Genomic DNA, 57,171 nt, shown 5'->3' with positions numbered 1-57,171 from the left:
ATGATCCAGCGCCTCAAGATCTACACGGTCGCCCAGATGCTCACCCTTCGCTACGGCACGCGCTCGACGCAGACGTCGGGCATCGTCATGCTGGCCTACACCCTCATGCTCTGCGCGACGTCCACGAGCGCCTACGCGACGATCTTCGTGGTCCTGTTCGGCTGGGAGCGCTGGGTCGCGATCGCCGTGGGCGGCGCCATTGTGCTCGTCTACTCGACCATCGGCGGCATGTGGTCCATCACCCTCGCCGACCAGGTCCAGTTCGTCATCAAGACCGTGGGCGTGTTCCTGCTCATGCTCCCGTTCGTCCTCAACGCCGCGGGCGGCTTCGACGGGATCCGCCAGCGCGTGGACGCCTCGTTCTTCCAGTGGGACGGCATTGGCGTCCAGACGATCATCACGTATTTCGTGGTCTACACCCTCGGCCTCCTCATCGGTCAGGACATCTGGCAGCGCGTGTTCACGGCCAGGACGCCGGGCGTTGCCCGCTGGGGCGGCACAACGGCGGGCGTCTACTGTGTGCTCTACGGCCTGGCGGGCGCGGTCATCGGCATGGCTGCCCGCGTCGCGCTGCCCGACATCGACGTCAAGACCCTCGGCAAGGACGTCGTCTACGCGGAGGTCGCCACGCATGTCCTGCCGCTCGTCATCGGCGGCCTCGTCCTCGCCGCAGCCGTCGCAGCCATGATGTCCACCGCCTCGGGCGCCCTCATCGCCGCCGCGACCGTAGCGCGCACTGACGTGGTCCCGTTTGTCGCGAGCTGGTTCGGCCGCAAGGTCGCGGTCGAGCACGACCGCAACCCGGAAGAAGATGTGCGCGAGAACCGCTGGTGGGTCCTTGGCCTCGGCGTCGCAGCCATCATCATCGCCATCCTGGTCAAGGACGTGGTCGCGGCCCTGACCATTGCGTACGACATCCTGGTCGGCGGCCTCCTCGTCGCCATCCTCGGCGGCCTCGTCTGGAAGCGCGGCACCGGCCTCGGTGCGGCGGTCTCGATGGGCGTGGGCACGGTGGTCACCCTGGGCACCATGACCTGGCTCGAGATCCATGCCGCGGTTCCGCTGGACGGCATCTACGCGAACGAGCCGATCTACTACGGTCTTATCGCCTCGGCAGTCTCCTACATCGTGGTGTCCCTCCGGACGCCCCGAACGGACGACGCCGTCATGCTGGCCTGGGAGCGCCGGGTCGCCGGAAAGGTGGAAGAGCGGGAAGCAGTCACCACCGCCTGACGCACAAAAAGGCAACGGACGACGGCGGCGAGCGGCCTCAGCGGGAGGCTCGCCGCCGTCGTCGTTCGCTGAGGAAAGCGTCGTCGTTCGCTGAGGAAATTACGGCGAGCCGAACTCGGAAGCTGGGGTGGACCGGCCGAAAGTCCGCGGAAATACGGGCTAGAGTGCTGTGGGCAAAGGCGCCCGACGAAGATCACGCCTGCCCAGGAGCATCATGCCGACCCGCATTCCCGACGAATCCGCGCCGCCCCCGCGCGAGCGCCGCGAACCCACGCCCGCCGACTATCGGCGGTGGCGCCAGTACCTCGCCGACGAGAAGGCGGAGGCCGGGATCTATCGGGCCCTCGCGGAGCGTCGCGAGGGCGAGGAGCGGGAGATCCTGCTCGGACTCGCGGACGCGGAGGGGCGTCACGAGGCGCACTGGAAGGCCCTCCTCGGGGACCAGCTCGGCAGGCCGCGGCCGGCGTCGGTGCGCAGCCAGCTGCTCGGCTTCTTCGCCCGGCACTTGGGCTCCGTGTTCGTGCTCGCGATGGCCCAGCGCGCGGAGAGCCGTTCACCCTACGCGACTGATCCGTTCGCGACCCCCGCCATGGCCGCCGACGAGCGAATCCACGAGGAAGTGGTCCGAGGCCTCGCGATCCGCGGCCGTACGCGCCTCTCCGGCTCGTTCCGCGCGGCCGTGTTCGGCGCCAACGACGGCCTCGTGAGCAACCTCTCGCTCGTGATGGGCATGGCCGCCTCCGGGGTCTCCAGCCACGTCGTGCTGCTCTCCGGCGTCGCGGGGCTCCTCGCTGGGGCGCTCTCCATGGGCGCGGGCGAGTACATCTCCGTACGCTCCCAGCGCGAGCTGCTCTCCGCCTCGCGGCCCACGCAGATCACGCTGACCGCCGCCCCGGCCTTGGACCTCGACCAGAACGAACTCGTGCTCGTGTACAAGGCACGCGGCATGAGCCAGGCGGCGGCCGAGCACCGCGCCGCCGAGCGCCTCGGCCAGTTCACGTGCGACTGCGATCCGAGCCTGTCGCTCGATCCGGAGAGGTCGAACGAGCAGGACGAGCACGAGGCGATCGGCTCGGCTTGGCAGGCGGCCGTGAGCAGCTTCTGCTTCTTCGCCTCCGGCGCGGTCGTGCCCATCCTTCCCTTCATCTTCGGGATGGTCGGCATCCCCGCGCTGGCCGTGGCCGCGGTGCTCGTGGGGCTCGTGCTGCTGGGGACGGGCGCGATCGTGGGCCTGCTGGCCGGGGCGTCGCCGCTCTGGCGCGCCACGCGGCAGCTGCTCATCGGCTTCGGCGCGGCGGCGGTCACGTACGTGCTGGGCTGGATCTTCGGCGCGGCAGTCGGCTAGGTTCCCCTGCGGCCTTCCGGGGCCACCCCGTTGCGGGGTCCCGTCCCCCGGGTTGCGAGGTCCCGGGCCGCCTCTTGTGGGGTCCCGTCCCGCCCTTGTGGGGTCCCGTCCCGCCCCTTGTGGGGTCCCGCCCCGCCCGAGACCCCGCAACGCCCCGCCAGAGACCCCACAACGCCCCGCCAGGGACCCCGCAACTTAGGTGAGGGCGGCGACTGCGTCCTCGACTGAGTCGACGAGGTGGACGCGTCCCGCCATCCCGCGGTCGCGGGCCAGGCTCGAAAGCAGCGGCCACGCGGGCAGCTCCTCGGTCCAGTGCCGCCGGCCCACGAGCACCATGGGCGTGATGGTCTCCGGCGTGCCGTAGTAGTTCTCGCACGCGTCCTGAAAGACCTCCTGCACGGTCCCGGCCGCGCCCGGCAGGAACACGACTCCCCCGGTGCACTTCTCGAGCAGCACGGCCTCGCGCACGGCATTCGCGAAGTACTTGGCGATGTGCGTCGCGAACAGGTTCGGAGGCTCGTGCCCGTAGAACCACGTGGGGATGCCGAGGCTCGGCGCCCCGCCTGGATTGGCATCGAGGACGGCGAGCGCGGCGCGCGCCCACGCGCTCACCGACGGCCGAAAGCCGGGGACGACGGCGAGGCGCCCCAGGGCGTCGTCGAGCGCGGCCGCGGGGCTCGCCGAGAGATAGGCCCCGAGGTTCGCGGCCTCCATGGCGCCCGGCCCACCGCCCGTGGCGACCAGGAACCCAGCCGCAGCCAGGCCGCGCCCGAGGCGGGCGGCGTCGTCGTACGTCGAGCTCCCTCGCGGACCCGCGTGCCCGCCCATGACCCCCACGATCCGCCGCCCCGCGAACGGACCCTCGAGCGCGTCCTGCAGCGACTCGCCGATGTGGTGGTCGTGGAGCGCGGCGGAGAGCGCCACCTCGACGCCGGCCCGGCCCTGACGCCGCGTCCAGGCGTAGATGCGGGCATCGGGCGTCGCCTCGTACGGCTCGACTTCGACGCCTCGGTAGAGCTCGGGGCCGCTGTAGAGCGCGGGGCGGTAGGGGTCGAACGGGAGGCCCGGGAGCGCGGGGAACACGAGCGCGCCGCGCGAGCGCAGCGACTGCTCCATCCCGGGCCCGAGCGTGCAACCGAGGAACATCGCTCCGGCAGGGTCCATGGCCTTGAGCTCCGCCGACCGGCCGCGGAAGTCGATGGACTGCAGCTGCCAGCCGGCCATGCGGTGCGCGCCCGCGGCGGCAAGCTCGTCGAAGCGCTCGAGCGATTCGACCTCGAGCGTCCGCGGCATGGGGTTCAGCGCGGGCGTCGCATTCATGGGGACAGGTTAGCCGCGCTTCCATACGTTTCCCCGGACGAGTTTGACCGGACTTGGTTCGCCCGTTACCGAGAGTTAAGTGTCAGTGGAGAACCTGTCGGACGTGACTTCACCCTGCCAGTCCCACAGCGGCGACACCTCAGCCCTCACCCCGTCCCGACGGGGATTCCTGACCGCAGCGCTCACCGGCGCTGCCCTGACGCTGACTCCCATGACGTTCGCCACCGCGGACTCCGGGACCAGCAAGACCCAAACCCTGACCGGCCACCTCGAGCCGGGCGCCGCAGACTTCGTGTACCTCCCCGTGGAGATCCCGGCGGGCGTCAACAAGATCAGCGTGTCCTACAGCTACAGCCGGCCCGGCGTCCCGGCCGGCCTGCTTTCCAACTCCTGCGACATCGGCGTCTTCGATGAGAAGGGCGTCGAGCTCCAGGGGAAGGGCTTCCGCGGCTGGTCCGGCGGCTTCCGCACGGAGTTCTTCATCAGCGCGTCCGACGCGACGCCGGGATACCTCCCCGGGCCCGTGAGCAAGGGCACGTGGAACGTGATCCTCGGCCCGTACCAGGTGTCCGAGCACGGCCTCGACTACACGGTCAACGTCACGCTCGACTTCGGGCCGGACGGCGCGCCGTACCAGAAGAAGTTCCCGCCGCAGGAGATCTCCGGCCGCGGCGCAGGCTGGTACCGCGGCGACGGCCACCTCCACACCGTCTACTCCGACGGCAAGCGCACGCCCGAGGAAGTCGCCGCGGGCGCCCGAGCGGCACGCATGGACTTCATGATCTCGACCGATCACAACACACCGGCGTCCCACGCCGTGTGGGGTCCGCTCGCGGGCAATGATCTGCTCATCCTCACGGGCGAGGAGGTCACGACCCGCAACGGCCACTACCTCGCGCTCGGGCTCAAGCCGGGCGAATGGATCGACTGGCGCTACCGCGCCCGCGACAACGGCTTCGAGGAAGCAGCGGACCTCATCCACGAGTCGGGCGGCATCGTGGTGCCGGCCCACCCGTACTGCCCGTACGTGGCGTGCCGGTGGAAGTTCGGCTACGAGCAGGCGGACGCGGTCGAGGTCTGGACTGGGCCTTGGACGGTCGACGACGAATCCTCGGTCAACACGTGGGACTCGATGCTCGCCGACTCCGCACGCAAGAAGGACCGCTGGCTCCCCGCCATGGGCAACAGCGACGCCCACAGCGCCCCGCAGGTCATCGGCCTGCCGCACAACGTGGTCAACGCGGCGGCGCTTTCGCACGACGCGATCCTCGAGGGCATCCGCAACGGCCGGTCGTGGATCGCCGAATCGGCTGACGTGACCGTCGACTTCACGGTGAAGTCCGGTGGGCAGGTCGCCGGGATCGGCGAGCGGCTCCGCGTGGCCGACGACGCGCCGGTCACCGTCACGGCGGCGGTCGCCGGCGTGCCGAACGGCGTGGTGCGGTTCATCACCGACGAGGGCCAGACGCAGCAGATCACGCTCCCCGCGTCCGGCCAGGGCACGAGCACGTGGGTCACCACGCCGCGGCTCGCCGCCTACATCCGCGTCGAGGTCCGGCACCCCAAGGCGGACGGCACCTCGGGCAGCGGCACTGAGATGGGCCCGAACCTCCCGCTCGGGCCCATGGCGGCGCTCACCAACCCGATCTTCCTCGGGAAGTAGCCCACAGAGCGGACGACGGCGGTGGGTCGCCCCTTGGGTTCTAACGGTCGTTGCAACGCCTCAAGATTTGAGGAGTTGCAACGACCGTGGCGTTTTCCAGTGATAGCAGGCCGGGCAAGGCGGTATTCGGGCCTGAGGTGAAGGCCGAGTTCCGGAAGCTGATGGCGGAGTTGGGCAGTGTGACGCTCGTTTGCGCGCGAATGAGGCTGAACCGGAACACCTGCTACCGATGGGCGCGGGAGCTGGGTTTCGCCAAACGGCGTTCGGAGATGCCCAGCAGATGGCATTTCCTGCGGCTGCGGGATGAGGGGCTGAGCCGTCGGGAAGCCGGCACCCGTCTGGGCATCCACCCGACAACGGCAAAGGAGTGGGACGCCGGGGTCCGCCGCCGGAAGAACGGACGGATCTACCCCGACGGCCGGGTCATCGACTATGACTCAGGCGTGGAGACTGTGACGGTTCAAGGTGCCCGCCCTTCGCTCGCTGCTCTCGAGCATCCGATCGATCCCCGCTATCTGTCTCTGGCCGAACGGGAGAGGATCCGTGACCTGCACGCCTCGGGAGCCTCGCTGCGGGCGATCGGGACCGCGTTGGGGCGGTCCGCTTCGACGGTCTCCCGCGAGCTCAGGCGCAACAGGACCCCGGACGGGCAGTACCTGCCCTATGCGGCCCAACGGGCCGCGGTGGCGCGGCGAGTCCGCATCCGCGAGCCCAAGCTCTCCGTTCCCGGCCCGCTGCGCGAGTACGTCCAGGACAGGCTGACCCTGAGGTGGTCACCGGAGCAGATCTGCCATGCTCTGATCAAGGACTTCCCCGAGGATCCGGAGATGCGCGTGAGCCCCGAGACCATCTACCAGGCCCTCTACGTCCAGGCCCGCGGCGGCCTGCGGCGGGAGGTCGCCGCGGCCCTGCGCACGGGCAGGGCCCGGCGCCGGCCGCGCAACACCGGGCAGGAGCGGCGCCCCCGCTTCTCCGACCCGATGGTGATGATCTCCGAACGTCCTCCCGAGGCCGAGGACCGGGCTGTACCGGGGCATTGGGAAGGGGATCTCATCACCGGCGCATACAACCAGTCGGCCATCGGCACGCTGGTCGAGCGTTCCACTCGCTACGTGATGCTCCTGCACCTGCCCGAGGGGCACACGGCCGAGCAGGTCCGCGGTGCCCTTGTCGAGGCCGTGGCCGCACTGCCAGAGCACCTGCGCGGATCGCTGACCTGGGACCAGGGCAGCGAGATGGCCGCGCACAAGTCATTCACCGTCGCCACCGGCGTGCCCGTCTACTTCTGCGACCCAGCCAGCCCTTGGCAACGAGGTTCGAATGAGAACACGAACGGACTGCTGCGCCAGTACTTCCCCAAAGGTGCTGACCTGTCTGCCTACGGACCCGAGGACCTCGAGCACGTCGCCCAGCAGCTCAACGCCCGACCACGAAAGACGCTCGGCTGGAATACCCCAGCCGAGCGCCTGCGTGATCTACTAGTCCCCAATTAGCCAACCGGCGTTGCAACGACCACTTGAATCCAAGCCCCGCGCGGTGACCCACCGCCGTCGTCCTCGCCTCGCGGGAGCGGCCGCCGGGATCCCCAACTCTTCGGCCGAGTTCCCCAACTCTTCCGCCGAGTTCCCCAACTTCTGAGACTGTCGTGCCCCAGTAACCGGTTCCCGCCCGGGGGTTCAGCCGAAACATCCCTAGAAGCTGGGGAGACCGGATCAGAAACTGGGGAGGTCGGCCCCCCGCCCTCGCTCAGGCGCGCGCTGGCACCTCGACGCGCACCGGCCGGCCGGTCTCGAGGGACTCCTGCGCGGCATCCGCCACACGCGAGGCCGCGACGGCGTCCGCGGGCGTGCACAGATTGTCCCGCTCGCCGAGCACGAGCTCGATGAACGCCGCGAGCTCCGCCCGATACGCGGCGTCGAACCGCTCGGCAAACGTCTTGTGCGTCTCCCCGGCCGGGAAGGTGACGCCAGCCTCGGTCGAGCGGAGGGCCGTCTTGTCGTCGAGGCCCACCATGACGGAGGACTTGGAGCCCTGGACCTCGAGCCGCACGTCGTGCCCGGCCCCGTTGTAGCGCGTCGCGGAGACGGTGCCGACGGTGCCGTCGTCGAACGTCACGACCGCGAGCGCGGTGTCCACGTCGCCGACCGCCCCGATCGCGGGGTCGCCGTTGTTCGAGCCCTTCGCGTAGACCTCGACGATCTCGCGGCCCGTGAGCCAGCGGAGGATGTCGAAATCGTGCACCGAGCAGTCGCGGAACAGCCCGCCGGACGTCGCGATGAAGTCGTCCGACGGCGGGAACATGTCCCCCGTCATGGCGCGGAGCGAGTGGATCCAGCCGATCCCCCCGGCGTCGAACCGGCGCTTGGCCTCGAGGTAACCCTCGTCGAACCGGCGCTGGTGCCCGATCTGTACGACTCCGCCGCGCTCGGCGATGTAGTCGAGGACCGGCAGCGAGTCGGCAATCGAGCCGGCCACCGGCTTCTCGCAGAACACCGGAATACCGGCGTCGACGCCCACGCGGATGAGCTCTGGGTGGGTGGGCGTGCCCGTCGCGACGACGAGCGCGTCCACTCCGGAGGCGATGAGCCCGGCCGCCCCGCCGGACACGAAGTCGGCGCCAACCTCCGCGGCAACGTTGCCTGCATGCTGCTCCGCGACGTCCGTGAGCTTGAGCCGGAGGTCGACCCCGCGCGCGGCGAACGGCTCGCGGAGCGCGGCGATGTTGCGCGCGTGCATGACGCCGATGCGTCCGACGCCCACGAGTCCGAGGGTCACTTGATTCATCCGGGCACTCCTTTGTGACTTCCGAAGCGTCGGCTTCCAGTGCGAGACGGCTAGGAAAGATATATGGGAACGTTCCAAGGTTTCCCTTAGAGTATCCCTGTGACCGGAGCCGCGGTCAAGGTTTGTGCTGACAATGGTCCTTTGCGGGAGGAGCAGGATGGCGAGGTCCGTCACGATTCTCGACGTTGCGGCGCGCGCGGGCGTCTCCAAGTCGGCCGCTTCCCTCGCGCTCCGCGGCACGGGCTACGTGAGCGACGCGAAGCGGCGCGCGGTGCTCGAGGCCGCGGCCGAGCTCGGCTACCGCCCGAACGCCGCCGCGCGCGCCATGGGGTCCCGCCGCAGCGGGATCGTGGGCCTCATCCTCGACGACCTCCGCAACCCGTGGTTTGTCCCCGCCGTCGAGGGCCTGTCTGCGGCCCTCCACGACGCGGGGCTGCGGCCCCTCCTGGGCGACTGGCGGCTTGAGGGCTCGCCCCTTGTCGACCGCTTCCTGGAACTGCGCGTCGAGGGGATCGTGCTGGTCGGGACGCTCGACGGCGCCGAGTCGGCTCTCGCGGGCATCGCGCCCTTGCCCGCCGTCCAGGTGGGCTCGCCGCGGGCGCAGGCGGCGGGGGCGGCGGTCGTGACGAACGACGACGCCGAGGGCGCCCGCCGCGTGGTCCGTCACCTCGCGGCGTTGGGCCATCGCGACATCGCGCACCTCGGCGCGCCAGGCACCCCGGTGGGCGACGCGCGGCGGACTGGGTTCGAGGACGAGGCCCGCCGGCTCCGCGTCGCTTTCCGGAGCGTGGACGCCGGGCTCACGGAGGAGGCGGGGTACCGGGCGGGGAAGGAGGTCCTCGCGGCGGCCCATCGACCCACGGCCCTGTTCGCCGTCAACGACATGGCCGCGCTGGGTGCCTTGTCTGCGGCCGAGGACCTCGGCCTCGCCGTGCCTCGGGACCTCTCGCTCGCGGGCTACGACGATACGCCCGTGGCGCGGCTCCGCGCCGTCGGCCTCACGAGCGTGGACAACGCGAGCCGCGAGGCCGGACAGGTCGCGGCGCGGCTGCTCGCCGAGCTGATCGGCGGCGGCCCGCTTCCCGGTGCTCCGCGCGCCACCGCCGAGACCGTCCTGCTGCCCCCCGAGCTCAAGGCGCGCAGCAGCACGGCGCCGCCGCCCGCCGTCGTCCGCTGAACCCGTTGCGGGGTCCCGTGCGGCCCATTGCGGGGTCCCGTGCGGCCCGTTGCGGGGTCCCGTGCGGCCCGTTGCGGGGTCCCGTGCGGCCCGTTGCGGGGTCCCGTGCGGCCCGTTGCGGGGTCCCGTGCGGCCCGTTGCGGGGTCCCGTGCGGCCCGTTGCGGGGTCATTGTCTGACCATTGACCCCACAACGCCCCGCCAGAGACCCCGCATTTTGAGAGGCCGCGCCGCCCGCCGTCGTCCGCTAGCCGCCCGTCGGCCTCACAGGTGGAAGACCGGCTCGAAGCTCGGATCCGTGATCGCCGGGCGGCGCAACGAGAACGGCTCGATCGGGTGAGCCGTGGCCCCGTCCGTGAGCAGTTCGGCGAGGATCTTCCCCACGAGGCTCGCGAACTTGCCCGCGTGGCCCGCCCCGTTGAAGACGGCCACGTGGGGGCTGCCGGGCACGGTGTCGAGGACGAAGTCGCGGTCGGGGGCCATGTCGTACACGCAGGTCCGGTTCGCGTACACCGGCCCGACGGCGCCCGGCAGGTACTGCTCGAGAAAGCCGCGCAGGAGGCCAGCCTCGGCGTCGTCGCCCTCGAAGACCCGCTCATCGCTCGCGATGAACCGGCCACGCATGTCCCGCGCGAGCTTCACGGCCGGCTCGCCGTACACCGGGAAACCGTAGAACGCCGTCTCGCCGTGGAAGATCCAGCTGGGGAACTTCTGCGGCGTGAAGTCGGCGAGGCGCTGCGACGTGAAGTAGCTGACCTGCTCCTGCGAGAGCGTGAGACGGTAGTCCAGCCCGAGGTCCGGCATGAGGTGTCCCAGCCACGATCCCGCGGCGACCACGAGGTTGTCGGCGTCGAAGTCGCCGCGCTCGGTTCGCACCGTCACGCTGTCGGGGCGGACGACGACGCCGCTCACCTTCGTGTGCGGCAGGAACTCGACGCCGTTGGCCAGGGCGAGCGACGTATGCGCGGCGACGGATTTGCGGATGTCGATGAGCCCGCCGGCCTCCTGGTACATGCCCGTGACGTCATCGTCGATGCGCCACTGGGGGTAACGGGAGCGGATCTCGGCCGCGGCGAGGTCCTCGTAGGGGATGCGCTCGGCCGCGAGGGCGCTGCGGTAGGCGGCGAGCTCGGCGAGGCTGCTCTCCGCCGAGGTCGCGAGATCGAGGCCGCCGGTCTTCACGTACAGCTGAAGCCCCGAACGCTCCTCGACCTCTGCCCACGCCTCGAACATGGCGGGCGTGAGCTTCGTGTAGTCCGTGCTGTGGTAGGCGTGGCGGATGATCCGGGAGACGTCTCCGGAGGAGTTCAGGGTGTTCACGAGGTCGAACTGCTCGACGACGAGCACGCTCGCCCCGGGCCGCCGCGAAAGCCAGTACGCCGCAGCGGAGCCGATCGCGCCGGCCCCGATCACGATGTGCGTGTAACCCATGGTTCTCCTCTCGCTGCCACTCGTGGCGAGAGGCCGCTCCATCCTCCCAGAGCACCCCGGTTAGACCCCGACGGAACGCGCGGCCTCGAGCAGCACGCCCGCGGCGACCTCGAGGCCCTCGATGCGTCCGAAGGAGACGTCCTCGTGCTCGATGTTGACCATCATCTCCGCGTCCACCTCGTACAGGGCGCGGAGGAACTCCGCCCAGTACGCGGCGTCGTGCCCGCGGCCCAAGGCCACGAAGTCCCACGCGGAGTCCTTCGGCCACTCGTTGGCCCATTCGTCGCCGCCGAGGTTCGTGCGCGGCTCGTCGGGCGAGAGGCGGCGGAAGCGGTTGTCCAGAACGCCGTAGAGGCGAGCGTTCTCGGTGTTGACCCGGACGTCCTTCGCGGCCGCGTGGAACACGAGCGGACCGAGCTCGCGCACCACCGCCACGGGGTCCATCTGCTGCCAGAACAGGTGCGACGCGTCGAGCTCGACCCCCACGTGCATGGCGCCCGTGAGCTCCACGAGCTTGTAGACGTCCGCCGTGTTGAACACGAGGTTCTGCGGGTGCAGCTCGAGCGCGACCTTGATTCCGTGGTCCGCGGCGAGGCGGTCGGTCTCGCGCCAGAACTTCGCGGCGATGTCCCACTGGTAGTCCAGGACGTCGAGCGCCGCGGAGTTCCACGCGTTGACGATCCAGTTCGTCACGGTCGCGCCGGGCTCGCCGCCGGGCAGGCCGGACATCGTCACGACCCGGTTCTGGCCGAGCCGCTCGGCGAGGCGGATCGAGCGGCGGATGTCCTCGGCGTGCTTCTGGCCGATCTCGGGCTTGGGATGCAGCGGATTGCCGTTGCAGTTCAGTCCCGCGATCGAGACGCCCGTGCCCTCGAAGAGCCCGAGGTAGTCGTCCCGGGCGGCGTCGGAGACGAGGATGTCGTCGAAGGTCGGCACGTGCACGGCCGGCAGGAATCCACCGGTGTTGATCTCGATCCCGGTCAGGCCGAGGCCCCCGATGACCTCGAGCGCCTCCGGCAGGGACCGGTCGTGCAGGATCGCGTTGTAGACGCCGAGCCTCACAGCGAGACCTTCTTTCCGTTGCTCTGGGCGGACTCGGCCACGGCCGCGAGGACCTCCATGTTGCGCACGCCCTCGTCGAGCGTCGCGCAGCGCGGGAGGGACTCGGCCTCGGGAAGGCCCGCGACCTCCTCGAGGAACGCGCGCGCCTGGTACGCGAACGCCTCGTTCTGGCCGAAGCCCACGCTCGGCGCATCCATGGGAAGGCCGCCCGCGAGGTACGGGTGCTCGGGCCCGAGGATCACCTGGCGATAGCCATTCTGCGCGGACCCGCCCTCCGAAAGGAACAACCCGATCTCGGACGGGCGGCGCTGGTCGAAGAGCGCGGCGCCGTTCTCGCAGAAGACCTCGAACATGAGCGAGTTGGCGTGCCCGGCGGCCACTCGGGAGACGGAAAGCGACCCGATGCACTGGGCGAACTCGGCGGAGAAGGAGGCGACGTCGTCGTTCTCCACCGCCTCGAACTGATCGCTCACGGCCGCGTGGTCGTGGCCCATGACGGCGCCGAGCGGGAGCGGGCGCTTGGCAATCGCGGTCGAGAGCTGGCCGCCCGAGACCGACTGGATGTCCCCGCACAGGAACTCGCCGACGTAGGCGAGGTGGCTTCCGACGTCGGCGAGCGCGCCGGAGCCGGGCGCACCCTTGTACCGCCAGCTCATCGGCGCGTCGGGGCGGCAGCCGTAGTCAGTCCAGTACCGGCCGCTGAAGTGCAGCGGCCGGCCGAGCGTGCCGTCCTGGATGAGCTCGCGGATCGCCGCGATGCCGGGCGTGCGGCGGTAGGTGAAGCCGATGCGCGCGAGATTGCCTCGGGACTCGGCGGCGCGCGCGGCCTCCGCCATGGCCCGGGCGTCCTCGAGGGAGTCGGAAAGCGGCTTCTCGCACAGGACGTGCTTGCCCGCCGCGAGCAGGCCCTCGACGACCTCGCGGTGCAGCGAGTTCGCGATCACGACGCTCACCACGTCGATGTCGTCCGCCTCCGCGATGGCCTCCCACGACGCGTCGTGGCGCTCGTAGCCGAAGCGTCGCGCGGCGGCCCTGCCGAACTCCGCGTTGACATCGCCGATCGAGACGAGCCGGACGTCCGGGAGGGTGGGCTGGTACAGGGCGCTCGCCGTGCGATACGCGGCCGCGTGGGCCTTTCCGGCCATGCCTGCGCCGATGACGGCGACGCCGAGGGACTCGGGCATGATCTCTCCTTTGAGGGGTTGGTGTGGTTGAGGAGCTGTTCTGGGCTGGTCTGGCTGAGGGAGCCAAGTCGTCGTGGGCTCTGTGTTTGGAGCGCTCCACATCTCGAAGATACAAACGCAACTTTGTCCTGTCAATAGTCGCGCGCCGACGACGGCGCGGCGTCCGGAGAGTGCCATGATGGTCGCGTGGTGACGAGAGAAGGCCCGACCCGGCCAACGATCTACGACGTCGCGCAGCGCGCCGGCGTCTCGAAATCCCTCGTCTCGCTGGTGCTCCGCGACGCCCCGCACGTGAGCCCCGCGCGGCGGCAGGCCGTGCTCGAGGCGATCGCCGAACTCGGCTACCGTCCGAGCAGCGCCGCGAGCGCGCTCGCGAGCCAGCAGACCCGGGCCGTGGGCGTCCTCATCGACGACTTCCGCAACCCCTGGTTCGTCGAGCTCCTCGCAGGGCTCCGCTCGGTCCTCGACCCCGCGGGCTACACGGTAAGCGTCGCGGACTTCCAGCTCGACACGGCCTCGGGCCGCAACCCCGTGGACGGCTTCCTCGCCCAGCACGCGGACGCGCTCGTCCTCGCGGCGGAGCCTCCCGCAGAGCTCCTCGAGAACGTGCCGGTCCCCGTGGTCGTGGCGGGCACGCGCGAGCTGGGTGCGCAGGCGCTTCCCACCGCGGACGTCGTGGCGGGCGACGACGACCGCGGCGGCGAGCTCGCCACGCGCCACCTGCTCGACGTGGGTCACACGGCCGTGGGGCACGTGAGCGGCCGCGGCGGTCCGGCGGCCCACCGGCGGCGCGGCTACGAGCGGGCCATGCGGCACGCCGGGCTTGAGCCGCTCGTCGCGGGTGCCGGCGGCGAGACGTCGGAGGAGAACGGCTACACCGCCGCGACCGAGCTTCTCGCGGGGCATCCGGGGCTCACGGGCCTGGTCGTCGCCAATGACGTCATGGCCGTGGGCGCGCTCGCCGCCCTCGACGAAAGGGGGCTCACCGCATCAGGGGGCACCGCCGTCGTCGGCTATGACAACTCGCCGCTCGCGGCGTATCGCCATCTCGCGCTCACGAGCGTCGATCCCCACAACCGGGAGATCGGCGCAGAGGCCGCCCGAACGCTCCTCGCCCGGCTCCGCAACACGGACGCGGAACCGAGGCGATACCTTGTCGAGCCCTCGCTCGTGGTCCGCGCATCGACGCGCGGCGCCACGGCTCAGGGCTGAGGGGTGTCGCCCCCGCCCGAAGCGTCCGGCTCCGGCTCGACCTTCTTGTGCTTGAGCTTCGCCATGAGGCGGCCGAGCTCGAGCTTCTCGTACTGGTCCTGGATCTCCTGCGCCCTGCCGTACGTCGACTCGACGTCGATCCCGTAGCGCCTCCGCAGCTCCGTCCGCATAGTGGCCTCGGCCTCGGCGGCGGCGGGCTCGAATTCCTTCCACGCGCGCGCCGTCATGTAGGCGTGGCCAATGGCGTGGGCGTCAGCCTTGGCCCACCAGGCGTGGCTGTGGACGTCGCGGAGCTCCGCTACGGCCTCGGCCGCGCTCGATTCGAAGTTCTCGTAGAGCTCTGCGAGCTCGAGCGGCGCGCGGTCCTCCATCTCAAGCAGCTCCTGCGTGCTCGCCTTGGCGAGCTTCTCCCCCAGGAGGTCCGCGGCCGCGACGGCAATCGTCACGGCCTCGAGGACGGTTTTCTCTGCCATGTTCCTAGCCTCCGGCTCCCGAGGGGCTGGATGGTCCGCCCCGTCGCAAATCACAAAGGAACCTACAGCATCCAGCCTACGCGCGGCGAAGGCGCCCCGACGCGGTCGGCAATCCGGCGCCCGGGCCGTAGATTGCCTCAGCTCTCTGGCAACGTTCCACGGGTTGCCCGGGTCGCACTTTAGGCGCGAGCTTCTTTGTCCTGTCAAGAGTTTCAGGGTAACCCCACGGCCCATTTGTCACCTTGGGCATACCTATGCCACGCCCACCGCAGGGCGTCAGGATCCCAGACATGACGCGGATTATGGTGTTAGGATCGAATCAGGAATTTTGTCCTATCAAATAAACATACGAAGCTAGGGCGAAGGCCCGCCGCCAGCCCAAGGAGGGGTAATGGCCACCAGCCTCAACATCCCCATCGACCGCTCGTCCCCCATTCCGCTGTACCACCAGGTGGTCCAAGGCATCGAGGCGATGATCCGCAACGGTGCCCTCGAGCCGGGATCCAAGCTCGAGAATGAGATCGAGCTCGCGGCCCAGCTGAACCTCTCGCGGCCCACGATGCGCAAGGCCATGGACGAACTCGTCCGGGCCGGGCTGCTTGTCCGCAAGCGCGGCGTGGGAACCCAGGTCGTGTCGAACCAGGTGCGGCGCCACCTCGAGCTCTCGAGCCTCTACGACGACCTCTCCCGCGGCGGCCAAGAGCCCACCACGAAGGTGCTCTCGTTCCGACACGGCCCGGCCGAGCCCGAGATCGCGGACAGGCTGCAGCTCCCGTCGGGTGTGGGCGTCTACCACTTCTCGCGCCTCCGCTCCGTGGGCGACAAGCCGCTCGCCCTCATGGAGAACTGGGTGCGGGACGACGTCGCCCAGCTCACCGAGGAGGGCCTCAGCCAGCACGGCATGTACCAGATCCTTCGCGAGGCCGGGGTGAACTTCCGGCTCGCCAATCAGCGCATCGGGGCGACCGTCGCGGATGCGTACCAGGCTGACCTGCTCCAGACCTCGGCGGGCTCTGCGCTCGTCACGATGGAGCGGACCGCGGTGGACGATACGGGCCGAAACGTCGAGACCGGGCGGCACGTGTACCGCGCCGACTCCTACAGCTTCGAGATGACCCTGGTCCAACGCTAGGCGGGCCGGGACCGACCCGAAAGGAAATTCAGATGGCAGAGTGGGTCTACCCCCTCGGCAGCGCGGAAGACGGCGCCTGGCAGGTGTCGCTCGGCGCCCACGACAGCACCACCCAAGTGCGCGGGTGGGAGCACACGGGGCTCAAGGTCGCCGAGCTCGCGCCGGGTCAGAGCCTGGGCCTCGAGGCCGCCGACGAGGAGCGCATCATCGTTCCCCTCGAGGGCGCCTTCGAGGCGACGGTCGACGGCGCAGCCTACGCCCTGCGCGGGCGCGCCTCGGTCTTCGCCGGACCGAGCGATGTGCTGTACACGGGCATCGGCAAGGCCGTGGAGCTTTCGAGCGCAAGCGGCGGCCGCGTCGCCGTCGCCCTCGCCCCGGCCAAGGTGGAGTATCCCACCCGCCTCATCAGCGCCGAAGAGACGCCCGTCGAGCTGCGCGGCGCGGGCAACTGCTCGCGTCAGGTGCACAACTTCGGGACGCCCGCCGCGCTCGAGGCGGACCGCTTCATCGTGTGCGAGGTCATCACGCCCGCGGGCAACTGGTCCTCCTACCCTCCGCACAAGCACGACGAGGAGAAGGACGGCGAGACTTCGCTCGAGGAGATCTACTACTTCGAGACGCGCCTCGCGCCCGGCTCCCCGGCCGGTGCTGGTCCGGACGCCGCCGGCCAGGATCCGGTGGGCTACGCCCGCGTCTACGCCTCGGATTCGCGGCCCATCGACGTCAACGCGGAGGTGCGAACCGGCGACGTCGTGCTGGTCCCCTACGGCTGGCACGGCCCCGCGATGGCCGCCCCGGGTTACGACCTGTACTACCTCAACGTCATGGCCGGCCCCGGCCGGGTGCGCGACTGGCTCATCAGCGACGACCCGCACCACGGATGGATCCGCAGCACGTGGGAGAACCAGGAGATCGACCCGCGCCTCCCCTTCACCGCCTAATCCGTCTCGGGTACAGATACTCCCCTCCCCAGCCGTCTCGGGTACAGATACTCCCCTCCCAAAGCATCTCGGGTACAGATAATCGCCTCCCCAAACGTCCCCGAAATTAGGCGGTGGAGGGGAGGAGACTGGGCGCTACTTCGCGACGGAGATTGCCTCATGGAACGACGTCGCGTCGTCCAGGCTCCTCAGGATGTAGTCGGCGAGGTCGGCGCGTCGCGTCGCCCTCCCGCCGCGGAGGTTTCTGCCGATCTGAACGCGGTACTCGCCCTGCGGACCGTCGAGCAGCCGCGACGGGCGCACGATCGTCCAGTCGAGGCCCGACTCCCGCACGATCTGCTCCATCCGCTTCAAGTCGGCGAAGTTGTGCGCGAGGATCCGCTGCAGAATCGGCTTGGCGACGTAGCGCGTGAGGAGGTCGTCGGCGTCGTCGGTCACCATGCCGCTCGCGCTCACGACCGCGAGCCGGCGCACGCCCGCGCCCTTCATGGCCGCGATGATGCTCGAGACGCCAGCCGAGCAAACCGTCGTCGGGCGGCGGATCTCCCGATTGCCGAGCGCGGACACGACGGCGTCCGCGCCGGCGAGCGCGGACGCGATGCCCGCCGGATCCATGACGTCCGCACGGACGACGGCGACGCCCGGCACCGCGGCGAGGCGCGCCGGATCGCGAACGACGGCGGTAACCTCATGACCCGCTGCACTCGCCTGGCGGACGACCTCGCGCCCCGTTCCGCCGGTCGCGCCGAACACCGTGAGCTTCATTGCTGTCCCTCCGTTGTGAGTAGGCGGTTACCAACCTACCCAGGGGTGATCTTCCCGGCGATAGTCGGGGGCTGCTCATCGTCCGGCGTTCTAACGGCGAAACGCTCAGGGGTCAGGTCCGCGGACTCTCAATCCACGGGGCCTGACCCCTGAGCGGTAGGTGCGAGCTGGAGTTGGCGTACCCGAAACGCCCCAGGGAGGGAGTTGGCGTACCCGAAACGCCCCAGGGAGGGAGTTGGCGTACCCGAAACGGTTAGGGGCGGGGGCCTGCCGATGACTTCGCCGCGTTCGAGACGCGCTCCTGCATCGTGCGGAGCTGGTAGCGCGAGACCTCGTGCGCGTTCTCGTTCTCGGCGAAGACGCTCGAGACCATGACGGTGTCGTCGCGGTCGAGGAACCCGATCTCGCCGAGGCCGCCGAAGAACTCCTCCCAGTTCACGTCGCCGTCGCCGATCTTGAGGTGCTGGTGCACGCGGACCGCGTTGCCGGGCGGGTTCGTGATGTACCGCAGGCCGTGCGAGGCATGGTGGTTCATCGTGTCGGAGACGTGGACCACGCGGAGCCGGTCCCCAGCGGCCCGCATGATCTCGAGGGGCTCGTCCTTCATGTGGAAGGTGTGCGAGGCGACGTAGACCATGCCGACGTTCGGCGAGTTGATCCCGCGGATGACGCGCAGCGCCGCGAGACCCTCCTCGACGAAATCGTCCGGATGCGGGTCGATCGCCACGTGAACACCCTCGCGCTCGAAGATCGGCACGAGCTCCTCCATGGACTTGTAGAAGCAGGCCTCGGACTCCTCGGGCTTCTCGGGCCGTCCGGAGAACTCGGTGTTCATCTGGTTCGCGCCCAGGTCCACGGCGATCTGGATGGCCCGCTTCCAGTACCGCACCGCGGCCTCGCGCAGCTGCTCGTCGGGGCCGGACCAGCGCAGCACGGGCAGGACCGACGCGACCTCGACGCCCGCGTCCGCGCACGCCTTGCGGAACTGACGGACCAGCTCGTCGTCCGCCTTCGGGTGCGTGAAGAACGGGATCATGTCGCGGTGCGGCGTGAGCTGGAGGTATTGGTACCCGAGCTCGGCCGCGAGGGCGGGGAACTCGAGGAGCGAGTGCGAGTGGTGGAACGGGGTGGGATCGAGCGCGATCTTCACGATCCCACCTCGCCGTACAGCGCGGGCTTGTCGTTGAGCACCACGGCGACCTTGTCGCCGCTCTTCTGCGCCTCGACGCCCGCCTCGCAGCACGCTGCGGTCGCGTAGCCGTCCCAGGCCGAGGGCCCGCCGATCTCCCCGCGAACGGCGGCGTCGACCCAGGACTGGATTTCGGCGTCGTACGCCGCGCCGAAGCGCGCCTCGAAGCCGGGCGTCACGCTGCCGCCCCACCGGCCGGCGCTGCGCACGTACGGGCCGCCGTCGCCGCCGATGTCCACGATGCCGTCCTCGAAGGCCGCCTCGGTCGCCACCTGGTACCCGAACTGGGCATTGACGAAGATCTCGACGTCGGCGAGCACGCCGGACGCGGTCTCGAGGAGCACGTGCTGCGGATCGTGCTGCCCGTTCGGCGCCTTCGACGTCGCCTTGCCCAGCCGCACCTGCACGGAGGTGATCTCCTCGCCCGTGAGGTAGCGGATCACGTCGAACTCGTGCACCACGGAGTCGTGGATGAGCATCTCGTTCGTAAAGCCGGGAGGGGTGTCCGGGTTGCGGTGGCGGCAGTGCAGCATGAGCAGCTCGCCGAGCTCGCGCGAGCGGACGAGCCCACCGAGCTGCTGGTACCCCTCGTCGAAGCGGCGCATGAAGCCCACCTGGATGCGCTTGCGGCCGGTCGCGACCTCCGCCTCGACGACCTTCCACGCCGAAGCCGCGTCCGGCGTGAGCGGCTTCTCGCACAGGATGGGGATGTCGAGCGGAAGCGCCTCGAGCAGGGCCTGCTCGTGGAGGAACCCGGGCGTGGCGATGAGGACGGCGTTGACGTCGCCCGACTCGTACGCCTCGGCCGGCGTCGCGAAGGCTCGCGCGCCGGGGATGCCCGCGACCGCGGCCTTCGCCCGATCGACGTCGATATCGACGACGGTGGCCACTTCGGCGCCGTGGATGCGCGTGTGCAGGCGCTGGATGTGGTCCGCGCCCATACGGCCGGCGCCGATGACGGCGACGCGCAGGATGTCAGCCATGTTGTGAACCTTTCGCATAAGGCCCGGCATGCGCCGGAGAGGAGACAGAGTTCGGCGTATGCCGGACGGTCAGGAGACCCGCGTGCGCGAGCCGCACGAGAGGAGGTAGTTGCGGGTGCGCTTCGCGATCGGGAGCGGGACGTCGAACGCGACGGGGTACATGTCCTGCTCGACGATGCCGAAGATCGGGCGGTCGAGGGCCTCGACCGCCTCGATGACCTCGCGGAGGTCCGGGAGGCCGGCGGGCGGCTCGGTCATGACGCCCGCCGCGTTCGCGGCCGCGAACGTGAGGTTCTCGGCGCGGACCTTGGCGAGCACGTCCGGGTCCACCTGCTTGAGGTGGAGGTAGCCGATGCGCTCGGGGAACTTGCGGATCAGGTCCACGCTGCTCGCTCCGCCGTATTCGGCGTGGCCCGTGTCGAGGCACAGGTTGACGAGGTCCTGGTCGGTGTTCTCGAGAAGCCGGACGATATCCGCCTGCGTGAGCACGTGCGAATCCGCGTGCGAGTGGAACTGCTGCTTGAGCCCGAACTGGTCGCCGAGGCGGCGGCCCAGCTCATCGTGGCCCTTGAACAGCGAATCCCACTGCTCAGCGGTGAGGACCTCGTTCTCGACGGCCTCGCCCGTGACGTCGTCGCGCCACATCGCGGGGATGACCACGATGTGCTCGCCGCCCATCGCGGCCGTGAGCTCCGCGACGCGACGTGCCGGCTCCCACGCCTCTTCGAATGCTGCATCCCCCGGATGCCCACCCCGGTGGAACGCCGTGAAGACGGTCCCCGCCGAGACCTGGAGATCGCGGGCCTTGAGCTCGTCCGCGAGGCGCGAGGGCTCCGACGGCAGGTAGCCGTAAGGGCCCAGCTCGATCCACTTGTAGCCGGCCTCGGCCACCTCGTCGAGGAAGCGCTCCCACGGAGTCTGCTTCGGATCGTCGGCGAACCAGACGCCCCACGAATCGGGCGCGGTCCCGATGATGAGCTTGTTCTCGATATCCGTCATCGGAGGCCTTTCGTCGAGCGCGGTGCTCAGTTGGAGGGGAAGTTGTAGGAGGCGCCGGAGGCGTGGGTGGGCTCGGGCCACCGCTGGGTGATGACCTTGCCGCGGGTGTAGAAGGAGACGCCCTCTTCCCCGTAGATGTGCTTGTCGCCGAAGAGCGAGCTCTTCCAGCCGCCGAACGAGTGGTACGCGACCGGGACCGGGATCGGGACGTTGACCCCGATCATGCCCACGTGCACGCCGCGGTGGAACTTCCGGGCGTTCGACCCCGACGAGGTGAAGATCGCCGTGCCGTTGCCGTACGGGTTCGAGTTGATGAGCTCGATGGCTTCCTCGACCGTCTCGACGCGCACGACGCCCAGGACCGGGCCGAAGATCTCCTCGGTGTACGCGGTCATGTCGGTCCCGACCCGGTCGATCACGGTCGGCCCGAACCAGAAGCCGTTCTCCTTGCCGGGGACGGTGAACTCGCGACCGTCCACGACCAGGTCCGCTCCGGCGTCGGCCGCGGCGGTGACGATGCCCTTCATGCGGTCCTTCGACGCCGCGGTGATGACCGGGCCCATCTCGGCGCCGGGGTCGGTTCCCTCGGCGACCTTGACGGCCTCGGCGCGCTCGGCGACCTTGCCCACGAGCGCGTCGGCGACCTCGCCGACGGCGACCGCGACGGAGATCGCCATGCAGCGCTCGCCCGCGGAGCCGAACGCGGCCGCGGCGAGGTGATCGGCGGCGTTGTCCAGGTCCGCGTCGGGAAGGATGATCGCGTGGTTCTTCGCCCCGCCGAGGGCCTGGACGCGCTTGCCGTGCGCCGTGGCCGTCTCGTGGACGTACTTCGCGATCGGGGTCGAGCCCACGAAGGAGATCGCGTCCACGTCGGGGTGGGTCAGGAGCCCGTCGACCGTCTCCTTGCCGCCGTGCAGGACCTGGAACACCCCGTCGGGCAGGCCCGCGGCCTTCCACAGCTTGGCCAGCAGCAGCGAGGCCGAGGGGTCGCGCTCGGACGGCTTGAGGATGAACGTGTTGCCGGTCGCGATCGCGACCGGGGCCATCCACAGCGGGACCATGACGGGGAAGTTGAACGGCGTGATGCCGGCGACGACGCCGAGCGGCTGGCGGTACGAGAACACGTCGATGCCCGTGGACGCCTGGTCCGAGTACGCGCCCTTGAGGAGCTGCGGGATGCCGCACGCGAACTCCACGACCTCCAGGCCGCGCGCGATCTCGCCCTTCGCGTCCGAGAGGACCTTGCCGTGCTCGGCCGTGATCAGCGCGGCGAGCTCGTCGATGTGCGCGGCGACGAGCTCACGGAACGAGAACAGGACGGCGGTGCGCTTCGCGAGCGAGATGTCGCCCCAGGACTCGGCGGCCTTGCGCGCGTTCGCGACGGCGGTCTCCAGGTCCGAGGAGTCCGCGAGGCGCAGCTCGCCGGACTGCTCGCCCGTGGCCGGGTTGAACACGGGCTGCGTCCGCGAGCCGACGCCGTTGGTCTCTTCGCCGTTGAGGAAATGCGGAATGGTCTTGACGGTCATGGTGATTCCTTCTGGATTGGCTCGAACGACGGCGTTGCTCACCCGAGCAAGGGCCGCTGGCTGGACTTGTGCTCGGTGTAGGCGGCGAACGCCTGCTTCGTGGACTCGAGCTCGGAGGCGCCGGAGACGGGGACGTCCCACCAGGACTCGGAGCTCGGGGCGTCGATGAGCGGGTCGGACTCGATGTGGATCACGATCGGGCCCGAGCCCTCTGGGGCGGCCTTGGCCTTGGCCACCGCGGCCTCGAGGTCGGCGATTGCCTCCGGGCCCGGCTCGATCCGGTACACCGTGACGCCCAGGCTCTCGGCGTTCGTGGCGAGGTCGATCGGGAGCTTGTCGCCGTCGTCGAACGTGTGCTGCTCGCGGTCCAGGGTGCGGTACTTCGTGCCGAAGCGCTGCGAGCCGAGCGACTCGGAAAGCGCGCCGATCGACGCGTAGCCGTGGTTCTGGATGAGTACCACGATGAGCTTGATGCCCTCCGCGACCGCCGTGACGAGCTCGGTGTGCATCATGAGGTACGAACCGTCCCCGACCATGACGACGACGTCGCGGCTCGCCTCGCGCTCGTCCGCGCTGCCTCCCGCGTTGCCTCGCGAGGACGCGTCGAGCGCGGCGCGCTTGACGCCGAGGCCGCCCGGGATCTCGTACCCCATGCAGGAGAACGCGTACTCGACGTGGTACCCGAACGGATCGCGGACGCGCCACATCTTGTGCAGGTCGCCCGGGAGCGATCCGGCGGCGCAGATGACGACGTCGCGCGGGTCCATCGCGCGGTTGACCGCGCCAATGATGGCGTTCTGGGACACGAGCGGCGAGAACCGCTCGGCGAACGCCGCGTCGACGGTCGCGTCCCAGCGCGTCTTCTCCGTGGCGACCACCGTCTCGAGGTCGGCGCCCACGCGGTAGCCGCCCAGCGCCGTCGTCAGCTGCACGAGCGCCTTGCGCGCGTCGGCGACGATCGGAAGCGAGGTTCCGTGCTTGTAGGCGTCGATCGCGGCGACGTTGATGTTCAGGAACCGCACGCGCGGGTTCTGGAACGCCGTGCGGGAGGCGGTCGTGAAGTCCTCGTAGCGCGTGCCGATGCCGATGACGAGGTCCGCCTCGCGGGCCAGGGCGTTGGACGCCGTCGTGCCCGTCGAGCCGATCGCGCCGAGGGCCTGGGCGTGGTCCCACGGCAGGACGCCGACGCCGGCCTGCGTCCAGCCCACCGGAATGCCGGTCGCCTCGGCGAACTCGCGGAGCGCATCCTGGGCGAACGCGTACAGGACGCCGCCGCCGGCCACGATGAGCGGGCGCTTGGCGGCTCGGATCGCTTCCGCGGCGCGGGCGATGTCCTCGGCCTCGGGCTCGGGACGGCGGATGCGCCACTCGCGCTCGGCGAGGAACTCCTCGGGGACGTCGAAGACCTCGGCCTGGACGTCCTGCGGGAGCGCGATCGTGACGGCGCCGGTCTCGGCCGGGTCGGTGAGCACGCGGAGGCCGTGCAGGAGCGCCGAGAACAGCTGCTCGGGCCGGTTCACGCGGTCGAAGTACTTCGACAGGGGCCGGAACGCGTCGTTGACCGTGATGTCGTAGCCGTGCGGCTGCTCGAGCTGCTGGAGCACCGGGTCGGCGGCGCGAGTGGCGAACGTGTCCGAGGGCAGCAGGAGCGCGGGGAGCCGGTTCGCCGTGGCCAGCGCGGCGCCTGTGAGCAGGTTCGAGGAGCCGGGCCCGATCGAGGTCGAGACCGCGAATGTCTGCCGGCGGCGGGTGTGGCGGGCGTAGCCCACGGCCTGGTGCACCTGGGCCTGCTCGTTCCGCCCCTGGTAGTACGGCATGAGCGACGGGTCCGCGACCTGCCACTGCTTGAGGGCCTGGCCCACGCCCGCGACGTTGCCGTGGCCGAAGATGCCGAACATGCCCGGGATGAGCCGTTCGCGGTATTCCCCGCCGGGCCCGGGTCCGCCGACCGAATCAACCGTGTACTGCCGGCCCAGGAACTCGACGAGCGCCTGGGCGACGGTCATCCTGCGGGTGCTCACTTCTGGGCCTCCTTGGCGTAGTCTCCGGCCGGGATTTCTTCGGTGCGCAGCAGCGACGCGGCCGCGGCGACTGCGCCGGCGACGTCGCCGTCCGCCGGGTACAGCATGGTGCGTCCGACCGTGAGGCCCTGCACGCCCGGGAGCGCGAGGGCTTTGCCCCACTCGGCGAACACCTCGTCCTGGTGGCCCGCGGGGTCCCCGCCCAGCAGCACGGTCGGCATGGTCGTCGAGGCCATGACACGTTCCATCTCCGCCACCACTGGCAGCTTCATCCACGTGTACGCGCTCGTCGAACCGAGGCCCGAGGCGATCGCGACCGACTTGATGACGGCGTCCGCGGAGAGGTCGTTCGTGACCTTGCCGTCCACCCACGAGGAGAGGAACGGCTCGACCATCGCAACGAGCCTCCGCTCGGCGAGGGCATCGATCGCCTTCGCCGTGGCCTCGAGGATGGACGCGGTCGCGGGGTCGCCGAGGCAGATGCGGGTGAGCATCTTCCCGCCGGTCGCGCCGATCGCCTCGAGCGCGGCGGCGGTGTGTCCTGTGAAGCGGTCGTCGAACTCGTTGACGAACCCGGCGAGTCCGCCGCGGTTCATCGAGCCGAACAGCAGCTTCCCGTCGAGCGCCCCGAGGAGCAGCAGATCATCCATGATGTCCGGGCTCGCAAGGACGCCGTCCACTGCGGGGTTCGCGAGCGCGATCTGGAGGCGGTCCAGCAGCTCGCGTCGGTCCGCCATAGCCTCCGGGCGGCCCTGCGCGGCGAGGGCACCGCGCGCCGGATGATCCGCGGCGACGATGAAGTTCTGCTTGCCGAGGACGACGCCGGGATGCGGCTTCCGCTCGCGCGCAGCCCTGGCGATCGCCTCGGGATCCTCGAGCCGGATCTTGGTCAGGTGCTCGTAGCGGCGGGGGTCGTCGTCGAACGCGCCCTGGGGCAGGCCGCTGACAGCAGACCCGCTGGCCGTTGACCCGCTGGCAGTAGACGCAGGCATCGTCGTGGTCACTGGGCCACCGCCTCGGGGACGAGGCGGCCGCGCTCCGCGAGGAGCGAGGTGACCTCGGCTGGCGTCGGCATCGCGTCCGCGCAGGAGAGGCGCGAGGCGACGATCGCGCCGGCGGCGTTCGCGTAGTCCAGGACCTGGGCGAGCGGCCAGCCCGAGAGCAGTCCGTGGCAGAACGCGCCGCCGAACGAATCGCCCGCGCCGAGGCCGTTGAGCGTCTCGACCGGGACCGGCGCGGAGACCACACGTTCGGTGCGGGTCTTGGCCATGACACCCTCGGGGCCAAGCTTCACGACCGCGATCTCGACGCCCGCGGCCAGGAGGCGGTCCGCCTGCTCGTCCGGCGTGCCGTGGCCGACCGCGACCGCGCACTCCTCCTCGTTGCCGATCGCGACCGTGACGTGCGGCAGGACGTTTGCGACCTGCTCGCGGGCGGCATCCTCGGAGTCCCAGAACATTGGCCGGTAGTCGAGGTCCAGGACCGTGAACTGGCCGTCCGTGAGGCCCGCGCGGGGGCGGGCTTCGTGCGCCGCGATGTGGGCGGACCGGCTCGGCTCCTGGCACAGGCCCGTGACGGTCGACCAGAAGATCCGCGCGGCCCGGATGGCCTCGACGTCGAGCTCCTCGGCCTTGATCTGCAGGTCGGGGGCGGTCGGGAAGCGGCCGTAGAAGTAGAGCGGGAACTCGTGGGTCTCGGGCATGATCGCGCAGAATGTCGCCGGCGTCTGGAGCCCAACGACCGGGGTCACGAAGCGATCATCGACGCCGAACTTGGCCAGCTCCCGGTGGAGGTACTCGCCGAACGGGTCGTCCCCCGTGCGGGTGACGACGGCGGTGCGGCGCCCGTGCCGCGAGGCCGCGACCGCCACGTTGGAGGGCGAGCCGCCGAGGTACTTTCCGAAGCTCGTGACGTCCGCAATGCCGACGCCGATGTCATTGGGGTAGATGTCGACGCTGATGCGTCCCATCGTGAGAACGTCGTAGGTCACGATCGCTGTGCCTTTCGTGCTGATGTCCCCCGGGATCCGGGGCCGGTTCCGCTGCCTGTGGCGGCGGCCACAGACCCACTCTCCTACAGAACCAATGTCCTGTCAAAAGTTTGTACTTACATTTGGGTTCCAAGGAAGCCTCAGCCAGCCGGGACCGCGAGCTCTCCCGTGACGTACTGCGCCCGCCCGAATCCGAAGGACCAGTCCCCCGCGCCATTCTCGACGTAGCCGATGAACACATCCTCGCCAGGCACTCCGACCTCCGCGAGATTGCGCGAGATCGCCGCGAAGAGGCCCGCCTTCGCCTCCTGCGTGCGCCCCGCCTGGGTGAAGATCTGGATCATGACCACGCCGGCCGTGCGCTCGAAGCCCAAGCCCGCATCCTGCGCCACGATCTGGCCCTGTGGGTGCTCGGTGACCACATGGAAGTAGTCGCGCTCCGGGATGCGGTACTCCGCGAGGATGGCGTCGTGGATCGCGCGGCTCAGCCGCGTGATCTCATCGGGCGTGCGGCCGGTGTTGACATCGATGCGAACGAGGGGCATCTGGGACTCCTTGCGAGGACTTTGTGCTAACAAATCCACCATATCGCCATCTGAATCAAGATGCCAGACTTTGTCCTAACAAAGTTGCGCACGACGTCGGCACGCACCCTGCGTGCCGACGTCGCCAGCCCAGAGGCTCGTCCGGGAAAGCTCCCGCACCGAGGGCTCAGGAGGAAACAGCCGCCTGCTTCTTGTGGACGAGGTAGATCGCGCCGGTCGTCACGTCCTCCTCGAGCGCCTCGAGGGTACGGCCGCGGCTCTCCGGAACCTGGGTGATCACGAAGATCAGGGCCAGAGCACCCACGACGGCGAAGAGGAAGAACGTCCCGGTGATCCCCATCGCCGCGACCATCGACGGGAAGTACAGCGACAGGAAGCCGTTGACCACCCAGAGTGCGAACACGGCCACCCCGATGCCGAAGCCGCGCATGTGCAGGGGGAAGATCTCCGAGAGGTAGACCCAGACGGCGACGTTGAGGAACGTCTGCATCGAGCCGACGAACGCGACGACGAGGAAGAGGATCACGAAGGGACGGAGCGGATTGCCGACCGGCAGGGCCATCGAGGCGACGCCGATGAGGACGTGGCATGCCGTGGTCAGCGAGAGGCCGGTGATGAACGTCTTGCGGCGGTCCAGCCGATCCATCATCCGCAGCGCGATGATGCCGCCGACCACGGCGATCACGCCGGGGGCGATGTTGGCGATGAGCGCGCCGTCCTTGCTGAAGCCCGACTCCGTGAGCACAGTCTGGCCGTAGTACATGATCGAGTTGATGCCGGTGAGCTGCTGCGCCACGCCGAGGCCGATCGCCACGAGCAGGATGCGCAACAGGTTCTTGTTCGAGAAGATCGCGCGCCAGCCGAGCTGGTGGCTCTCACGCTCCTCCTTCGCGATCTGCTCGACGTCGGCGAGCTCGGCGGCCGCCCTCTCGCCCGAGCGCACGGTCTGGAGAACGGCGAGGGCCTCCTGGCGGCGGCCCTTCTCGACGAGCCAGCGCGGCGACTCAGGCATGCGCAGCATGCCGAAGAACAGCGCGAGGGCAGGCAGAGCGCAGATCGTGAACATGATGCGCCACACGCCGCCGATATTGCCGAACACGCTCCCGATGATGGCGTTGACCACGAACGCCGCGAGCTGGCCCACGACGATCGCGAGCTCGTTGCGGCCCGCGATCGAGCCGCGGATCTCGTAGGGCGCGAGCTCCGCGAGGAACACCGGCACCACGGTCGAGGCGCCGCCGACGGCGAGGCCCAGGAGGATGCGGCCGAAGACGAGGACTTCGAAGTTCGGCGTCGCCACGACCGCGACGGTTCCGGCGAAGAACAGGACGGCGAGGAGGATGATGGTCCTCCGCCGGCCCCAGGCGTCCGAGAGGCGCCCGCCGAAGATGGCGCCGATCGCGGCCGCGAAGACGAGCGAGGCGGTGACCACGCCCTCGGTGATCGGGGTCAGTCCGAGCTCCGCCGACATCGGGCTCAGCGCGCCGTTGATGACGCCCGTGTCGTAGCCGAAGAGGAGACCGCCGAACGTCGCGACGAGGGCCACGAGGCCGAGGCGCTTCCGATGGGGGCCGTTGGTGAGGGGCGGGAGCGGTGACGAACTCGACGTTCCGCTGTGCGCAGAGGCGGTGGCCATTCAGGACTCCTTTGTCATGCTGGCGGGCCCCTTAGTGACCCGCGTCTCACCCAACACTAACGCGCGAAAGATTTAAATGTAAGGTCAAACGGACAAAATTTCCTCAGGGCATGGCGTGGGAGGATGTTGGCGTGAATCCGCCCGCCGCGCCCGGCCGGCCCCGAGCCGTCACGCAGGAAGACGTGGCACGCGCCGTCGGCGTGTCCCGGACCCTCGTGTCGTTCGCGTTCAGGGGCGCTCCTGGGGTGAGCGAGGAGACCAAGCAGGCCATCCTCGATGCTGCGAAGCGTCTAGGCTACCGGCCCAACGCGGTGGCCGCCGATCTCGCGCGAAAGCAGGCCTCCGCCGTCGGCCTTTACCTGCTCGACCTGCGCAACGAGGTGTACGCCGACATCTTCACGGGCGTACGCGAGGCGCTCGGGCAGGCCCGGAACCGGCTCATCCTGAGCGTGGCCCCCTCGACGAGCGGCGTCGACGTCGCCTCCGTCGGGTCCCTCATCGAGGCTCGCGTCGGGATCATCATCGCCGCGACGCTCGTCGACAAGGACGAGCGGATTCAGGAGCTCGCGCGCACTGTGCCCCTCGTGAACGTGGCCCGTTACGTGGAGGGCGTCGACAGCGTGTACTCGGACGATCGGGCCGGCGCCCGCGTCGCGACCGAGCATCTGCTCTCCCTCGGCCACACGCGCGTGGCCCACGTCTCGGGGCCGCGGCACGAAGGGCACGTGGGGCGGTGGCGCGCCTACGAGGCGGTCATGCTCAAGGCCGGACTCACCCCGCGCACCGTCTTTGCCGACGACTACACGCAGGAGGCAGCCGAGCGCGCCGCCGTGGCGCTCCTTGCCGGACCCAGCCGCCCGACGGCCGTCTTCGCGCACAACGACGAGATCGCGCTCGGCATCCGCGAGGCCGCCTACAAGCAGGGCCTGTCGGTTCCCGGTGACCTCTCCCTCGTGGGCTACGACGATTCGCGCATCGCGCACCTGCACGGCATCGACCTCACGTCCGTGGACCTGAAGGCCCTCGAGCTCGGGCGCATCGCAGGGGCTGCCGCACTCGAGCGCCTCGCGACCCCTGACGCGCCGATCGTCGACCGCCGCCTCGATCCGCGCCTCGTCGTCCGGCAGTCAACGGGGCCGGTCTGAGGCGCCGTCAGGGCTTCCGGCCTGCCCGTGCGCCGACGTCGGGCGAGGCTCCCGTGCGGGGGCCCGGCCCGCCGTCGTGCGTGCGGATCGCCGCAACGCCGCACACCCCCATGACCACGACGGCGCCGAGGACGAGCAGGAACGGCGCCGTCCAGCCGCCCGCGGCGTCGCGCAGGAGCCCCATGAGGATCGGCCCGGTCGAGGCGAAGCCGTAGCCGACCGACTGGATGAACGCCGTCATGCGCCGGTTCTCGTCGAGTGAGCGGGCGCGCTGGATCACGACCGTGAAGACGACCGTGAACGTGCCGCCCTGGGCCACACCGCCGAGCACGGCCCACAGGGGCCACAGGTCCGGGGCGATGAGGAGCCCCGCCGGCAGCACCACCCAGCAGCTGGCCACGACGAGGAACAGCGGCTGCGCGCCCCAGCCCAGAACGCGCGCGAGCGCCGGGATGAGCAGCGGTCCCACGATCGCGAAGAGCTGGAAGAGGCTCGCCGCGAGGCCCGCCTCGGACGGGGTCATCCCACGGGTCTGGACGAGGAACGTGGGCAGCCACAGCGTGATCGCGTAGTAGCCGAGGTTGTGCAGGGCGAACGCAACGGTGAAGAAGCGCATCATGCGCCGGTTGGCGGGGCTCAGCGTGGTCGCGGGGATGGTGGGCAGCGGGCCGGTGTGCGTTCCCGGCTGCCCTTGGGCGGCGCGGAGTTCCGCACGACGGCGCGCGGCCGCCTTCGCGAGGGGCCCCGGGAACTCGGCGTCGGACCAGCGGGGGCCGTCCTTCGACGGCGGGAACACGAACAGCCAGGTGCCGGCGGCGATGGCCGTGATGCCGAGCCACGAGACGAGCGACCACTGCCAGCCCACCGCTCCGGCGAGCGGTGCCGTGAGCGCGGAGGCGAGGGTCGTGCCGACGTTGACGGCCGCCGTCGTCAGTCCGGTCATGAGCGCGGCGCGGTGCGGGAAGTCGCGCCCCACGAGCAGCGGGGTGGTGACGTTGACGATCGTCATCGCGACACCGAGCACCACCGTGCCGATGAGCGCGCCCGGTGCCCCGCCGAATGAGCGGAGCACGATCCCCGCGGCGAGCCCTCCGAAGAAGTAGAGGACAGCGTGATTGATGCCGATCCGCCCGATGAACCACGCGGCCGCCGGGGTGACCAGGCCGAAGCACAGCACCGGGATGGCGGTGAGCAGACCCGCGAGCGCCGCACTCAGGCCCGTGTCGTGCTGGATCCCGCCGAGGACGGGGCCGAGCGCCACGAGCGGAACGCGCGCGTTGAGCGACATGAGGCCGACGGCGATGAGGGCCAGCGCAGCGGCGCGGCTCATGCGGCGGTTCACGGGGATCCTTTCGGGAGGGTTCGCTCTCCACCCTCTCACGGGTCGCCTCCTCTGGGCGGGCGCCATTGAAACGTGACGCGTGCGGCGCCTAGGGTCGCAGAAAGGCCTCCTAGGGAAGCAGGTTCATATGCCCGAGCGCAGCACGGAATCCGACAGCTCGGTGTCGGCGGGCGCCGCCTTCGCGGCGCACCCCGGCGCCACCGCGGATCTTGCGGCGCGGGAAGCCGCGGCGACCGACCGCTCGGGCTACGTGCCCGCATCACTGCCGGACGCCGTCGTCCGTTGTGAGTCCGTGGACGACGTCGTCGAGGCGCTCCGCCTTGCCCATGCCCGCGGCGTTCCCGTGGTTCCACGCGGGGCGGGGACCGGGCTCGCGGCCGGGGCGAGCGCGCACGCGGGGCAGGTCGTGGTGGACGTGCGCGGGATGAACCGGATCCTGAGCATCGACCCCGTGGAGATGGTCGCCGTGGTGGAGCCGGGGGTCCTCAACGCCGAGGTCAACGCGGCCGCCGCCGAGTACGGGCTGTTCTACGCACCCGACCCCGCGAGCACCGCGATCTGCTCGATCGGGGGAAACATCGCCACCAACGCCGGCGGGATGTGGTGCGCCAAGTACGGCGTCACGCGGGAGTCCGTACTCGGGCTGCGTGTGGTGCTCGCGGACGGGCGCGTGCTGCGCACGGGCCGCGGCACGATCAAGGGCGTCACGGGCTACGACCTCACGGCGCTGCTCATCGGATCGGAGGGCACGCTCGGGATCGTCGTCGAGGCTACCCTGCGGCTGCGACCCCGGCCCGTGCGGACCGAGACACTCGCCGCGTACTTCCCGGACGTCGAGACCGCGGGGCGTGCGGCGTCCGCGATCACGGCCGCCCGCATCCAGCCCTCGATCCTCGAGCTCATGGACGGGCCGACGCTCGACGCCGTGGACCGCGCCGAGGGGACGCGGCACCGCGAGCTCGGCGGGGCGTTCCTCCTCGCGCAGACGGACGGGTTCGGCGCGCACCTCGAGCTCGACGAGATCGTGCGGGCCGTCGAACCGTTCGCGACCTCGATCCGGCGGGCCGCGGACGAGGGCGAGGCCGCGGCGCTCGTCAAGGCGCGCCGCGACGCGATCCCCGCGCTCGAACGCCTGGGCCGCGTCTCGATCGGGGACATCGCCATGCCGCGGAACCGGCTCGCGGACGCGTTCGCGGGGCTCGAGGAGATCGCTGCCCGGACGGGGGTGCGGATCTTCAGCGTCGCGCACGCCGCGGACGGGAACCTGCACCCGATCGTTGTCGTCGGGCCGGACGAGTCGATCACCGAGGGGCCGGCGAAGGCTGCGCTCGGCGAGATGTTCCACCTCGCCAAGCGGCTCGGCGGGACACTCACCGGCGAGCACGGTGTGGGACTGCTCAAGCGGGAGTGGGTCGCGGAGGAGCTGGGCGAGACCTCAATCGAGCTGCAGCACGCGATCAAGGCCGCGTTCGACCCCGGCGGGATCCTGAATCCGGGGAAGGCGATCTGAGGGCCAAGCAGAACAGGGCCACGCCGAGCAGAGCGGTGACAAGGCCTACTGCTGGGTAGCCCCAAACCTAGGACCGCTGCCCTCCCACGGAGTTCTCGCCGTCGTCCCTCGCCCTCGGTGGCGTGCGCCGCCTAGCATCGGGGAACCACGGGGCCACGACGGAAGGAGCCGGCATGCTGCCGGAGTCAGTCCAGAAATTCATCGATGCCGAGATCGCCGCCAATCCCACCGACTTCAGCGACCTGCGGGCCGTCTACCTCAACGGCACCCTCAAGCGGAGCCCGGAGCCCAGCCACACGGACGGGCTGCTCGCTGTGAGCAAGCACGTGCTCGAGGGCGTGGGAGCGCGAGTGGACGTGGTGCGGGGCATCGACCATGACATTCCGCCCGGCGTATACCCAGACATGCGCGACCATGGGTGGGACACCGACGACTTCCCCGACATCTACCGCAGCCTCATCGAGCCCGCCGACATCGTCGTCATGGCCACACCGATCTGGCTCGGTGACCAGTCCTCCGTGACGCGCAAGCTCGTCGAGCGGCTCTATGGCTGGTCCGGCGAGCTCAACGCCGCCGGCCAGTGGTCGTACTACGGGAAGGTCGGCGGCGTGATCGTGACCGGCAACGAGGACGGCGGGAAGCACTGCGCCGCGCAGCTCCTGTACGCGCTGAGCCACATCGGCTTCACGATCCCGCCCCAGGCCGACTCGTACTGGAACGGCGAGGCTGGCCCCGGGCCCTCCTACCTCGACGACAACCGCGGCGCGCAGAACCACTGGACCACGCGCAACACGGTCTTCGCGGCGTGGAACATGCTCCACACGGCGCGCCGCATCAAGGACGCGGGCGGCATCCCCGTGTACGGCAACGTCACGTTCAACTGGGACCTCAGCAGCCAGGACCACCCGAATCCGGAGTACCGCGGGTAAGGACGACGGCGGCGCTCACCGAGGCGGCGCGCCCGGCCCAAACCGTGTGGCGAGCCAGGCGCGCCTGCGCGGGTGCGGCAAGGCCTGGACGGCCGCTGCACGACGCGCGGCACGAGCAACTACTTCCGTCCCCAGTGCGGTCGGTATGCAACGTGCCTTTCACAGGCTAACCAGCACGCAGGACGGATCCGCAAGTTATGTGTCGGCGATGTCTTCAGCCCAAAGCTCCGGAGAATCCCGCTGGAAGGCGGCCATGAGCGCCACGCAGCGCTCGTCGTCGAGCACCGCCACCTGGACTCCACGTGATCTCAAAAGCTCGAGCTCGCCCGGAAAAGTCCGGGCCTCGCCGACCACGACGCGCGGGATCTTGAACTGGATGATGGTCCCGGCGCACATGGCGCACGGCGCGAGCGTCGTGTAGAGGACGGTGTCGCGATAGGTCCGCTGACGGCCCGCCGCGCGCAGCGCGGACATCTCGCCGTGCGCGATCGGGTCGCCGTGCTGGACGCGCTCATTATGGCCGACGGCGACCACCTCGCCTCCGCGGACGAGGGCCGCCCCGATCGGGATTCCACCCTCCCGGAACCCCTCGCGTGCGGCCTCGAGTGCCGCCTCGAACCCGGGGTCCGGCCTAGAACTGAGCCCGGTGACGATGGCCGGCTCCCCCGGCTCGCCCGCGCCCGCCGGCTCCCCCGCGCCCGACATCAGGCAGCCCCTGCCGGCCGCAGCATGACCTTGATCGCGCGCCGCTCGTCCATCGCGGCATACGCCTCGGCTGCGTCCTCAAGCGGCATGACGGAATCGAACACGAGCCCCGGCTCGATCGCCCCGGACAGGACGTCCGCGAGCAGCTCGGGCAGATACGCGCGGGTCGAGGCCGCGCCGCCTCCCACCGAGATGTTCTTCGAGAACAGCAGCCCGATGGGGAGTTCTGCCCCGCCGGCCGGCACCCCGACGAACCCGAGGCTCCCCCCCGGGCCGCGTGCAGCGCAGCGCCTGATCCATGGACTCGGACGTGCCGACGCATTCGAGCACGGAATCTGCCAGCACGCCGCCGAGCAGCTCCCTCACGGCGTCCGCCGCCGCCCGGCCGCGCTCCGCAACGACGTCGGTCGCGCCGAACCGCCGGGCGATCTCGGCCCGGTCCTCGTGCCGCGACATCGCGATGATCCGCTCGGCGCCCAGACGCTTCGCGGCGAGCACCCCGCAGAGTCCCACGGCGCCGTCGCCCACTACCACGACGCTCCGGCCAGGGCCCACGTTGGCGGCGAGCGCCGCGTGGTGGCCGGTGCCCATGACATCGGAGAGGGTGAGGAGGCTCTTGAGCAGCGCCTCGTCGGGATCGGTCACACCGGGCACCGGCACGAGGGTGCCATCCGCCATCGGGACACGCACGCGCTCGCCCTGCCCAGCGTCCACGGCGAAGCCCTGTTCGTCGGCTCCGCCCCACGAGGCGCGGTGTTCGCACGCGACCTGGACCCCGTTCCGGCATGAGGGGCACTCGCCGCACGAAACCGCCCACGGCGCCACGACGAGATCGCCCACCGCCACCGTCGTCACGGCCTGGCCGACCTCCTCGACGACGCCCACGAACTCGTGGCCGATTGGGTGCGGCTGCTCGACGGCGCGGACGCCGCGATACGGCCACAGGTCCGAGCCGCACACGCACGCAGCCGTGACGCGCACAACGGCGTCCCCCGGCAGCGCCAGCACGGGATCCGGCCGGTCCTCGACGCGGATGTCGCGGGGCGCATGGATGATCGTGGCTCGCATTCGGCCTCCTCAGTGGCGAATTCTGGACCGTCAGGCCCGGGTGTTCAGCTCCCAACCTACTGCGGTCTATGCTCGTCAGCGAGGTGGTCCCCATGCTCCAGCCGCAGCTCACCGACGGCCGGCGTCTCTACGACGCCCAGGCCTGGACCGACGCGCTCACGGCGTTCGAGCGCGCCGACGACGCTGCGCCGCTCCCCGCGGGCGACCTCAGGCGTTACGCCTTCAGCGCATTCCTGGTGGGCCGCGAGCAGCAGTGCATCGACCTCCTGGGGCGCGCCTTCCGCGGCTTCCTCGACGCGAACGACGGCGCCGCTGCCGCCCGCACCGCGTTCTGGCTCGCCGTGACGCACTCCACCCGCCGCGATGCGGCCCGCGCCGAGGCGTGGGGCCGACGAATGGCCGGGATCGTCGCCGCTGAGGGGCTCGACGCCGAGCGTGCGCTCGTCGCCGCGGGGCTTGGCCGCGTCGCGCTCGAATCCTCGAGTCCGACCGATGTGCGACGCGCCCTCGACCTCTCCCGCCAGGCGATCGTGATCGCCCGCCCGGCGAAGGACACAGATACCGAGGTGCTGTCACGGCTCAACGCGGGCTGGGCGCTTCTGCGTCTCGGGAGCACGTCGGAGGGCCTCGCGGAGCTGGACGAGGCCATGGCCACCGTCACCTCCGGCGAGGTGCAGACCCCGCTCGTCAACGGGATCGCCTACTGCTCGGTGATCTCGGCGTCGCTGAGCGCGTCCGACGTCGCCCGCGCGCGCGACTGGACCACCGCCGCGACCGATTGGTGCGCGCGGCACCCCGACCTCGTGCCGTTCCGCGGCCTGTGCCTCGTGCACCGCTCCGTGGTGAGAATGTTCGACGGCGACTGGCCGGGCGCGCTGGAGGAGGCCGTCACGGCGAGCAAGCGGCTCCTGCCGATGGACACCGGCCACGCGCGCTATCAGCTCGGCGAACTCCATCGGCTCGCGGGACGGTTCACCGAGGCCGAGAACGCCTACCGGCTTGCCAACGCGGCTGGCCGCCGCCCCGAGCCGGGGCTCATGCTCCTGCGCCTCGCGCAGGGACGCATCGACGCGGCCGCCGTCTCGGCGCGGCGTCTCAACTCCGAACTGAGCCTGCCCGGAGAGCGCGCCGAGTTCCTCCCCGCGTATGTCGAGGTCATGGCCGCTGCGGGCGATCCGGAGGCCGCCTCGGCCGGGGGCGAGGAACTGGCGCGCCTCGCGGACTCGCGCGGTTCGGGGCTGCCGAGGGCCCTCGCCCTCGCCGCCGCCGGAACGGCCCTGTGCGCGTCCGGGGAGGAGACCCTGGCCGTAGCGAAGCTCCGCGAGGCTTCGCTCGCGTGGCACGAGCTCGGTATGCCCTACCCCGAGGCGCGGGCGCGCGCAGCGCTGGGCCGCTGCTATGCCGCGCTCGGAGATGACGACGCTGCCGCCCTCGAGGTCGAGGCCGCCCGCGCCGCGTTCGAGCGGCTCGGCGCGGGGCCGGACCTCGCGGCGCTCCCTGGCCACGCGCCGTCGTCCGCCGGTCCCCTCACGGCCCGCGAAGTCGAGGTGATCCGGCTCGTCGCGAAGGGCCTGACCAACCGCGCGGTGGCCGATCGGCTCGTGCTGAGCGAAAAGACCGTGGCCCGGCACCTGGCCAACATCTACGCGAAGCTGGGGATCGCGTCCCGCGCCGCCGCGACCGCCTACGCGTACGACCACGGGCTCCTCGCTCACCCCTGACGCGCTGCGCCGTCGGCTCCGGGGTGCACAAATCTACCCATGCCACCGCGCGGCAAGATGCGCAATCCGCCCGACGCGGGCGCCGCCGCCCGCGCCGTACCGTCGAGGCAACGGACCGAACCACGGGCCGAAATCTCCAGGAGGGCATCATGGCGAGCATCGAGCCCCTCGTCCCAGGCACGGCGCGGAGCACCCATCAGGGCGGCGGGCGCGTCGAGACCGCGATCGTCGGCGGCGGGCAGGCCGGCCTCGCGACGGCCTACTGGCTGGCCCGCGCCGGGCGCGAGTGCGTGGTGCTCGAGGCGCGTGCCCGGATCGGCGACCAGTGGCGGGCACGCTACGACTCGCTGCGGCTCTTCACCCCGGCCCGCACCGACGGGCTGCCCGGCACGCCGTTCCCCGGCCCGGGATCGGCGTGCCCCACCGGCCGCCAACTCGCCGACTACCTCGAGGCCTACGCCGGCAGTCTCGACGTTCCGATCCACAGAGGCGTGCGGGTCACCTCAGTGGACCGCGACGCCGACGGCGGCTTCGTCCTCGAGACCACGGCCGGCGAGCTGCGGGCCGACAACGTTGTCCTCGCCGCCGGAAGCGACGCCGCCCCGAAGGTGCCCGAGTTCGCCGCGGAGCTCGACCCCGGGATCCGTCAGCTCCATTCGAGCGGCTATCGGAACCCCGCGCAGCTTCTGCCGGGGCCGGTCCTCGTGGTGGGGGCGAGCCAGTCCGGCGCCGATTTGGCGCTCGAGGCGGCGCAGGCCGGCCACGAGACCTGGCTCTCGGGCCGCCATCACGGCGAGATTCCCGTGGACGAACGGATCGTGGGCCCGATCTTCTGGATCGCGCAGAACTATGTCCTCACGCTCAAGACCCCGATCGGCCGGAAGATGCGGCCTGTGATCCGCCATGGCGGCTCGCCGCTCATCCGGACCAAGCGCGCGGACCTCGACGCCGCGGGGGTACGGCGGACGCAGTCCCGGACGGTCGGCTCAAGCGGTGGCCTCCCCCAGCTGGACGACGGCACCGTCCTCGACGTTGCGAACGTCCTGTGGTGCACGGGGTACCGGCCGGACTATTCGTATGTCCGTCCCGCAACGGTCGGCGCCGACGGCTTCCCCGCGGAGACGCTCGGCCTCGCCGATGGCGTGCCTGGCCTGTTCTACGTGGGGCTCCTGTTCCAGCGCGGCTTCTACTCGCACCTCGTGGGCGGCGTGGGCCGCGACGCGAGGTTCGTCGCGGACCGCATCGCCGAGCGCGCCGCCGAGCGCACCGCCGCCCGTCCCGCGACGCCATAACCGCAACGCCATAATCGCGATGCCATAACCGCGACGGCATCACAAGAACGACGGCGGCGGGGGGGGGGGGCGCGGGGAGGGGGGCGGCCGCCGGGGGGGGGGCGGAAGCCCCCCCCCACACCACCCCCCCCCCGGGCGGGTCCCCCCCCCCGCGCCCACCCCCCCCGGCCGCCGTCGTACTCGATGACGCGGTCGCGTCCGCAGGGTTCGCACCCCGCGGATCGCGCAGACCGGCTCAGAGGCTCGACTGAGCCTCGTGGGCCGGGTACACCGTGCGGAGGAGGTGGGCGGTCTCGGACGGGGTCTTGCCGACCTTGACGCCCGCGGCCTCGAGGGCCTCCTTCTTGGCCTGGGCCGTGCCGGAGGAACCGGAGACGATGGCGCCGGCGTGGCCCATCGTCTTGCCCTCGGGCGCGGTGAAGCCGGCCACGTAGCCGACCACGGGCTTCGTGACGTTGTTCTTGATGAACTCGGCCGCGCGCTCCTCGGCGTCGCCGCCGATCTCGCCGATCATCACGATGGCCTTGGTCTCGGGGTCGGCCTCGAACGCCGCGAGGGCGTCGATGTGCGTCGTGCCGATGACCGGGTCGCCGCCGATGCCGATCGCGGTCGAGAAGCCGAGGTCACGCAGCTCGTACATCATCTGGTACGTCAGCGTGCCGGACTTCGAGACCAGGCCCACGCCGCCCTTGCCCGTGATGTTCGCCGGCGTGATGCCCACGAGCGCCTCGCCCGGGGTGATGATGCCGGGGCAGTTCGGGCCGATGATGCGCGTGATCTGCTGGCCCTCGGCGTCCTTCTTGGACTGCGCGAGCGCCCAGAACTCGGCCGAGTCCTGGACCGGGACGCCCTCGGTGATGACCACGACGAGGCCGATCTCGGCCTCGATGGCCTCGACCACAGCGTCCTTCGTGAAGGCCGGCGGGACGAACACGATCGACGTGTCCGCGCCGGTCTCGGCCATGGCCTCCTTGACCGAGGCGAACACGGGGAGCTCGACCTCGGTCCCGTGCTGGTCGGCGTGCTTGACGGTCGTGCCCGCCTTGCGGGCGTTCACGCCGCCGACCACGTTCGTGCCGGCCGCGAGCATGCGAGCGGTGTGCTTGGAGCCCTCGCTGCCCGTGATGCCCTGGACGATGACCTTGTTGTTCTTGTTGAGGAAGATCGACATGATTCTTCGTCCCTTACTTCGCAGCGTAAGCGAGCTCGGCGGCCTTGTCGGCGCCCTGGTCCATGTTCTCCGCGAGGGTGACCAGCGGGTGGTTGGCCTCGTGGAGGATGCGGCGGCCCTCGTCGACGTTGTTACCGTCGAGACGGACCACGAGCGGCTTGTTCGCCGAGTCACCGAGCTTGCTGAGGGCGCCGACGATGCCGTTGGCCACGGCGTCGCACGCCGTGATGCCGCCGAAGACGTTGACGAACACGCTCTTGACCTGCGGGTCGCCGAGGATGATCGAGAGGCCGTTGGCCATGACCTCTGCCGAGGCGCCGCCGCCGATGTCGAGGAAGTTGGCCGGCTTGACGCTGCCGTGCGCCTCGCCGGCGTACGCGACGACGTCGAGCGTGGACATGACGAGCCCCGCGCCGTTGCCGATGATGCCGACCTCGCCGTCGAGCTTGACGTAGTTCAGGTCGAGGGCCTTCGCCTTGGCCTCGAGCGGGTCCTCGGAGTCCTTGTCGGCGAGCTCCTCGTGCTCCTTGTGGCGGATCGCGGCGTTCTCGTCGAGCGAGACCTTGCCGTCGAGCGCGATCAGGTCACCGGAGCCGGTCTTGACGAGCGGGTTGACCTCGACGAGCGTGGCGTCCTCCCCCTTGAAGACGTCCCACAGCTTGAGGATGACGTTCGCGACCTTCTCGCGCAGCTCGGGGGCGAAGCCCGCGGCCTCGGCGATCTCGGCGGCCTTGGCCTGGTCGATGCCCGTGCCCGGGTCAACCGCGATCCGGGCCAGCGCCTCGGGGCGCTCGACGGCGAGCTGCTCGATCTCCATGCCGCCCTCGACCGAGCACATGGCGAGGTAGTTGCGGTTCGAACGGTCCAGGAGCACGGAGAAGTAGTACTCCTCCGCGATGTCCGCACCGGCCGCGATCATGACCTTCTTGACCGTGTGGCCCTTGATGTCCATGCCGAGGATGTTCTGCGCGTGGGCGAACGCCTCCTCGGGCGTCTTGGCGACCTTGACACCGCCGGCCTTGCCGCGGCCTCCAACCTTGACCTGCGCCTTGACGACGGTCACTCCGCCGATCTTCTCGGCAGCAGCCTTGGCTTCCTCAGGGGTGTGCGCAACGATTCCGGCCAGCACGGGCACGCCGTGTGCCTCGAACAGATCGCGCGCCTGATATTCAAACAGGTCCACGGTTCAGTGTCCTCTACGTCGAAGTAGTTCTGACATCGGATCACCGTGGTTCGCCAGCGGGAGCTCCCCCGTCGGCGGGCCCAGTGCTCCAAGGGGAAACTCTAGTCCCTCGCTCGGGGCACCGTCCCCCGCGGGAAGGTTTCGTGACCAACCGCACAGCTCTACAGGCCGTAGAATCCGGGGATTTCAGCGCACCTGAGCGAGGACGAAACGGACGACGGCGGCAGGGTCACCCTGCCGCCGCCGTCCGTTTCGGGCCGCGGCGTTCAGCTCACCTTCGTGAGCGGCGCGTAGCGGAGCAGGAGCCGCTTCTCGCCGATCGGGAACGTGACCTTCGCGACGGTCTTGTCCCCTGAGCCCTCGACACCGATCACCGTGCCGTTGCCGAATGCTGTGTGGTTGACCTTGTCCCCGACCGAGACGGAGATGATCTCCTTCTGCGGCTGCACGCGATTGGCCCGAACCGAGGCGGGGGGCGTGGAGATGGCGTCGAACTGGGCGTTCCGGCTCGCGCCAGCACCCCATGACGACCCCGAGAACCGCGACGAGAAGCGGTCCCCGGCAGTCCCGACCGCGGGCGGCCGCGCCGAGCCCTCGCGCTTCCAGTCGATGAGCTCCGCCGGGACCTCGCCAATGAACTGGCTTGCGGGGTAGTACTCGCTCTGGCCCCAGAGGCTCCGGACCTCCGAGCGGGTCAGGTACAGCCGTTCACGGGCCCGCGTGAGGCCCACGTACGCGAGCCGGCGCTCCTCGGCGAGCTCCTCGGGATCCGTCGCGGACCGCCGGTGCGGGAACACGCCGTGCTCCATGCCCGTCAGGAACACGACCGGGAACTCGAGCCCCTTGGCGGTGTGCAGCGTCATGAGCGTCACGACGCCCTGCCGTCTGGCCTCCGCGACGGCCGCCTCGACCTCGGCTGCCGTCGCGCCGGGCGCGTCGGGGATCTGGTCCGCGTCCGCGACGAGCGAGACCTGCTCGAGGAATTCGGCGAGGCTCCCATCAGGATTGTCGCGCTCGTATTCGCGCACGACGGCGACGAGCTCGGCGAGGTTCTCAACGCGCGACTCGTCCTGGGGATCGGTCGAGCTCCGCAGCCCGGCGAGGTAGCCGGTCTGCTCGAGGACGGCCTCGAGCGCGGCCACCGCGCCCGAACCCGCCGCGACCACGGCCAGGTCGTCGAGGAGCTTCACGAAGCCATTGACCGCGTTGACCGATCGGGTCGCCATCGCGGGAGCCTCGTCCGCCCTCCGCATCGCGGCCATGAAGGAGATGCGGTCCCGCTCGGCGAGCGCTGCGAGCGCGCCCTCGGCGCGGTCCCCGATCCCCCGCTTGGGTTCGTTGAGCACGCGCCGGAGGTTGACGTCGTCGTCCGGGTTCACGAGGACGCGCAGGTAGGCGAGCGCGTCCTTGATCTCCTTGCGCTCGTAGAAGCGCGTGCCGCCCACCACCTTGTACGGGAGCCCGACGCGCATGAGGATTTCCTCGAGGCTGCGGGACTGCGCGTTCGTGCGGTAGAAGACCGCGACGTCGCCCGGGCGGTAGTCGCCCGAGTCGACGAGACGATCGATCTCGCCCGCGATGAAACGGGCCTCTTCGTGCTCGTTCTCCGCCGCGTAGCCGATGATCTTCTCGCCGTTGCCCTCGGCCGTCCAGAGCGTCTTCTCGGGCCGGTTGGGGTTGCGCGAGATGACGGCGTTGGCGGCGGAGAGGATGGTCTGCGTCGAACGGTAGTTTTGCTCGAGCTTGATGGTGCGGGCGTTCGGGTAGTCCTTCTCGAACTCCACGATGTTGCGGATGTCCGCGCCGCGGAACGCATAGATCGACTGGTCCGAGTCCCCGACCACGGTGAGCTCGGCGGGCCCAGGCGCCGTGCCGTTGTCCGGACCCACGAGTTCGCGCACGAGCGCGTACTGGGCATGGTTCGTGTCCTGGTACTCGTCGACGAGCACGTGCCGGAAGCGCCGCCGATACCCCTCCGCGATGGCGGGGAACGCCCGGAACATGTACACGGTCTGCGCGATGAGGTCGTCGAAGTCCATCGCGTTCGACTGCCGCAGCCGGTCGGCGTAGCCCTTGTAGACCTCGGCGACGCCGGCCTCGAACGGATCGCTAAGGTTGGCGCGCGCCGCGAAGTCGTCCGCGTCGATGAGCTCGTTCTTGAGCGCCGAGATCTTGTGCTGCACGGCCTTGGGCGCCACACGCTTCGGATCGAGTTCGAGCCCCTTGTGGACGAGCGTGATGAGCCGCAGCGAATCGGCCGAGTCGTAGATCGAGAAGTTCGAGTTGAGCCCCACCGAGGAGGCCTCGCGCCGCAGGATCCGCACGCACGAGGAGTGGAACGTCGAGATCCACATGCGCTTGGCCCGTTCGCCCACGAGCGACTCGATGCGCTCCCGCATCTCCGCGGCTGCCTTGTTCGTGAACGTGATCGCGAGGATCTCGCCGTGGTGGGCCCGCCCGGTCGCGATGAGATAGGCAATGCGGTGGGAGAGCACGCGAGTCTTGCCCGAGCCCGCCCCCGCGACGATGAGCAGCGGGCTCCCGGCGTGGATCACGGCCTCGTGCTGCTGCGGGTTGAGCCCGTCGAGGAGCCGCTCAGCGGCCGCCGAAGGCTGAATGGCCGACGGCGGCACGAACGTCCGCGCCGCGGCCTCCGGATCGCTCGTGGCCCACTCGGGCGGCAGCATGCCCCCGCGGTCCGCGGGGCCGGCCTGGCTCACGCGATCGCCACCTTCCGGCTCTTCCGCGCCCCCGGGCGTACCGGGCTTGGGCAGGTCAGCATACGGGTCGAAGAGCATCTCCATGATGAGATCCATTTTAAGACCTCACCCCGACACTCCTGCCCGCGCCGCCCCGCGCAGCCCCAAGCGCGCCATACGGCGCTACTCTGCGGGGGCCTCGGACGCTTCCTCTGGAGGCTCCTTGCGCACGCCGTAGTGGTGGCCCTCCGAATCCGTCTTGACGTCGATCCCTTCCAGTTCCTGGATCTCCTTGACGTCCTCGGGGTTCTGCCCGTGGGCCTCCGCCTCCAGCGGATCGCGGTGCGCCGCCGGTCCGTAGACGCTGCGCAGATGTCCCATGGTCCGCATGAAGTGACCCAGCTTCGAGTGCGGCGCCCCCGGCTCCTGGCGGCCGCCGTGCTCGGGCGAGCCGTCCGTCGGGTGGTTGGGCTCTGGCTCATCCTCCGGGTTCTCGAGGAGTGGCTCGCCGTCGGTCGTCGATTCACTCATGGTTTCCTCCTCTCGACCGCCACCACGTCAGTCGGTCGTCGACTCGACGGTCTCGCTGCTCGCGAAGACCTCCCGGGTCAGCTCGAGCACGTGATTCCGTGCGGTGAGAAGGTCCACGAGGATCTTCTCGAGCCGGGAGGCGATGCCCTCGTCGAGCCAGTCCCGCGCGTAGTACGCGAGGGGCTCGTACGCCGCGAGCGCCCCGTACACGACCTCGAGCGCGAGCGGCAGGACGGCGAGATCCATGATGGAGTTGTCGGTCTTGCGCAGGATCACGTGCGCCTCGTGGTCGAGGCCGTCGGCGGTATGGCCCGCGGGCACGGCGACGTTCCGTTCCAAATCGGCGAAGATGTCCTCGAGGACGGCCGCATGGGCGCGGGCCGCCTCCTGGAGGTCCCGCATGAGCGCGTTGACCTCGCGGCGCTGCGCGCGCTGTTCGAGCGTGCCGAGCGTCACGATGTTGCGGCGGCTCGTTCCGCGGGCGATCCCCAGCCGATAGACGAAGAGCTCATGGGCTTCAGTGAAGTACTCGAACACAGCGACCTCGCTTTCCGCGGCACAGCCACGGGCGCGAGCACCAGGGCCGCTGAGCCCTGTCCAATGCCTTCGTGCCGGGCATTGCCTGCGTCAATTTTCCCGCGAACGGCTTGGACGGGGCAATGCCCGGCGCCGCGGGGCCGATTCCGGCCGGGGCGTGCTACTCGTCCGCGCTCCGATGCTGTTCCACGAGGTCGGCCTCATCAGCCTCTGCTTCGACCACGACGTCCTCGCTGTCGATGAGGCCGTCCTCCTCGTCCCACAGGGGGACATCGGGCTCCACCGAGTAGTCCAGCGACGGGTCCTCTTCCTCGCTCAGGGTACGGACCGGGTCCTGGCCCTCAACGCTGACCATTGTGCTCCCTCCTTGGCCTTCGCTTCCGGATCTCTCCAGCACAGCACCGCGGGAAGTGCAGGTCAAGGCCTCTCGGAGTCAGCCGAAGTGGACCTCGGAGAGGGCCTCGAGGATCTCCCCGACTGCCGTTTCTCCGCCCGCTGCGAACCACGTGAGGCCGTTGACCTCGACGGTTCCGGTCGTTCCGCCGGCCGCTCGGACGATCGCCTTTCCGGGCAGCCAGTCCCACTGGGGGCATGAGTGCTGGAACCAGGCACCGATCTCGCCCTCGGACACGCGCGCCAGATCGCACGAGCCCGAGCCGAGGATGCGGATCGAGGCGGCCTTGACCGCGGCGTTGTGCCACGGCATCGCCGAGAGCGGCTGCGCGAGCCACTTCGGCTGGATCGAGGTCGCCGCCCCCAGGAGGCCGAGGCGCGCGTTGGTGGGCCCCTCGAGCGGCTCGCCGTTGAGCGTGGCCGGGGCGCTGTCGCCTCCGAGCCACAGCTTGTCCTCCTGCGGCTGGAAGATCGCGCCGAGCTGGACGTCCGGATCCGGCTCGCTCGGGTTGGCCTCGCCGCGCAGCGCGATGGCCGAGCACCAGTAGCGCGAGCCCGAGAAGAAGTTGTACGTGCCGTCCACGGGGTCGATGACCCACGTGCGTCCGGAGGTCGACGGCACCGACGCCCCTTCCTCGCCGAATACGCCGTCCTGCGGCCGGCAGACACGGAGCTGCTCGACCACGTACGCCTCGGCGGCCTTGTCGGCCGCCGTGACAATGTCGGAGACGGAGGTCTTCCGCTCGGCGGAGAGACCCTCGCGGCGCATGCGCAGGGCTAGGCCGCCTGCGTTGCGCACGAGAGCGCCCGCGAGCGCGGCGTCGTCTAGTGAGGGATCGAGGGCCAGGTCGTCGGTCAGCTCAGGCACGGTAACCAGCCTACGATAATGGGAGCATGTCCAAGACCCCCGCCCAGCGCGCCCGCAAGCACGGCGAGCGGGCCGCCGTGGCCCCTTCCGCGCGTCCCGGCGCCCGCGTCCCCGCCCCACAGGCCACCCCCAGGGCCCCGCAGGCGGAGGGCAACCCGAAGCTCATCATCATCGCGGCCCTCGGAGCCACGGTGTTCATGTTCTGGTACCTGCACCTGCTCGCGCTCGCGCAGATGACCCAGCTCAGCAGCGGCCTGGCGATGCCGGACTCGATGGTTGCCGGATTCGCGCCGTCCTACCTGGAGCAGGTTCGCGGCGCGATGAACGCGGATGCGCTCGGGCAGCTGAGCTACGTCCACAAGACCGCGGGCACCATCTTCCCCCTCGTATTCGGGCTCGCGTTCGCGCTCGTCTTCGGCGCGTGGGTGCGCGGGCTGGCCGCACGCCGGGCGGGGTTCGCGCTCGTGGGGGCCTTCGTCATCGTCCGCATCGCGGGCAATATCGTGATCGACACGGCGCTCGGCTCGCAGCCCTTCAACTCCGGGCTCGCGGCGCTCGCCGCCGGGCTCGTGATCGCGGGCTGGGCGCTGTTCGCCCTCGTCCTGCTGCTCTGGGGCGCGAACGCGCTGATCAGCTGGCGCCGGAAGCAGGCTGCCGCGGGCCAAGCCGCCTGACCTCGGCCCGGGTGCGCTGCGCCCCGGACGCGATGACGCCGCCCATGACCACGATCCCGACCGTCACCGGGTAGACGATGGCGCGCTCGAGCGCTCCGGGATACGGGACCTGAAGATGGGTCAGCACAAGGAGCACGGTCGCCGCCGCGGCCACCGCGCCGAAGGCCATGAGCGCCCAGCCCGCGCGCGTCCGGGTGCGCCACTGCGCGCCGAGGACCATGGCGGCGAGCGAAGCGCTCGCGAAGTACACGAGGGCGGCCGCGCCGTGGATCCAGTTGACGACGTCCTCCTGGACGAGACCCACGAGGATGAGCCCCACCCCTCCGACGCCGAAGAGGATGCGGACCGCGAGCGCCACGAGGTGGCCACGGCGGACGGCGGGGTGGTCCCGCGCGACGCGTGCCGGTCCGGCCGCCGCGACGGCCGCGGTGAGCCGCGCATGGGCGCGCACGGAGGGGCCGTGCGCCGCGACGCGCAGCACGCGGGTGGAGATGAGCAGGGCCGCGACGATGAGCCCCACGCCCTGGAGCACGAACGAACCGTCCATGAGCCAGTTGAGGGGCGAGCACACGTAGCGCCCGTTGTGGATCCCGCAGTGGGCGGCGCCGAGGTCGCTGATGACGTTCGTCGCGTAGTTGTACGCCTGCTCCCCCGCCCACGCGAGGGCCGTGGCGGCCTCCGCGACGAAGAACTGGACCACGCTCACCGCGGACCACGCGCCCAGATAATGGCGGACGTCCGCGGGGGCCGGAAAGGCTTGCCTCGAGCGCATGAGCCAACGATAGCCGCGACCACGGCGGGACCTTGGCAGCAACGGGGTGCCGCGAACCGATATGCTTGAGAGCGTGCCCGGGCGCTCCGGGCGGGCCCCCGTAGCTCAGTAGGATAGAGCGGCCCTCTCCTAAAGGGCAGGCCATCGGTTCGATTCCGGTCGGGGGCACTTGGTGTATCTGGTGCCAGATCTTCGCGCATTCCTGCGCGGCAGCTGGGCGGTCGAGCGCACCATGCTGGACCGTTCCAGCGGCGCGCGCGGAAGCTTCTCCGGGACCGTGACCTTCGGGGACGCGGACGACGGCGCCGCCCTCCTTCAGCGCGAGCACGGCACCGTCCGCTGGGGCGACCACGAGGGGCCCGCAAGCCGCGAGTACGTGTGGCGGCCCGGCGGCCCTCCAGGCGCGATGGACGTCTTCTTCCCCGACGGCCGCTTCTTCCACTCCGTCCGGCTGGGCGGACCGGCTCCCCGCCCCGCGGGATCCAGTGCCGCCGAACTTGGCGGCACGGCCACGCGCGGCGAGTCCCAGCCCGCGGAATGGCGGGCGGAGCATTGGTGCGACCCGGACGACTACCGCGTCACCTATGCCGCGACGGGCCCGGACGAGCTTCGCTACGAATGGGACGTCACGGGCCCGGCAAAGGATCTGCTCCTCACGAGCATCCTCCGCCGGGCCCGCCCACGATGACCCCACGCCGGGGCGGCTCCTCCCCCTGACGAGGGGCCGCCTCCCACCCGACGAAGGGTCAGCTCACTCAGACGCCCTTGTTGTAGACGTCGAGGCCAAACCGGTTGAGCCCCGGGGTTCCGGCGTAGCCGAGATACGGGAGGCCGAACAGGTCCTCGATGCTCGCCAGCAGGCTGTAGTGGTTGTACGGCGTCGTGGACCACGTGCCGCCCGCCGTGAACGGCGAGAGCACGAGCGCTCCGACTCGGCCGCCGCCCAGTCCCGTGATCCCCGGCAGTGGCGAGTTGGGGCCAGGCCCCTCGCCGCAGCACGCGCTCGCGTCCTGCTGGGGCCCGTCCGATTCGTCGAACGTGATGACCAGGACGCCGTCCTGCTTGAACGCCGGCGAGTTCGTGATGGTCGGGACCCACGTCTTCAGCCACGCGTCGGCGGACGCGAGGCCGCCGGGCTCACCGTCGACGCACGGCGAGTCGTGCCCGTCGTGGCACAGGTTCGGGGTGATGTAGGAGAGGCTCGGGGTCGTCGAGGCTGAGGCGAGGTCGCCCCTCAAGGCGGAGAGGTCGACGTCGTTCGCCGCGCACGCCGGCGAGCCCGTGATGCTCTGGAAGTACACGAACGGGTTGTGGCGCGCGGCGTACTGGTCGCCCACGCGGGCCTTCTGGGTATCGTCCGCGGCGCCGAGCTGCGGGTGGCGGCATGGCGTGCCCATGTCCTCCATGTAGCCCTTCCACGTCTTGCCCGCCGCGGTGAGCTGGTCGGCGACCGTCGTGACGCCCTTCGGGTACACGCAGCCATCCCCGACCGCCTGGCCTTGCGGCGCGGTGCCCGTCTGAGCGAACGGCGTGTAGACCTGGCAGTCGCCCTGGGTCTGCGGGTTGGGGCCCTGGCCGGAGATCTGCGAGACATAGTTGTCGAGCGAGTTGTGGCCGGTCCCGTAGTACGTGTTGAGCAGGGCTCCCTGCGAGCGCAGCGTCTGCGAGAGGTACGGCGCCTGCGACGCCGGGCCCCACGTCTCGTCGTAGCCCTTGTTCTCGAGGTTGATGACGAACACATGCGAGCTCTTCGGGAGGTACTGCGGCGTCTGGTCGGCGGCTGATGCCTGCCCGAACCCAGCCCGCACGAGCGCGACGGCGGCGAGCGCCAACACGGCGACGGCCGCGAGGACGACGGCGAGCGGCCGACGGTGGGCGATGCCTCCAACGGTGAACCGGGTCATGAGAGCTTCCATCCTTCCGCGATGGCCTTCTCCTTGAGGGGGTGCCACTCGTCCTCCGGGTCTCCCCCGGGCAGCGGCGTACACGCGGCACCGGCAACGAATGGCGGTACGAGGTACTGCGGCGCGGAGAGATTCGGCGCGCTCGAGAAGTCGAGGACTTCGGCGAGGTTGTTGGCGTTGGCATCACGCGGCGTGAGCGCGGGGAGGCCCCAGCGCCACTCGATCGCCTTGAGCACCGACGTGTGGTCGTAGAGCCCCGAGGCGACGTTCGCCCGCCGGGCGTACGGGGAGACGACGAGGGCCGGGACGCGGAAGCCGCGCAGCGCCGTCGTCGGGCTCGTGTCGGGGGCCGAGCCCGGGGCGACGTGGTCGAAGAAGCCGCCCCACTCGTCGAAGTTGACCACCAGGAGCGTCCGTGACCAGGCTGGCGACGTCGTGATCGCGTGGTAGACCTCGTTGAGGAACAGCTCGCCCGAGCGGACATCGGCGTGCGGGTGGTCGTCGCCAGAGGTGCCGGAGCCCTCGTCCATGAACCGCGGGTCGACGAAACTCACCGACGGCAGCGTGCCCGCCGCGCAGTCGCTCAGGAACTGGGAGTACGGGGACGAGATGGGAAGGTACTTGGTGCCCCACAGGGCGAGGAACGGCACGTCGGAGAAGTAGTACCTCCCCGAGACGCCCGCGGCGGCCAGGCTGTCCCAGATCGTGGGGATCGTCGCGGTGGCGGTCGAGTTGTGGATCCGGTCGGTCTGGGCCGAGTGCTGGTAGAAGCGGTTCGGGTAGGTCTCGGCCATGACTGCGGCGTAGTAGTTGTCGCACACCGTCCACGCGGGGGCGGCCTGGGCCCAGAACGCGAGATCGTCCGAGGTGTAGTAGCCGATGGCGAAGTCGTCGTTCTCGCCGGCGCGGAGCCAGCCGTCGCACTTGCCGTTGTTGAACTCGATCCGGCCGCCCTCGTACGAATGGTCCGGATCCGGGTGGCTGCAGCCCTGGTAGTCGGTGAGGTGGTGGGTCCCGTGCGGGACGCCGTAGCGGTCCACGTAGGTGAACCCCGACTGCCGTCCGTTGGCTCGCGGAAGCCAGCCGAGGAAGTGGTCGAACGATCGGTTCTCCATCATCACGACGACGATGTGGTCGATCCCGGAGGCAGCGGGGGCGGGCAGGGCCGAGGCTGCGATCCCGGCGGCCGGGCGCCCGGCCTGGCTCTGGGCGGCGGCCGGAACGGCGGTGGCGCCGACTGCGGTCACGGCAGCGGCTGACAGGAAGTTGCGGCGAGAGATGCTCACGGCCCTCCAAGTTACCGGTCAGTAGAGCCGTTCGGAGCCGGTGTCACCGAGCGTTCATTGGGGGTTAGCGGTTTTCCCACGCAACTCCCAGACAAGGGTCCAAATCTGGGAATTCCCTGAGCGACGCCGGTCACGGGGTCGCGTGGCGGGCCGCGGCGAGTGCGGGGAGCACGTGGTCCGTGAGAAGCGGTGCGAGGTCTTGGGGAAGCTCCGCCTCGGGATCGAGCCAGCGGAGCTCCGCGATCTCCGCGGACGCGCGGATCCCGGCCGGGTCATGGACACCGGGCGCGGTGAACACGGTGGCCTCGATCTCCGTGCCCGCCTCGTTGGCAGCGCGCGCGATCCAGAAGCCCACGTAGTCAAGCTCCTGCGGGGCCACATCGATTCCGACTTCTTCGGCCAGCTCACGGCTCGCCGCCTCGGCGGCGGTCTCTCCCGGCTCGGGCTTGCCGCCCGGGTGCATGAACCGCTCGGTGCCGCGCTTGCGCACGGTCAGGAGCCGGCCGTCCCGAGAGAAGACGCACACTGCTGACACGACAATCCGGGAGGTCACCCCTCGAGGGTAGCCTCCCAGCAGCAGCCTGCCGCACCGACCGCGCGGCAGGGCCGCCTAGCTCGCGAGGTCCACCCCAGCGTCCTCCGCGATCGCTGCCGCATGGGCAAACTGCGTGTTGTAGAGCTCGGCGTACCGGCCGTCGGCAGCGAGCAGCTCGCCGTGGTTGCCGCGCTCCACGATCCGGCCGTCCTCGACGACGAGGATCTGGTCGGCGGCGCGGATGGTCGAGAGGCGGTGCGCGATGACGAGCGCCGTGCGGCCCTCGAGCGCCTCCGTGAGGGCGGCCTGGACGGCCGCCTCGTTCGTCGAGTCGAGCGACGCCGTTGCCTCGTCGAGGATGACGACGCGCGGCTGGGCCAGCAGGAGCCGCGCGATGGTGAGCCGCTGGCGCTCGCCGCCGGAGAGCCGGTAGCCACGCTCGCCGACGACCGTCTCGAGCCCGTCGGGGAGGGCCCTGACCATCGAGTCGAGCCGGGCGCGCCGCAGCGCATCCCACAGCTCGTCGTCGGACGCCCCGGGCTGGGCGAGCCTGAGGTTCGAGCCGATCGACTCGTGGAACAGGTGGCCGTCCTGCGTCACCATTCCTACCGTTCCGCGGAGCGACTCGAACGTCGTGTCGCGCACGTCGACGCCGCCGATGCGCACCGCGCCTTCGTCGACATCGTAGAGGCGTGCGATGAGCTGGGCGGTCGTGGACTTCCCGGCCCCGGAGGATCCGACGAGCGCGACTGTCTGCCCCGGATCGACGCGGAACGAGAGCCCGTGGAGCACTTCCTCGCCGCCGCGCGAGTCGAGGACTGCCACCTCTTCGAGGGATGCGAGGGAGACCTTGTCCGCGGACGGATAGGCGAAGCGCACGTCGTCGAACTCCACGGAGACCGGCCCGGCGGGGAGGGGCCGCGCGTCGTCCTTCTCGCGGATGATCGGGACGAGGTCGAGCACCTCGTACACCCGCTCGAAGCTCACGAGGGCGCTCATGACGTCCACCCGAGCGTTCGAAAGGGACGTGATGGGGGCGTAGAGCTTGGTCAGGAGGAGCGCGAGGACCACGACGTCGCCGGCAGCCATGGTCCCGTTGACGGCGAGCCACCCGCCCACGCCGTACACGAGGGCGAGCGCGAGCGAGGACACGAGCGCGAGGGACGTCACGAACGCGAACGCGAGGACAGCGGACCGCACGCCGATGTCCCGCACGGCCGTGGCCTTGCGCGCGAACTCGGAGGCCTCGTCCTCCGGCCGGCCGAAGAGCTTGATGAGCGTGGCGCCGGGCGCGGAGAAGCGCTCGGTCATCTGGTTGCCCATCTCGGCGTTGTACTTGGCGGCCTCGCGGCGCATGTCGGCGATCTTCGCGCCCATGCGCCGGGCGGGCAGGAGGAAGAGCGGGAGGAGCAGGAGGGAGAGGAGCGTCACGAGCCACGATTTCTGGACCATGACCGCGACGGTGAGGATGAGCGAGACGCTGTTGCTCACCACCCCGCTGAGGGTTCCCGCGAAGGCGGACTGTGCCCCGATGACATCGTTGTTGAGGCGGCTCACGAGCGCGCCCGTGCGCGTGCGCATGAAGAACGCGATGGGCATCTTCTGCACGTGGTCGAACACGGCGCGGCGGAGGTCGAGGATGACCCCTTCGCCGATCACTGCGGAGAGCCAGCGGGCCACGAGGCTCAGCGCGGCGTCCGCGACCGCGAGGAGTGCGATGAGACCGGCCAGGAACGCGACCGGCCCGAGCCCGCTCCGGGCCACGATCGCGTCGATGACCTGCCCGGCCAGAAGCGGCGTCGCAACCGAGACCGTTGCGCCGAGGATCGACACGACAAGGAACACCAGGAGGCGCCACCGGTACGGCTTCGCGAAGCGCAGCACGCGCTTGAACGTCGCCTTGTTGAACGGGGTGGGCCCCTCGTTTGCCTTGCCCATCGCGTGCATGTAGCCCCACGCGGCCCGGTCCATGCTCATGCGCAGCACACCGCCTTTCCGTGCAAGTAAGGATAGGGCTCGAGCCCGACAATCCTGTGCGCGGTTCACCGAAGGCGGAGCGCGCGGCCGAGCCGGGAAGCGGCTGGCCGGGGAAAGTGAGACGCCCGCCGGCTCGCGATTGGGGGGTGCGCGAGCCGGCGGGCTTGAATTCAGCATAGACCACCCCCAGCGCATCGTAAAATCAAAGCCGACGACACACCGCCCGAACCGGGGATGCACCCCGGCCGCCCGACAAAAGGTCCTGAATGTCAGTTTCCGCGATCGCGTTCCAAAACTGGGTGAGCCAATTGGCCCCCGGTTCGAGCACCGCGGACGTCTGCCGGCAGTCGGGAGTCAAGCGGAGCACGCTCGCCCAGCAGCTCGTGCGCGGCAAAGTCGCCGAGACGACCGTCGTCGCCGTCGCCCGCGCCTACGGCCGCAACCCCGTCCTCGGGCTCGCGGAGTTCGAGCCGTACACCGAGCTCGCGGCAAGCCTTGCGCCACCCACCGACGCCGAGGTCCTCAGCCAGACGCCCACCGCCCGGCTGCTCCACGAGATCCTCGTGCGGGTGGGCGGCCTGACCCCGGCCGACGCGAACGGGCCCTCGGGCGAGGCGGCCGGCGTGCGCCAGTGGGTCGAGGCGATCGACGACGGCGAACTCCGCCAGCGCGTGAGCGCTGCGGCGGGCATCGCACCCCAGAACTTCTCGGCTCAGCTCAGCGCGAACCGCCTCGCCCCCGAGCTCGCGGTCCGCACCGCACGGGAGGCCGGGGTCGGCCTGCGCAACGGGCTCGTGGTCACGGGCCTCGTGACGGCCGCCGAAGCCGGGTGGCCGCCGTCGGCCGTCGAGGACGCGCTCTCCCGCCTGAGCGACGCCGAACTCACGCTGCTCGCCTCCGAGCGCCTCGCGATGCTGGGCCGCTCGCTCAAGCGCCAGGAACACGACGAACGCGCCGACCGCCGGGCCTGGGAGCACCTCGGATGACGATCTTCGCCTGGGCGATCTTCGGGCTCACTGCCGTGCTCGCGCTCGCACGGATCCCGGACGCGGTCCGCGGTCGCAACCGCTCCCTGTGCGCGTTCTTCGCGCTCATGTCCTTCGCGATCCTCCTGAGCCTTCAGGGGCCGTACGTCGCCGTCGATGCGCTGCTCGGGGGACAGAACTTTGCGAACCTGCTCCTGCGCTTCATCATCTATGGCGTCGCGCTCCTGCTCGCGCTGCGGGTCGCCGCGGCGTTCGCGGCCCGCCGCGCGTCACAGCTGCTGACGGGGCCGTGGGGTCTCGGGGCGCTGGGCGCGTGCTCGGCACTCCTTGTCGTGACGTTCGTCCTCTCGGGCCCGGGACCCTCCCAGGCAGGCTTCGCGAGCCACGACTTCTGGCCATGGCCAGCGGCGTACGGGACGCTCGGCCGGTTGTACCCCTCGCTCACGGCGCTTGCCGTCCTCCCTGCCCTATGGGGTGCCGTGAAGCGCCCGGGCCGCGCCTCCCTCCGCGTCGCCGCGGCGCTCATGTGGGCGGGTTACGTGCTCCTCGTGGTCTCCAACGTCATCACGGTGCTGCCGGCCTCGGCGGTCGCGCTCTCGCAGGCCATCAACTACGGGACGATCCTGCTCGTGTGCGCCGGGCTGGCCCTCATCTGGCTCTCCTCGCTCGCGGCGCGGCGGAGGGCGAAGCAAGCCGAGCGGCGAATTGACGTAAAAAATCCACAGTCTTGAGTAACGGGTTCACAAAATCATTACCGTGTGCCAGAATCATGAATGTGTGAACACGACCTGTCAGGGGGATGGGCTGTTCTGCATTGGGGGGATGAGGGGCGGCGGTCTACGGACCGCCACCCCTCAGCCTTTTCCCGGCACTTTTCCGGAGACGCGCGCCGGGCGCCAGCGCCTAACACCGGCGCCGCGATTGCCTAGAATCCGCGTCGGAATCGCAGCGTGACGAGCTGGAACGGCCGCAGGACCATCGCCGCTCCCCCGCCGTCGACCGGCGTCACGGCGACACCCACGGAGGCGTCCCGCGATGAGAACGGCCGCTCGAGCAGGTCCACGGATTCGGCGCATGACGCCTCGAAGCCCGGCGCCACCGTGACCGCTGCGCGTTCCCCGAGCGCCTCGTAGAGCCGAACCACGACGTCGCCCGATCCGTCCTCGGCGAGCTTGACCGCTTCGACGACCACGCCGGGGTTGTCCACCGTCACGAGTGGCTCGACCTCATGCCCTCCGCGCACGGTCCGCGGCTCGAGATTGGTCCGGTAGCCCTCCTCGACCGCGTCCGCGATCGAGGCCCCCGGGCGCACCGTGACCGTGAACTCGTGGCGGCCCTGGTCGGCCTGAGGATCCGGATACGTGGGCGCCTTGAGCAGCGAGAGTCGGAGCGTCGTCGTGGTGCCTCCGTCCGGGCGGACGGCTCGGGTGACGTCGTGCCCGTAGGTGGACGAGTTCGTCACGGCGACGCCGTAGGAGCCCTCCGCCACGTGAGTCCAGCGGTGGGCGCACGTCTCGAAGCGCGCCCAGTCCCAGGACGTGTTCGTCGGAACGTCCCGGAACACGTGCCCGAACTGGATCTCCGAGGCCGAGCGCTCCGCACGGACGTCAAACGGGAAGCCCAGCTTGAGGAGCTTCTCCTGCTCGTGCCAGTCGATTGCCGTCTCGATGCGCAGCGACGCGGCGCCCGGGGCGAGCACGATCCGCTGCGTCACGGCCGAGGCGCGGAACTCGCGGCGAACCTCGAGGACGGCCTCGCCCGAGGCGCCCGTCGACGCTTCGACCGACACGGCGTCGGTGAGCGCCGCGACGGTGCGGCGGTAGAACGGATCGATGTCCCACGCGTCCCACTCGTTGGGAGTGTCGCGGTGCAGCTCGAGCAGGTTGCCGGCGGCGCCGGGGGCGATGGCCTCGCGTCCGGTCACGGCGTCCCGCAGCGAGACGAGCAGGCCGCGCGCGTCGACCTCGGCGCGCATCGCGCCGTTGTCGAGGACCCAGCGCCGCCCGCCGTCGTCCGCGGTCCGCTCGGCGAGCGTCGCGGCACCCTCCGAACGCACGACGGCGGCCGCGCCCAGAGCGGGCACGCCGCCCCGCGCGTGGGGCGCGGAGTTGAGCAGGAACTCGGTTCCGCCCTCGCCCACGAGTGCGCGCCCAGCTTCCGCGATGAGGCCCTCGAGCTCGCGCGCGGCATCCTCGTAGTTGCGTTCGGCGTCCCGGTAGACCCACGCGATCGAGCTTCCGGGCAGGATGTCGTGGAACTGCTGGAGGAGGACCGTTCGCCACAGGCGGCGCAACGCCTCGGCCGGGTAGGGCGCCCCGACGCGCACGGCGGCCGTGGCACACCACAGCTCGGCCTCGCGGAGCAGGTGCTCGCACCGCCGGTTCCCCCGCTTCGTGCGGGCCTGGGACGTGTACGTGCCGCGGTGCTTCTCGAGGTACATCTCTCCCGCCCACACGGGCGGATCGCTGTATTCGGCCTCCGCCGCGGCGAAGAAGTCGCGCGGGACGCCGAGCTCGACGCGCGGCGATCCCTCCGTGTCGCGGGAGCGGCGCGCGGCCGCGAGCATCTCCCGCGTGGGGCCGCCGCCGCCGTCGCCGTAGCCGAACGGGACGAGGCCCAGCGTCGCGCGGCCCTTCTCGCGGAAGTTCCGCTCTGCGTGGGCGAGCTCGGAGGCCGCGAGATCGGAGTTGTAGTTGTCCGTCGGCGGGAAGTGCGTGAACACGCGGCTTCCGTCGATTCCCTCCCACAGGAAGCTGTGATGCGGGATGCGGTTCACCTGATTCCACGACGTCTTCTGGGTGAGGAAGTAGCGCTCCCCCGCCGCGCGGACGATCTGCGGGAGCGACGCCGAGTAGCCGAACGAGTCCGGAAGCCAGGCCTCCTCGCACTCGACGCCGAACTCCTCGAGGAAGAATCGCTTGCCCTCGACGAACTGGCGCGCCATCGCCTCGCTGCCGGGCATGTTCGCGTCCGATTCGACCCACATGCCGCCCACCGGCATGAACCGTCCCTCGGCGACCTTCTCCTTGATGCGCTCGAAGAGCTCCGGGTAGCCCTCCTTGATCCAGAGGAGCTGCTGTGCGGACGAGCACGAAAACGTCAGCTCGGGGTCCTCGTCCATGAGGGTTACCACGTTGGAGAACGTGCGGGCGCATTTGCGGACGGTCTCGCGGACGGGCCAGAGCCACGCCGAGTCGATGTGCGCGTGCCCTGTGGCGACGAGGCGGAGCGAGCTGTTCGCGGCCGGGGCCGAGAGGACGGGGACCAGTGCCTCGCGGGCCGCGTGAGCCGTCCCGGGGACATCGTCGGGGTCCACGAGATCGCACACGAGCT

At 70.4% G+C, this 57,171-nt stretch carries 48 protein-coding genes, 1 tRNA gene and 1 pseudogene (2 of these 50 only partly in view); 18 read left to right on the top strand and 32 right to left on the bottom strand.

Annotated elements, in window-relative coordinates; genetic code table 11:
* Positions 1-1,233: the 3' portion of a sodium:solute symporter gene (locus tag E6A26_RS00770; protein ID WP_136609275.1), read on the top strand. The gene continues 285 nt to the left of window position 1, outside the view; only the last 1,233 of its 1,518 coding nucleotides appear in the window; its start codon lies off the left edge, out of view; the stop codon is at positions 1,231-1,233.
* A gap of 214 nt (positions 1,234-1,447) precedes the next feature.
* Complete coding sequence (locus E6A26_RS00765; RefSeq protein WP_136609274.1) at positions 1,448-2,578, top strand: VIT1/CCC1 transporter family protein; 1,131 nt, start codon at positions 1,448-1,450, stop codon at positions 2,576-2,578.
* 195 nt (positions 2,579-2,773) lie between these two features.
* Here the strand turns inward: E6A26_RS00765 and E6A26_RS00760 are convergent, their stop codons facing one another.
* Positions 2,774-3,898: an LOG family protein gene (locus tag E6A26_RS00760; RefSeq protein ID WP_136609273.1), complete on the bottom strand. Its 1,125-nt coding sequence runs from the start codon at positions 3,896-3,898 to the stop codon at positions 2,774-2,776.
* Between the two features lie 211 nt (positions 3,899-4,109).
* Here E6A26_RS00760 and E6A26_RS00755 point away from each other — a divergent pair, with 211 nt between their 5' ends.
* Both E6A26_RS00755 and E6A26_RS00750 read left to right on the top strand, forming a co-directional pair.
* The gene (locus tag E6A26_RS00755) at positions 4,110-5,561 is read left to right on the top strand and encodes a CehA/McbA family metallohydrolase (protein ID WP_168928640.1); all 1,452 of its coding nucleotides are present in this window, start codon (positions 4,110-4,112) and stop codon (positions 5,559-5,561) included.
* A 311-nt stretch (positions 5,562-5,872) separates the two neighbouring features.
* Positions 5,873-7,054, top strand: coding sequence for an IS30 family transposase (locus E6A26_RS00750; RefSeq protein ID WP_136609481.1), 1,182 nt, complete (start codon positions 5,873-5,875; stop codon positions 7,052-7,054).
* A gap of 253 nt (positions 7,055-7,307) precedes the next feature.
* On the opposite strand, the gene E6A26_RS00745 is transcribed toward E6A26_RS00750, so the two are convergent.
* Positions 7,308-8,345 (bottom strand): Gfo/Idh/MocA family oxidoreductase, encoded by a 1,038-nt coding sequence (locus E6A26_RS00745; protein WP_136609272.1) that lies wholly within the window; start codon positions 8,343-8,345, stop codon positions 7,308-7,310.
* A 157-nt stretch (positions 8,346-8,502) separates the two neighbouring features.
* Here E6A26_RS00745 and E6A26_RS00740 point away from each other — a divergent pair, with 157 nt between their 5' ends.
* Complete coding sequence (locus tag E6A26_RS00740) at positions 8,503-9,522, top strand: LacI family DNA-binding transcriptional regulator (protein WP_136609271.1); 1,020 nt, start codon at positions 8,503-8,505, stop codon at positions 9,520-9,522.
* Positions 9,523-9,785: 263 nt separating this feature from the next.
* On the opposite strand, the gene solA is transcribed toward E6A26_RS00740, so the two are convergent.
* Genes solA through E6A26_RS00725 form a run of 3 tightly spaced genes read right to left on the bottom strand, consistent with a single transcriptional unit; the run spans position 9,786 to position 13,198 of the window.
* Positions 9,786-10,952 carry an N-methyl-L-tryptophan oxidase gene (gene solA / locus E6A26_RS00735; protein WP_168928639.1) on the bottom strand — a complete coding sequence of 389 codons (1,167 nt, stop codon included), beginning with the start codon at positions 10,950-10,952 and terminating at the stop codon, positions 9,786-9,788.
* A gap of 60 nt (positions 10,953-11,012) precedes the next feature.
* Positions 11,013-12,014, bottom strand: a complete 1,002-nt coding sequence (locus E6A26_RS00730) for a sugar phosphate isomerase/epimerase family protein (protein WP_136609269.1) — start codon at positions 12,012-12,014, stop codon at positions 11,013-11,015.
* Positions 12,011-13,198 (bottom strand): Gfo/Idh/MocA family protein, encoded by a 1,188-nt coding sequence (locus tag E6A26_RS00725; protein WP_136609268.1) that lies wholly within the window; start codon positions 13,196-13,198, stop codon positions 12,011-12,013. Before E6A26_RS00725 ends, E6A26_RS00730 begins: the two co-directional genes overlap by 4 nt.
* Positions 13,199-13,384: 186 nt before the next feature.
* On the opposite strand from E6A26_RS00725, the gene E6A26_RS00720 reads away from it, so the two are divergent.
* Complete coding sequence (locus E6A26_RS00720; RefSeq protein ID WP_327406916.1) at positions 13,385-14,410, top strand: LacI family DNA-binding transcriptional regulator; 1,026 nt, start codon at positions 13,385-13,387, stop codon at positions 14,408-14,410.
* Here the strand turns inward: E6A26_RS00720 and E6A26_RS00715 are convergent.
* Entirely contained in the window at positions 14,401-14,883 is a 483-nt protein-coding gene (locus tag E6A26_RS00715; protein ID WP_136609267.1) for a hypothetical protein, read from the bottom strand. The two genes, E6A26_RS00720 and E6A26_RS00715, sit on opposite strands and share 10 nt — an antisense overlap.
* A gap of 391 nt (positions 14,884-15,274) precedes the next feature.
* Here E6A26_RS00715 and E6A26_RS00710 point away from each other — a divergent pair, with 391 nt between their 5' ends.
* Positions 15,275-16,015, top strand: a complete 741-nt coding sequence (locus tag E6A26_RS00710; protein WP_136609266.1) for a GntR family transcriptional regulator — start codon at positions 15,275-15,277, stop codon at positions 16,013-16,015.
* Positions 16,016-16,047: 32 nt separating this feature from the next.
* Entirely contained in the window at positions 16,048-16,956 is a 909-nt protein-coding gene (iolB, locus tag E6A26_RS00705; protein ID WP_136609265.1) for a 5-deoxy-glucuronate isomerase, read from the top strand.
* A 135-nt stretch (positions 16,957-17,091) separates the two neighbouring features.
* On the opposite strand, the gene E6A26_RS00700 is transcribed toward iolB, so the two are convergent.
* From E6A26_RS00700 to E6A26_RS00655, 10 genes are all read right to left on the bottom strand, one after another.
* A complete protein-coding gene (locus E6A26_RS00700; RefSeq protein WP_136609264.1) occupies positions 17,092-17,721 on the bottom strand; it encodes an NAD(P)-dependent oxidoreductase in 630 nt (209 codons plus the stop codon).
* A 253-nt stretch (positions 17,722-17,974) separates the two neighbouring features.
* Positions 17,975-18,871: a sugar phosphate isomerase/epimerase family protein gene (locus E6A26_RS00695; protein ID WP_136609263.1), complete on the bottom strand. Its 897-nt coding sequence runs from the start codon at positions 18,869-18,871 to the stop codon at positions 17,975-17,977.
* Positions 18,868-19,893 carry a Gfo/Idh/MocA family protein gene (locus E6A26_RS00690; protein WP_136609262.1) on the bottom strand — a complete coding sequence of 342 codons (1,026 nt, stop codon included), beginning with the start codon at positions 19,891-19,893 and terminating at the stop codon, positions 18,868-18,870. Before E6A26_RS00690 ends, E6A26_RS00695 begins: the two co-directional genes overlap by 4 nt.
* Positions 19,894-19,962: 69 nt before the next feature.
* A complete protein-coding gene (locus tag E6A26_RS00685; RefSeq protein ID WP_136609261.1) occupies positions 19,963-20,892 on the bottom strand; it encodes a sugar phosphate isomerase/epimerase family protein in 930 nt (309 codons plus the stop codon).
* 26 nt (positions 20,893-20,918) lie between these two features.
* Positions 20,919-22,418, bottom strand: a complete 1,500-nt coding sequence (locus tag E6A26_RS00680; RefSeq protein ID WP_136609260.1) for a CoA-acylating methylmalonate-semialdehyde dehydrogenase — start codon at positions 22,416-22,418, stop codon at positions 20,919-20,921.
* Positions 22,419-22,456: 38 nt separating this feature from the next.
* Positions 22,457-24,424, bottom strand: a complete 1,968-nt coding sequence (iolD, locus tag E6A26_RS00675; protein WP_136609479.1) for a 3D-(3,5/4)-trihydroxycyclohexane-1,2-dione acylhydrolase (decyclizing) — start codon at positions 24,422-24,424, stop codon at positions 22,457-22,459.
* Positions 24,425-24,435: 11 nt separating this feature from the next.
* On the bottom strand, positions 24,436-25,443 hold the full coding sequence (locus tag E6A26_RS00670) for a Cgl0159 family (beta/alpha)8-fold protein (RefSeq protein WP_234864836.1): 1,008 nt from the start codon (positions 25,441-25,443) through the stop codon (positions 24,436-24,438).
* Positions 25,440-26,429, bottom strand: coding sequence for a 5-dehydro-2-deoxygluconokinase (iolC, locus tag E6A26_RS00665; protein WP_136609259.1), 990 nt, complete (start codon positions 26,427-26,429; stop codon positions 25,440-25,442). The genes E6A26_RS00670 and iolC overlap by 4 nt, the downstream gene beginning before the upstream one ends.
* Positions 26,430-26,569: 140 nt before the next feature.
* Entirely contained in the window at positions 26,570-26,974 is a 405-nt protein-coding gene (locus tag E6A26_RS00660) for a tautomerase family protein (protein WP_136609258.1), read from the bottom strand.
* Positions 26,975-27,140: 166 nt separating this feature from the next.
* Positions 27,141-28,610, bottom strand: a complete 1,470-nt coding sequence (locus E6A26_RS00655; RefSeq protein ID WP_136609257.1) for a sugar porter family MFS transporter — start codon at positions 28,608-28,610, stop codon at positions 27,141-27,143.
* 131 nt (positions 28,611-28,741) lie between these two features.
* Here E6A26_RS00655 and E6A26_RS00650 point away from each other — a divergent pair, with 131 nt between their 5' ends.
* The gene (locus E6A26_RS00650; RefSeq protein ID WP_234864835.1) at positions 28,742-29,755 is read left to right on the top strand and encodes a LacI family DNA-binding transcriptional regulator; all 1,014 of its coding nucleotides are present in this window, start codon (positions 28,742-28,744) and stop codon (positions 29,753-29,755) included.
* A gap of 7 nt (positions 29,756-29,762) precedes the next feature.
* Here the strand turns inward: E6A26_RS00650 and E6A26_RS00645 are convergent, their stop codons facing one another.
* Positions 29,763-31,097: an MFS transporter gene (locus E6A26_RS00645; protein ID WP_168928638.1), complete on the bottom strand. Its 1,335-nt coding sequence runs from the start codon at positions 31,095-31,097 to the stop codon at positions 29,763-29,765.
* Positions 31,098-31,224: 127 nt separating this feature from the next.
* Between E6A26_RS00645 and E6A26_RS00640 the strand changes: the two genes are divergently transcribed.
* Positions 31,225-32,607 carry an FAD-binding oxidoreductase gene (locus E6A26_RS00640; protein ID WP_136609254.1) on the top strand — a complete coding sequence of 461 codons (1,383 nt, stop codon included), beginning with the start codon at positions 31,225-31,227 and terminating at the stop codon, positions 32,605-32,607.
* A 173-nt stretch (positions 32,608-32,780) separates the two neighbouring features.
* Positions 32,781-33,536 (top strand): flavodoxin family protein, encoded by a 756-nt coding sequence (locus E6A26_RS00635; RefSeq protein ID WP_136609253.1) that lies wholly within the window; start codon positions 32,781-32,783, stop codon positions 33,534-33,536.
* Positions 33,537-33,731: 195 nt separating this feature from the next.
* On the opposite strand, the gene E6A26_RS00630 is transcribed toward E6A26_RS00635, so the two are convergent.
* A complete protein-coding gene (locus tag E6A26_RS00630; protein ID WP_136609252.1) occupies positions 33,732-34,241 on the bottom strand; it encodes a nucleoside deaminase in 510 nt (169 codons plus the stop codon).
* Positions 34,241-35,309: pseudogene (locus E6A26_RS00625) on the bottom strand (zinc-dependent alcohol dehydrogenase family protein). The gene E6A26_RS00630 and the pseudogene E6A26_RS00625 overlap by 1 nt, the downstream one beginning before the upstream one ends.
* A gap of 68 nt (positions 35,310-35,377) precedes the next feature.
* Between E6A26_RS00625 and E6A26_RS00620 the strand changes: the two are divergent.
* Positions 35,378-37,030, top strand: a complete 1,653-nt coding sequence (locus tag E6A26_RS00620) for a helix-turn-helix transcriptional regulator (RefSeq protein WP_136609251.1) — start codon at positions 35,378-35,380, stop codon at positions 37,028-37,030.
* A 149-nt stretch (positions 37,031-37,179) separates the two neighbouring features.
* Positions 37,180-38,322, top strand: coding sequence for a flavin-containing monooxygenase (locus E6A26_RS00615; protein ID WP_136609250.1), 1,143 nt, complete (start codon positions 37,180-37,182; stop codon positions 38,320-38,322).
* A 235-nt stretch (positions 38,323-38,557) separates the two neighbouring features.
* Here E6A26_RS00615 and sucD read toward each other — a convergent pair whose 3' ends face one another.
* The 7 genes from sucD to E6A26_RS00575 form a co-directional block, all read right to left on the bottom strand.
* Entirely contained in the window at positions 38,558-39,493 is a 936-nt protein-coding gene (sucD, locus tag E6A26_RS00605) for a succinate--CoA ligase subunit alpha (protein WP_136609249.1), read from the bottom strand.
* A 13-nt stretch (positions 39,494-39,506) separates the two neighbouring features.
* Positions 39,507-40,676 carry an ADP-forming succinate--CoA ligase subunit beta gene (sucC, locus tag E6A26_RS00600; protein WP_136609248.1) on the bottom strand — a complete coding sequence of 390 codons (1,170 nt, stop codon included), beginning with the start codon at positions 40,674-40,676 and terminating at the stop codon, positions 39,507-39,509.
* Positions 40,677-40,942: 266 nt separating this feature from the next.
* Positions 40,943-43,492 (bottom strand): DNA helicase PcrA, encoded by a 2,550-nt coding sequence (gene pcrA / locus E6A26_RS00595; RefSeq protein WP_407695346.1) that lies wholly within the window; start codon positions 43,490-43,492, stop codon positions 40,943-40,945.
* 66 nt (positions 43,493-43,558) lie between these two features.
* Entirely contained in the window at positions 43,559-43,906 is a 348-nt protein-coding gene (locus E6A26_RS00590) for a hypothetical protein (RefSeq protein ID WP_136609247.1), read from the bottom strand.
* A gap of 27 nt (positions 43,907-43,933) precedes the next feature.
* Positions 43,934-44,443 carry a DUF892 family protein gene (locus tag E6A26_RS00585; protein WP_136609246.1) on the bottom strand — a complete coding sequence of 170 codons (510 nt, stop codon included), beginning with the start codon at positions 44,441-44,443 and terminating at the stop codon, positions 43,934-43,936.
* A gap of 160 nt (positions 44,444-44,603) precedes the next feature.
* A complete protein-coding gene (locus E6A26_RS00580; protein WP_136609245.1) occupies positions 44,604-44,798 on the bottom strand; it encodes a hypothetical protein in 195 nt (64 codons plus the stop codon).
* 78 nt (positions 44,799-44,876) lie between these two features.
* Positions 44,877-45,695, bottom strand: coding sequence for an inositol monophosphatase family protein (locus tag E6A26_RS00575; protein ID WP_268815198.1), 819 nt, complete (start codon positions 45,693-45,695; stop codon positions 44,877-44,879).
* 35 nt (positions 45,696-45,730) lie between these two features.
* Here E6A26_RS00575 and E6A26_RS00570 point away from each other — a divergent pair, with 35 nt between their 5' ends.
* The gene (locus E6A26_RS00570) at positions 45,731-46,378 is read left to right on the top strand and encodes a hypothetical protein (RefSeq protein ID WP_211128861.1); all 648 of its coding nucleotides are present in this window, start codon (positions 45,731-45,733) and stop codon (positions 46,376-46,378) included.
* Here E6A26_RS00570 and E6A26_RS00565 read toward each other — a convergent pair.
* Positions 46,335-47,150, bottom strand: a complete 816-nt coding sequence (locus tag E6A26_RS00565) for a DUF998 domain-containing protein (protein ID WP_136609244.1) — start codon at positions 47,148-47,150, stop codon at positions 46,335-46,337. The two genes, E6A26_RS00570 and E6A26_RS00565, sit on opposite strands and share 44 nt — an antisense overlap.
* 94 nt (positions 47,151-47,244) lie before the next feature.
* On the opposite strand from E6A26_RS00565, the gene E6A26_RS00560 reads away from it, so the two are divergent.
* Together E6A26_RS00560 and E6A26_RS00555 are read left to right on the top strand one after the other, a co-directional pair.
* Positions 47,245-47,318, top strand: a tRNA-Arg gene (locus tag E6A26_RS00560).
* 13 nt (positions 47,319-47,331) lie between these two features.
* Positions 47,332-47,838 (top strand): DUF6314 family protein, encoded by a 507-nt coding sequence (locus tag E6A26_RS00555; protein ID WP_234864833.1) that lies wholly within the window; start codon positions 47,332-47,334, stop codon positions 47,836-47,838.
* Between the two features lie 67 nt (positions 47,839-47,905).
* Here E6A26_RS00555 and E6A26_RS00550 read toward each other — a convergent pair whose 3' ends face one another.
* The 4 genes from E6A26_RS00550 to E6A26_RS00535 all read right to left on the bottom strand — a co-directional run bounded on the left by E6A26_RS00550 (position 47,906) and on the right by E6A26_RS00535 (position 52,852).
* Positions 47,906-49,054, bottom strand: a complete 1,149-nt coding sequence (locus tag E6A26_RS00550) for an alkaline phosphatase family protein (protein WP_136609242.1) — start codon at positions 49,052-49,054, stop codon at positions 47,906-47,908.
* Complete coding sequence (locus E6A26_RS00545) at positions 49,051-50,340, bottom strand: alkaline phosphatase family protein (protein ID WP_136609241.1); 1,290 nt, start codon at positions 50,338-50,340, stop codon at positions 49,051-49,053. The genes E6A26_RS00550 and E6A26_RS00545 overlap by 4 nt, the downstream gene beginning before the upstream one ends.
* A gap of 130 nt (positions 50,341-50,470) precedes the next feature.
* The gene (locus E6A26_RS00540) at positions 50,471-50,893 is read right to left on the bottom strand and encodes an NUDIX hydrolase (protein WP_136609240.1); all 423 of its coding nucleotides are present in this window, start codon (positions 50,891-50,893) and stop codon (positions 50,471-50,473) included.
* Positions 50,894-50,950: 57 nt separating this feature from the next.
* Positions 50,951-52,852: an ABC transporter ATP-binding protein gene (locus E6A26_RS00535; RefSeq protein WP_136609239.1), complete on the bottom strand. Its 1,902-nt coding sequence runs from the start codon at positions 52,850-52,852 to the stop codon at positions 50,951-50,953.
* Between the two features lie 266 nt (positions 52,853-53,118).
* On the opposite strand from E6A26_RS00535, the gene E6A26_RS00530 reads away from it, so the two are divergent.
* Together E6A26_RS00530 and E6A26_RS00525 are read left to right on the top strand one after the other, a co-directional pair.
* Positions 53,119-53,838 carry a hypothetical protein gene (locus E6A26_RS00530; RefSeq protein WP_136609238.1) on the top strand — a complete coding sequence of 240 codons (720 nt, stop codon included), beginning with the start codon at positions 53,119-53,121 and terminating at the stop codon, positions 53,836-53,838.
* Positions 53,835-54,569 (top strand): hypothetical protein, encoded by a 735-nt coding sequence (locus E6A26_RS00525; protein WP_136609237.1) that lies wholly within the window; start codon positions 53,835-53,837, stop codon positions 54,567-54,569. The genes E6A26_RS00530 and E6A26_RS00525 overlap by 4 nt, the downstream gene beginning before the upstream one ends.
* Positions 54,570-54,763: 194 nt before the next feature.
* Here the strand turns inward: E6A26_RS00525 and E6A26_RS00520 are convergent, their stop codons facing one another.
* Positions 54,764-57,171: the 3' portion of an alpha-mannosidase gene (locus E6A26_RS00520; RefSeq protein ID WP_136609475.1), read on the bottom strand. Its footprint extends 655 nt past the window's final position; the window shows 2,408 of its 3,063 coding nt (coding positions 656-3,063); the start codon falls outside the window, past its right edge; it ends in the stop codon at positions 54,764-54,766.

The organism is Sinomonas albida, from assembly GCF_004919045.1.
Taxonomy (GTDB): domain Bacteria; phylum Actinomycetota; class Actinomycetes; order Actinomycetales; family Micrococcaceae; genus Sinomonas; species Sinomonas albida.
This window is presented reverse-complemented; position numbering and strand designations above follow the sequence as displayed.

What these genes read in the sequence shown, in the direction of transcription:
- E6A26_RS00620 (WP_136609251.1), top strand. Translation starts at nt 35,378, where the DNA reads ATGCTCGTCAGCGAGGTGGTCCCCATGCTCCAGCCGCAGCTCACCGAC.
- pcrA (WP_407695346.1), bottom strand. Translation starts at nt 43,492, where the DNA reads ATGGATCTCATCATGGAGATGCTCTTCGACCCGTATGCTGACCTGCCC.
- E6A26_RS00590 (WP_136609247.1), bottom strand. Translation starts at nt 43,906, where the DNA reads ATGAGTGAATCGACGACCGACGGCGAGCCACTCCTCGAGAACCCGGAG.
- E6A26_RS00680 (WP_136609260.1), bottom strand. Translation starts at nt 22,418, where the DNA reads ATGACCGTCAAGACCATTCCGCATTTCCTCAACGGCGAAGAGACCAAC.
- E6A26_RS00710 (WP_136609266.1), top strand. Translation starts at nt 15,275, where the DNA reads ATGGCCACCAGCCTCAACATCCCCATCGACCGCTCGTCCCCCATTCCG.
- E6A26_RS00615 (WP_136609250.1), top strand. Translation starts at nt 37,180, where the DNA reads ATGGCGAGCATCGAGCCCCTCGTCCCAGGCACGGCGCGGAGCACCCAT.
- iolB (WP_136609265.1), top strand. Translation starts at nt 16,048, where the DNA reads ATGGCAGAGTGGGTCTACCCCCTCGGCAGCGCGGAAGACGGCGCCTGG.
- E6A26_RS00525 (WP_136609237.1), top strand. Translation starts at nt 53,835, where the DNA reads ATGACGATCTTCGCCTGGGCGATCTTCGGGCTCACTGCCGTGCTCGCG.
- E6A26_RS00640 (WP_136609254.1), top strand. Translation starts at nt 31,225, where the DNA reads ATGCCCGAGCGCAGCACGGAATCCGACAGCTCGGTGTCGGCGGGCGCC.
- E6A26_RS00550 (WP_136609242.1), bottom strand. Translation starts at nt 49,054, where the DNA reads ATGACCCGGTTCACCGTTGGAGGCATCGCCCACCGTCGGCCGCTCGCC.
- solA (WP_168928639.1), bottom strand. Translation starts at nt 10,952, where the DNA reads ATGGGTTACACGCACATCGTGATCGGGGCCGGCGCGATCGGCTCCGCT.
- E6A26_RS00740 (WP_136609271.1), top strand. Translation starts at nt 8,503, where the DNA reads ATGGCGAGGTCCGTCACGATTCTCGACGTTGCGGCGCGCGCGGGCGTC.
- E6A26_RS00765 (WP_136609274.1), top strand. Translation starts at nt 1,448, where the DNA reads ATGCCGACCCGCATTCCCGACGAATCCGCGCCGCCCCCGCGCGAGCGC.
- E6A26_RS00690 (WP_136609262.1), bottom strand. Translation starts at nt 19,893, where the DNA reads ATGGCTGACATCCTGCGCGTCGCCGTCATCGGCGCCGGCCGTATGGGC.
- E6A26_RS00655 (WP_136609257.1), bottom strand. Translation starts at nt 28,610, where the DNA reads ATGGCCACCGCCTCTGCGCACAGCGGAACGTCGAGTTCGTCACCGCTC.
- E6A26_RS00685 (WP_136609261.1), bottom strand. Translation starts at nt 20,892, where the DNA reads ATGACGGATATCGAGAACAAGCTCATCATCGGGACCGCGCCCGATTCG.
- E6A26_RS00570 (WP_211128861.1), top strand. Translation starts at nt 45,731, where the DNA reads ATGTCCAAGACCCCCGCCCAGCGCGCCCGCAAGCACGGCGAGCGGGCC.
- E6A26_RS00660 (WP_136609258.1), bottom strand. Translation starts at nt 26,974, where the DNA reads ATGCCCCTCGTTCGCATCGATGTCAACACCGGCCGCACGCCCGATGAG.
- E6A26_RS00755 (WP_168928640.1), top strand. Translation starts at nt 4,110, where the DNA reads ATGACGTTCGCCACCGCGGACTCCGGGACCAGCAAGACCCAAACCCTG.
- E6A26_RS00745 (WP_136609272.1), bottom strand. Translation starts at nt 8,345, where the DNA reads ATGAATCAAGTGACCCTCGGACTCGTGGGCGTCGGACGCATCGGCGTC.
- E6A26_RS00630 (WP_136609252.1), bottom strand. Translation starts at nt 34,241, where the DNA reads ATGTCGGGCGCGGGGGAGCCGGCGGGCGCGGGCGAGCCGGGGGAGCCG.
- E6A26_RS00760 (WP_136609273.1), bottom strand. Translation starts at nt 3,898, where the DNA reads ATGAATGCGACGCCCGCGCTGAACCCCATGCCGCGGACGCTCGAGGTC.
- iolD (WP_136609479.1), bottom strand. Translation starts at nt 24,424, where the DNA reads ATGACCGTCGCCCAGGCGCTCGTCGAGTTCCTGGGCCGGCAGTACACG.
- E6A26_RS00565 (WP_136609244.1), bottom strand. Translation starts at nt 47,150, where the DNA reads ATGCGCTCGAGGCAAGCCTTTCCGGCCCCCGCGGACGTCCGCCATTAT.
- E6A26_RS00635 (WP_136609253.1), top strand. Translation starts at nt 32,781, where the DNA reads ATGCTGCCGGAGTCAGTCCAGAAATTCATCGATGCCGAGATCGCCGCC.
- E6A26_RS00715 (WP_136609267.1), bottom strand. Translation starts at nt 14,883, where the DNA reads ATGGCAGAGAAAACCGTCCTCGAGGCCGTGACGATTGCCGTCGCGGCC.
- E6A26_RS00530 (WP_136609238.1), top strand. Translation starts at nt 53,119, where the DNA reads ATGTCAGTTTCCGCGATCGCGTTCCAAAACTGGGTGAGCCAATTGGCC.
- E6A26_RS00725 (WP_136609268.1), bottom strand. Translation starts at nt 13,198, where the DNA reads ATGCCCGAGTCCCTCGGCGTCGCCGTCATCGGCGCAGGCATGGCCGGA.
- E6A26_RS00535 (WP_136609239.1), bottom strand. Translation starts at nt 52,852, where the DNA reads ATGAGCATGGACCGGGCCGCGTGGGGCTACATGCACGCGATGGGCAAG.
- E6A26_RS00580 (WP_136609245.1), bottom strand. Translation starts at nt 44,798, where the DNA reads ATGGTCAGCGTTGAGGGCCAGGACCCGGTCCGTACCCTGAGCGAGGAA.
- E6A26_RS00700 (WP_136609264.1), bottom strand. Translation starts at nt 17,721, where the DNA reads ATGAAGCTCACGGTGTTCGGCGCGACCGGCGGAACGGGGCGCGAGGTC.
- sucD (WP_136609249.1), bottom strand. Translation starts at nt 39,493, where the DNA reads ATGTCGATCTTCCTCAACAAGAACAACAAGGTCATCGTCCAGGGCATC.